Source organism: Aeromonas sp. Y311-2, from assembly GCF_027706025.1.
In the GTDB taxonomy this organism is placed as follows: Bacteria; Pseudomonadota; Gammaproteobacteria; order Enterobacterales; family Aeromonadaceae; genus Aeromonas; species Aeromonas veronii.
Map to the genome: position 1 here is coordinate 55,336 of NZ_JAPDCL010000011.1, position 55,440 is coordinate 110,775.

The following is a 55,440-nucleotide window of genomic DNA, read 5'->3' on the forward strand; positions in this document are numbered from 1 at the left end:
CCCATCAACACGCAGGCCGGATCAGAACGGACCGCGACCGCCACCGAAACCGGGGGGCATCATGTTCTTCATCTGGCTCATTATCTTGCGCATGCCGCCCTTGCCGGACATTTTCTTCATCATGCGCTGCATCTCGGTGAACTGCTTGAGCAGCTTGTTCACATCCTGCACCTGCATGCCGGAGCCTGCGGCGATACGGCGTTTGCGGGAACCCTTGATGAGATCGGGGTGAGCACGCTCCTTGGGGGTCATGGAGCTGATGATGGCCTCCATTCGCACGGTGAGCTTGTCATCCATCTGATCTTTCACGTTATCCGGCAGACCGGACATGCCGGGCAGCTTGTCGAGCATCCCCATCATGCCGCCCATGTTGCGCATCTGGGCCAGCTGCTCGCGGAAATCTTCCAGATCGAAACCCTTGCCGCTCTTGACCTTGCTGGCCAGCTTGGCCGCTTTCTCTTTATCGACGTTGCGCTCAACTTCCTCGATAAGAGAGAGCACATCGCCCATACCAAGGATGCGGGAGGCGAGGCGATCCGGGTGGAACGGCTCCAGCGCATCGGTCTTTTCACCCATACCGATAAACTTGACCGGCTTGCCGGTGATGTGACGCACCGACAGGGCAGCACCACCACGGGCATCGCCGTCCGCCTTGGTAAGGATGACACCGGTGAGCGGCAGCGCTTCATTGAACGCCTTGGCGGTGTTGGCGGCATCCTGACCGGTCATGGCATCCACCACGAACAGGGTCTCGACCGGCTTGATGGTGGCATGCAGATCCTGGATCTCGGCCATCATCTCGCTATCAACGTGCAGACGACCGGCAGTATCGACGATCACCACGTCATAGAATTTCTTGCGCGCCTGATCGATGGCGGCGGTCGCGATGTCGACCGGCTTCTGGCTGGCATCGCTCGGGAAAAAGTCGACACCGATGTCGCTGGCCAGGGTCTCCAGCTGCTTGATCGCTGCTGGGCGATAAACGTCAGCACTGACCACCAGCACCTTCTTCTTGCTGCGCTCTTTGAGCAGCTTGGCCAGTTTGCCAACTGTGGTGGTCTTACCGGCCCCCTGCAGACCGGCCATCAGGATGATGGCGGGCGGCTGGGCAGCCAGGTTGAGCTGTTCGTTGGCCTCCCCCATCACGGTGACCAGTTCACCGTGCACAATCTTGATGAATGCCTGGCCCGGGCTCAGGGATTTGGCCACCTCCTGCCCGACTGCGCGCTCTTTGACACGCGCCACGAAATCACGCACGACCGGCAGGGCGACATCCGCCTCGAGCAGCGCCATGCGGACTTCACGCAGGGTTTCCTTGATGTTCTCTTCGGTCAGGCGACCACGGCCACTGACATTGCGCAAGGTGCGCGAGAGTCGTTCAGTCAAATTCTCAAACATGACGGATTCCGGTTCTTGGCGTAATAAATTGGGGGCATTATAACCCAGAGCGGGCGCGAGGACGATTATTCACCGCACCGCAGCAGCAGGGACCTTCTCCCTATATATGGGCAGATCGGCCGTTGCACAACTGGCGAGCACTTCTCGTGCAAGGTATACTGCCCCTCTTACCCTCAAAAGCTTGTGCAACAACGACCTGGTTATGATCGTAATCTCTGTTCTGGCCCTGGCGTTTTATCTGCTGGCCATCATCGCCTCCCTGCATCTGTTACTGAGCGCCAAGCCGGTGGGACAGCGCTCCCTGTTTGCCTGTATCGGATTGGCCCTGATCGCCCATGCCAGCGCCCTCGGTTCAGAGGTATTGCAGAGTTACGGCCAGAACCTGAGCATGCTCAACGTTGCCTCGCTGGTCAGCCTCATCATCAGTTGCTTCATGACATGCGTAACCCGCCGCTTCAACGGCTGGATCCTGCTGCCGGTAGTCTATAGCTTCTCGGCCCTGTTGCTGGCTGCCAGCGCCTTGATCCCGGGTCGCTACATAACCCATCTGGAGGCCCATCCCCAGCTGTTGCTGCACATCGGCCTCGCCCTGATGGCCTACTCGGTATTGATGATAGCCTGTCTGTTTGCGCTGCAGCTCGCCTGTCTGGACAAGCAACTAAAATCTCGAAAAATCAGTAATCTGCCAGCCATGCCGCCACTGATGACGGTGGAGAAACGGCTGTTCCAGTTGATCTCTGCGGGAGTGCTGCTGCTGACACTCTCCATCGCCTCCGGCCTCTTCTTCCTCGAAGATATGTTCGCCCAGGGCAAGTCTCACAAGGCAGTGCTCTCCATCCTGGCATGGTGTGTCTACGTGTTGCTGCTGTGGGGTCATCACACCTATGGCTGGCGCGGCCGCAAAGTCATCACGCTCAGTCTGATCGGCAGCTTCATCCTGACTCTTGCCTACTTTGGCAGTCGCTTCGTCAAAGAAGTGCTGTTGAGCTGACACCTATACTCTTTTAGCCATACCATCCAACAGGAGCCCTTTTTGGACAGCATCTCAACGAGTACATTACTGATTGTTCTCGTTATCTTGATCCTTCTTTCCGCCTTTTTCTCCAGTGCCGAAACCGGCTTGATGTCCATCAACCGCTACAAACTTCGGCATCTGGCACAGACCAAACACAAAGCCGCACGTCGCGTCGAGCAACTGCTCGCCCGCCCCGATCGCCTGCTGGGGCTGATCCTGATCGGCAACAATCTGGTCAATATCCTCGCCTCCGCCATCGCCACCATCGTCTGTATCCGGCTGTTTGGTGATCTCGGGGTCGCCATCGCCACCTTCGGGCTGACCCTGGTGGTACTGGTATTCGGTGAAGTGACCCCCAAGACCCTGGCCGCCATGTTTCCGGAGAAGATCGCCTATCCCGCCTCCTGGATCCTCAAGGGGCTGATGGTGCCGCTCTCACCGCTGGTCTGGCTGATCAACGGCATCACCAGCGGCCTGCTCAAGATGCTGAAGATCAATCCCAACAAGGATGACTCCCTCAACACCGAGGAGCTGCGCACCATCGTCAATGAGGCGGGTAACCTGATCCCCCAGCGTCATCAGGAGATGCTGCTGAGCATTCTGGATCTCGACAAGATGCTGGTCGAGGACATCATGGTGCCACGCAGCGATATCTACGCCATCGACATCAACGATGACTGGAAGAGCATCCAGCGCCAGCTGGCCCACTGCGCTCACACCAAGATCCTGCTCTATCGCGACAATATCGACGACGTTGTCGGCTTTTTGCACGCGCGCGATGCCCTGCGGCTGGTAGCCAGGGACCAGTTCAACAAATCGAGTCTGTTGCGGGAAGTGGACGAGATCTACTTCATTCCGGAAGGAACGCCGCTCAACGTGCAGCTGGCCAAATTCCAGCGCAACAAGGAGCGAATTGGCCTGATCGTCGACGAATACGGCGATATTCAAGGTCTAATCACTCTGGACGACATTCTGGAAGAGATCGTGGGCGACTTCACCACCTCCATGACGCCAGCGCCGAGCGACGAGATCCACCCCCAGTCAGATGGTTCTTATCTGGTCGAAGGCTCAGCCAATATTCGTGAGCTGAACAAGGAGATGAACTGGCACCTGCCCATCGACGGCCCGCGTACCCTCAACGGTCTGATCCTCGAATATCTGGAGGAGATACCCCAGCCCAACATCGGGATCCGGTTGGCCGGTTATCCTATCGAGATCCTCGATGTGGAGAACAACATGGTGAAGATGGCGCGGATCATGCCAGCATCGTATCGGGCGGAGTCGGATTCGCAAGATTGAAAAAGGGCTGCCAGTGGCAGCCCTTTTCTATTGCTCATCTTCATCATCCGGCTCCAGCACCAGCGTCGGGATCAACTCGCCAAACACCCGTTGCAACTCGTCGCGGTTGGCCAGCAGGTCTTGCAGCGTATAGCTGTCCATCACCGCCAGAAACGCATCCATCGCCTCTTTCAGCGCACTCTTGAGCAAACAGACAGAGACGATGTGGCAAGCGGGCGAGCCGCAGTCAATGCCGTCCAGATTACCTTCCAGCGCCCTGATCACCTGCCCGATATTGATGGTGGCGGGATCGCAAGCCATGCGAATACCACCATTCTTGCCCCGCTGGGATTGCAGATAGCCCAGCTTCACCAGCTGATTGACCACCTTCACCATGTGGTTGCGGGAAACGCCATACAGGGCCGATACCTTGGCAACGCTCGACAACTCCCCTTCCGGCAGGGTGGCAAGATAGAGCAGGGCTCTCAATCCAAAATCTGTATAACTGGTTAGTCTCATAAAACCTGATTAGCGCGATGCGAAAAGTGGAGTATTGATTCAAATCAAATAAACATCTAGGATGCCACTTATTAAATGACATTTTATATGTTTAATTAGAACGAGGCCCTATGCTAGATCAAACCACCGTTGCCATCATCAAAAGCACCATTCCGCTGCTCGAATCGGCAGGCCCTGCCCTCACCCAGCACTTCTACCAGCGGATGTTCAGCCATAACCCTGAGCTGAAAGATATCTTCAACCTGGCCCACCAACGCAGTGGCGGCCAGCCGCTGGCCCTGTTCAATGCAGTCGCCGCGTATGCAAAGAATATCGACAATCTGGGAGCGCTCGCCGGTGCGGTCGAGCGGATTGCGCACAAACATACCGGATTCCTGATCCAGCCGGAACAATATCACATTGTAGGTAGTCATCTCTTGGCCACGCTCAAAGAATTGGGCGGAAGTGCGGTCACCGACGAGGTGCTGGAGGCATGGGGCAAGGCGTATGGCGTGCTGGCCGACATCTTCATCGGCCGCGAGCAGGAGATCTATCAGGAGAAGGCCAATCAGGATGGCGGCTGGCAAGGTACCCGCACCTTCATCATCAAGGAGAAGCGAGCCGAGAGCGACCTCATCACCTCCTTCCTGCTGGCGCCGGAAAATGGCAAGCAGGTACTGACCTTCAAACCGGGCCAATACCTCAGCATCAAGCTGGTTCACCCCGAGCTGGAATATCAGGAGATCCGCCAGTACTCCCTCTCCGATGCCCCCAACGGGCAGGATTACCGCATCAGCGTCAAGCGTGAGCCGCTGGGCCAGGTCTCCAACCTGCTGCACGATCACCTGCAGGCGGGTGACAAGATCGAGGTGATGCCCCCTACCGGCGATTTCTACCTGACAGCCGACAGCCAGACCCCGGTGGTACTGCTCTCAGCCGGTGTCGGCGTGACGCCGATGATGAGCATACTCAACCAGCTGCTGGCGAGCGGCCATCAGGCCGAGATCACCTGGCTGCACGCCTGCGAACAGGGCGCTGTACACGCCTTCCGGGAGGATATTCAGCAAAAATCCCGCCAGCATCCCAACTTGCTGAGCCGGGTCTGGTATAGGGAGCCGGAGGCCAGTGATGTGCAGAGCGAAGATTACGACCTGGCCGGCACCATGGATCTGACTGCCGTGAAGGAGCGCATCACGCCGCAGGCCCACTACTACTTCTGTGGCCCTGTCGGCTTCATGCAAGAGATCAAGCGGCAGCTGCTGGCTGCTGGGGTACCAACGGGGCAGCTCCATTACGAAGTTTTTGGCCCCCATCAAGATCTCTAAGGCGCGGGCAGCCATATAACAGAGGGAGGTTCCGGCCTGTCATGGCACGGCGGCTGGAACCGGACCCACAGGTGCAGACCTGTGGGTCATTTTTTTGGATCAGTGCATCGCCTTGGCGCGGGCCACCACGTTGGCCGGCATCCGGTTGCCAAGACGGTTGAGCAGACTCGCCGCCTTCTGGTGCAGCGCCTTGTCACCTATGACAGCGCCATGGAGCCAACGGTAGGCATCCTCATAATCAAGCGGACTGCCCATCCCCTGCAACAGCATCTCGACCCACTCGATGCGAGCCCGCAGAAAACCGAGGCTGGCCGCCTCGCGCATCAGTGTTTCGGCTCGCACCAAATCCTTCTGCACCAAAGTTCCTTTCCAGTAGTAGCGACCCAGTTGCTCCAGCGCCGGCGCCAAACCCTGATTGGCCGCCTCCCACATATATTGCACCCCGATCTCGGCATTGGGTTTGGTACAGACACCCCACGCCAGCATATCCCCCCAGAGGAATTGATAGGCCGGGATCTTCATCACCGAGGCGCGCGCTTCGATATCCTGAGTCAGCTGACAGCGATCCTGCTTCACCTGAGTGAGGTGGCGCCCCTGCTCAATCCAGTTGAGCAGCTCGTCCTGACGATAGAGCGGCACCGCCTGCAACTCGCCTGCGGCCAGAGGTGCGGGAGGCGCAACCACAGCGGCAGGCTCAGCCGGTTTTGGCAGCGGCGCGGCCCCCTCGCCACTGCTGGCAACGGGTGTGACCGGCTCGGCCGGAAGCAAGACGGGGACTGCCTCAGAGGGCGCTGGCGTAGCAGCAGAGACAGGGGCCGTTGCCACCGCAGCACTGCTTGCTGTCGGTGCCGATGCACTTGCTGCAGGCGCATCGCTCGATACGGCAGCCGATACCGCCTCGGCACCATAGAGGGGCGCGGTGAATGCACCGACAAGAACGAGAAGGGTAAGGGGTTTCATCATAAGGATCTCCTGCTGCACTCTGTTATCGGCACCAAGCCCCATCCCCTTAGCCTGCCGGGCGGCTCTCATCAATACAAAAGGGAGCCGAAGCTCCCTTGTTGGCACGGTTGACCCGCTTACTTGACGAAATCGACACCCAGCTGGATATCTGCTTTCAGGGTAGCCAGCATGCCTTCCATCGCTTCCTGCTCGAACGCGCTCAGCTTGCCGTAATCAAGTACGGTTTCGACGCCATTCTTGCCCAGCAGTACCGGCTGTGCGAAGAAGGTGGCGTGCTCGCCGTTGCCTTCCACGTAGGCGCACTCGATGACATTGGCTTCGCCCTGCAGACCCTTGATGAGGGAGAGACCGAAACGGCAAGCCGCCTGACCCATGGAGAGGGTCGCAGAACCGCCACCGGCCTTGGCTTCCACCACTTCGGTACCGGCATTCTGGATGCGCTTGGTCATGGCAGCCACTTCTTCTGCAGTGAAGGAGGCGCCTTCAATCTGGGAGAGCAGCGGCAGAATGGTCACGCCACTGTGACCACCGATCACGTTGACGCGTACTTTGTCGATGTTCAACCCTTTGGCAGCGGCCACGAAGGTCTCGGCGCGGATCACGTCCAGGGTGGTGACACCAAACAGACGACGCTTGTCATAGACACCGGCTTTCTTCAGCACTTCGGCAGCGATGGCAACGGTGGTGTTGACCGGGTTGGTGATGATGCCGATCAGTGCTTTCGGGCAAGTGGCCGCGCACTTCTCGACCAGATTCTTGACGATACCGGCGTTGATATTGAACAGGTCGGAGCGATCCATCCCCGGCTTGCGTGCCACACCGGCGGAAATCAGCACCACATCGGCCCCAACCAGCGCAGGAGTCGGATCTTCACCGCAGAAGCCCTTGATGGCGACGTCGGTAGGAATATGACTGAGGTCAACGGCCACACCCGGAGTAACCGGGGCGATGTCATACAGGCTCAGCTCGGAGCCAGCCGGCAGACGGTTTTTCAACAGCAGAGCGAGGGCTTGACCGATGCCACCAGCGGCACCCAGAACGGCAACTTTCATGATCAACTCCATGTTTAAGCGTAGGTTTAAGGTTGTTTGTTGTTGTGCGCCCAACCTTAATGGATCCCCCCATAAAAAACAATCTGATAACAGTTGCAGTCACGGGTTCTGTGAGCCACGAAACATGCGGGAGCAAAAATTGGAGGGAAATACAAAAAGTTGGAGGAGAAGCACAGTTTTTCTGCACTTCCCCTTACCATAAAGAGGTAGATCTGAGGGTCTCAGGATTGGAATGCCAGCGCCCGTTTTTCACACCAGCGAAAACCAATTGTTAACAATCCGTTCATCGCCAGATAAAGCCCGCCAGCCACCCCGAACACCGCCAGGGTATCGTAGGTCTGGGCATTCAACCCCTGCGCCAGCCCCATGATGTCCATGATGGTGATAGTACTGGCGAGGGAGCTCCCCTTGAGAACCAGGATCACCTCGTTGGAGTAGGCAGGCACTAGATGACGGGCGGCATGGCGCACCTTCATCCACAAGGTCTGGCGGCCGTTAAAGCCAAGCGCACGACACGCCTCTACTTCACCGGCCGGGATGGCATCGAGCGCCCCCTTGAACAACCGGGTGGAGTAGGCCGCCGTGTTGAGACCCAGCGCCAGCACGGCGCAGAACCAGGGCTGCTTGAGCAGCGGCCAGAGCGGGCTGGCTTTCAGCCACTCAAACTGGCCCGGCCCGTAGTAAATCAGGAAGATCTGAATGAGCAGCGGCGTGCCGGTAAAGAGCAGCACCCACAGCTGCACCAGCTGGGTCGCCACCGGCAGGCGCAGCTCCAGCACCCAGGTCATCAGGGCTGCCAACACAATCCCCAGCAGCAGGCTGAACAGGGTCAGCTCCAGCGTGGTGACAAGACCGCCCAGCAACGTAACGAGATACTCTTGCATCAGTTAGCCTCCGTAGCGGCGGGTGTAGCGGGCAGCCAGCCCGAGGCCATATTCACTCACCAGACTGATGGCCAGATAGATGAGGGCCGCGGCGGCATACCAGGTGAACGGCTCATAGGTACTGGCCGAAGCCATCTGCGCCTGACGCATCATCTCGTTGACCCCGATAAGCGACACCAGCGCGGTATCTTTCAGCAATACCAGCCACTGGTTGCCGAGGCCCGGCAGGGCATGACGCCACGCCTGCGGCAACACGATGCGAAAGAAGATGTTGCTCTTGTTCAAACCCAGCGCCAGCGCCGCCAGCCGTTGACCTGAAGGCACCGCATTGAGCGCCGCCCGCAGGGTCTGGGTCGCATAGCTGGCGAACAGCAGGGAGAGCGCCAGCACGCCACAGGCGAACGGGCTGAACTCCACATACTCGCCAGTGATGAGGAACAGCACCTGGGTCGAGCCGAAGTAGATGAACAGCACCACCAGCAACTCGGGCAGACCACGGATCAGCGTGGTCAGAGTGGCCACCGGCCACACCAGCGCACGCTGCTTGCTGAGCTCGGCGGCACTAAACGCCAGTGCCAATACCATGCCCCCGACCAGTGATGCCAAGGCCAGCCCGAGGGTCATCCAGGCTGCATCCAACAACAGGCTCAACATGGCTTACTGCGCGAAGTATTTGTCGAAGATTTTCTGATAGGTGCCGTTGGCCTTGATCTCGGCCAGCCCCTTGTTCAGCTGGGTCAGCAGCTCCTGATTGCCCTTGGCGACCGCGATGCCAAAGCCGGTACCGAAGTACTTGGCATCGGTCACTGGCGCACCCACCACCGCATACTCCTTGTGCTGCTTCAGCCAATCGGCAGCAACGGCGGTATCAGCAAACACACCGTCGGTACGGCCATTCATCATGTCGAGGAAGGCGCTCTGGTAGCTGGCGTACGGTACGGTCAGCAGGCCCTTGCTCACCCAGTTATCCACCAGATAGGACTGGTGAGAGGTACCGTTCTGCACGCCGACTGTCTTGTCGACCATCTCTTCCGGCCCCTTGAAGGCCCCTTTCTTGGCGACGAATACTGCCGAGTTCTCGTAGTAGATGTCAGAGAAATCGACCTGCGCGGAGCGCTCAGGGGTTACGTCCATGGCGGCGATGGCAGCATCGTAGCGACGGAATTTGAGGCTGGGGATCAGGCTGTCAAAGGCCTGGTTGTGGAAGCTGCACTCCAGCTTGGCCTGCTCGCAGATGGCGCGGGCCAGATCGATGTCAAAACCCTGAAACTCGTTCTTGTCATCCAGATATTCGAACGGTGCGTAGGTGGCTTCGGTGGCGAACTTGATCTCTTTGGCCATGACGGAGGTACTCAACAGACCCATGGCAGCAACCAACAACAGACTCTTTTTCATGACAGCTTCCTTATCGATTCAATATCAATGCATCAAGAATTCGGCAAACCGGCTGGTTTGCGGGGATTGGAAAATGGCAGCGGTGCCGGATTCGATGATCCGCCCCTTCTCCAGATAAATCACCTGGCTGGCTACCTTGCGGGCAAAGTCGACCTCGTGGGTCACCACCACCTGGGTAATGCCGGTCTGGCTCAGGTTACGGATGATCTCGGCCACCTCCTTGGTGATCTCGGGATCGAGGGCGGCGGTCGGCTCGTCAAACAGCAGCACTTCCGGGTCCATCATCAGGGTACGGGCAATGGCCACCCGCTGCTGCTGGCCGCCGGAGAGACGTGCCGGCCAGGCATCGCGCTTGTCGGCCAGTTGCAGCTGGGCCAGCAGATAGGCCCCCTTCTCGATAGCGGCCTCCTTGCTCATGCCGAGCACCTTGACCGGCGCTTCAATCAGATTCTCCATCACAGTGAGATGTGGCCAGAGATTGTACTGCTGGAACACCATCCCCACCTTGCGACGCAGCAGTTGGGACTGGCGGTTGAATTCGGCAGCAGAGAGGGAGTTCGGGAAAGAAAATTCACTTTCACCAATCCGCAGAACACCCGCATCCGGGGTATCCAGCAGGTTCATCATCCGTAGCAGGGAACTCTTGCCAGCACCGCTCGGGCCCAGCAACACCAAGGTTTCACCGGGGGATGTCCGAAAGCTGACCTGTTGCAGAACCGGCACCTTGTGCCAAGACTTCTCGATACCTATTAATTCAATACCCATACAGCCTAATTGAATAAGTTTTCAAAATTTCATCCCGATTCTATCCCTAATAAAGGTTGATGCAAGCCATTTTTGAATCAATATGCAGAACAAGCGCCGCTTCCTTGCAAAAAACGGCATATGAATGCAAAATGGCCCCGCTGTTCGTATCTGCCGCCTGTATCGCACAGGCCGCCACACCTCCTCATTCGTGAGACCAAGATGAAACACAACGACAAGCAAGAAAAACTGGCCAAGGCCTTTAAAGCCTTGCTGAAAGAAGAGCGCTTTGGCTCCCAGGCAGAAATCGTCACCGCCCTGCAAGAGCTGGGCTTCGAGAACATCAACCAGTCCAAGGTATCGCGCATGCTGAGCCGCTTCGGCGCCGTTCGCACTCGCAATGCCAAGATGGAGATGGTCTACTGCCTGCCGGTGGAACTGGGCGTGCCCACCACCTCCAGCCCGCTCAAGAATCTGGTACTGGACGTCGATCACAACGGCGCACTGGTGGTGATCCACACCAGCCCGGGTGCAGCCCAGCTGATCGCCCGCCTGCTCGACTCCCTCGGCAAGGCAGAGGGGATCCTCGGTACCATCGCCGGTGATGACACCATCTTCATCACCCCGACCAGCGATACCGATATCGAAGAGCTCTATCTCTCCGCCCTCGAGCTGTTCGAACAGACGCCGTAATGGCCGCTACCACGTCATAGCGGTCACGCCAGAACGAAAAATCCCGGCCAAGGCCGGGATTTTTGTTTTCTGCAGCTTCGTCAGGCGGGCTTATTTGCCCTGCGCCATCAGAAAACCTTCAGATGGGGCGAAGAAGGCCGCGCCGGTCACTGCCTTGGTAAAGCGCAACAGGTGATCGAAGTGGCTGCCCTCCCCCTTGTACATGCTGGCCAGCATGGCGTTGAAGTGCTGCGGTGTGCGGCAGCAGGAGATGAAGTAGAGCCCCTGCTCGGTCATGGTGCCCCAGGGCATGCTCTGGCGCAGGATCTCCATAGACTCCCCTTTCGGCGTCTTGAGGTTGACCCGCTTGATGTGGGCGGTCAGCGGTTTGGCGGCAGATTCATACTCGATATTGTCGGGCTTGGTACGACCGATAATGTCTTCCTGCTCTTTCTGCGCCAGCTTCTCCCAGTCGCTCATGGCGTGGACCCAGCGCTGGACGTGAATGTAGGAGCCACCGGCAAACTCGCCATCGGCCAGCAACGCCACTTCGGCACGGTGTTCATCCTGCGGGTTCTCGGTGCCATCGACGAAACCGGTCAGGTCACGGCAATCCAGATTGCGGAAACCGCGCACCTCTTCGGCCAGCTCGACCAGTCCGGCCAGCAGCGCCATCACACGGTGACCGGCGTGGTGCAACACATCCACCCGATCGGCGCGCAGCTGAATAAAGAGATCAAACGGGGTGTTGGGCGCTTCCTGACCGTTGGCGGATTGCGCCATAAAGCTGCGGAACTGGGGCGGACGAGCGGCAGGGTAGAGACCATCCCAGGCATCGGCGCCAACGGCAACCAGACCGCTGAAACCGGCATCGGGGAAATCGGCGGCGACCGCCTGCCACAGGGCGGGCAGTTTGGCCAGAAGGCCGACCAGTTCGGCGGCATCGCCGGTACGATTGAACATCAGATAGAGGGCGTGCAGATTCGGCTCTGCGCAGATCCCAGCTTGGGCTTTCATATATCTCTCCCCTGAATAGGCGTTAGCGTTACGGGCTATTTGCGTTGCGCGATTATAAACCAGAGTGGATCCAGTTCTTTGATTTCACGACGATATCACGCGTTCAGGGCAAAGGGTCAAACAACACCAGCACATGGGGGGCAACCTTGATCCGTGCCCGCATCCCATCAAGGGGCTCGCCAATGCTCGCCTCCAGCTGCAGATCGTCACACTCGAACAGCACCCGGCAGTGGTGGCCGAGGAACTGCTGCTCCACCACCTTGAGCTCGCCATCTGCGGCGCTCTCCAGCAGCAGTTGCTGGGGTCGAAGCATCAGCTGCAACTGCTCACCCACTGCGCGGCCATGGGGCTCGCTGCCACAAATGACCCCGAGCGCCGTCTGTACGCAGTGGCTGTCCACCACCTCGGCAGCCAGATAGTTGACCCCGCCGAGAAACTCCGCCACGAAGCGGTTTTGCGGGCGGCGATAGAGCTGCTCCGGCTGGCCCACCTGCTCGATATGACCGGCGCGAAACAGCGCCAGCCGATCGGCGAAGGCGAACGCCTCCTCCTTGCTGTGGCTGACGAAGATGGCGCCAATCCCCTGCTGCTTGAGCAGGGCGCGGATCTCGAGGATCAGCTTCATCCGCACCTGGGTATCGATGTTGGAGAAGGGCTCATCCAGCAGCATCAGCCGCGGCTTGCACACCAGCGCCCGGGCGATGGCTACCCGCTGCTGCTGACCACCGGAGAGCTGGTGCGGATAGCGATCCCCCAGCCCCTGCAGATTGACCAGCGCCAACGCCTCATCCACCTGCTGTTGGCGGGCACTGCGATCGAGTTTGGTCAGCCCGAAACCGACGTTGTCGGCCACCGTCAGGTGGGGAAAGAGGGCGTAATCCTGAAAGATCATGCCGATGTTGCGCGCCTCGGGCGGCACGCTGGCACCCGGCCCGTCGAGCAGGGTATCGCCGAGGCGAATAGAGCCCTCTGCCAACGGCAGCAGCCCGGCGATGGCCTTGAGCAACGTGGTTTTGCCGCAGCCACTGGCTCCCAGCAGGCAGACGATCTCGTTGTCTGCCACCGTCAGGGAGAGCTGTTCCAGCACATTGCGGCCGTTGTAACGGCAGCTGACATTTTCAACCTGCAAACAGGACAAGGCTGACTTCCTCTCGTTTCTGGCGGCGCGCTGCCTTTCGGTTGAGCACACCGCATGCAATTTCATTGACCGACGTGGCGACTCAGTGACCCGGACTGTCCAGACTGCGGTTGACCCAGATCAGCGGCAACAGTCCCACCAGCACGATAACGATGGCCCCCAGCGCGCCACGCTCCAGCATCTCGTCCGAGACAAACTGATAGACGTGAGTCGCCAGAGTATCGAAGTTGAACGGCCGCAGCAGCAGAGCGGCGGGCAGCTCCTTCATGGATTCGATGAATACCAGCATGGCACCGGCAAACAGACCACGGCGCACCAGCGGCAGATGGACCCGGCGCAGCATGTCGCCATCCCCCTGCCCAAGAGAGCGGGCAGCCATGTCGAGGCTGGGGGAGATCTTGCCCATGCTGCTTTCCACCGAGCCGATGGCGATGGCCACGAAGCGCACCAAATAGCCGAACACGATGGCGGTGATGGTACCGGTCAGCAGCAAGCCCGGGCCCTGACGCCCGAGCCACTCGGCCAGATCGTTGATGGCAAAATCGAGGGCGGTGAGCGGCACCAGCACCCCGATGGCCAGCACGGTCCCCGGCATGGCGTAGCCCATGGCGGCGATGCGCAGGGGCAACAGACTCTTTATCCCGCCATCGAGGCGGCGGAAGAAGCCGAGCAGCAGGGCGATGCCCATCGCCAATAGTGCCGTCAGCGCCGAGATAGCCAAGCTGTTGCCGGCGAAGCGGACAAACTCCGGCGTCCACGACAATTCGAAGTAGCGCACCCCGTAATCGAGCAGGATGACAAACGGCAGGCCGAAACCGGCCAGCACCAGCCCCCAGCACCAAAAAGCGGCCAGAGCGCGACTCATCCCCTTGAGCGGATAGCGCAGCGGCTGCTCATGGCCCATGGACTTCTGGAACACCTGCTGTCGACTGCGCGAGCGACGCTCCAGCGCGATCAGCAGCACCACAACCAGCAGCATCAGGCAGGAGAGTTTGGCCGCGGTGGCCAGACTACCGTAGCCGAGCCAGGTGTCGTAGACTGCTGTGGTCAGGGTGTTGATGGCAAAGAAGTGGACGGTGGCGAAATCGGCCAGCGTCTCCATGGCCACCAACGATACCGCCACCATGATGGCGGGGCGCGCCAGCGGCAGACTGAGACGACGAAAGCTCTGCCACGGGGTACAGCCGAGCAGGCGGCTGGAGTGGATCAGGCTGACTGACTGCTCGAGAAAAGAGGCGCGGGTCAGCAGATAGACATAGGGGAACAGCACCAGCGCCAGCACCCAGGCGGCGCCGCCAAGGGAGCGAATGGCCGGAAACCAGTAATCGGCAGGACTGTTCCAGCCAAAGAGTGCTCGCAACCCGGCCTGTAGCGGGCCCGAGTAGTCGAGCAGGTCGGTATAGACGTAGGCGACGATATAGGAGGGCATCGCCATCGGCAGCATCAGCGCCCACTGCAGGGCGCGCCGCCCCGGTACCTGACACATGGCCACCAGCCAGGCGGTAGGCACGCCAAACAGCAAGCTGAGCAATACTACGCCGACCACCAGCCCCAGAGTATTGGCCAGATAGTCAAGCAGCACGGTATCGGCGAGGTGGCGAAACAGCTCCCCCTCAGCCGAGAAGGCAGAGAAAAGCAGGGCTATAACCGGTAAACCCAGCAGCAGGGCGATGGCCCAGCTGCCGGTCATCCATCCAAAATTTTTCATGAGACCACAGATGTTGATGGGGCCGTTGGCCCCATCTGATTACAAGTCGAACTTCACTTCATCCAGCAACTGCAAGGCGTCCTTGCGGTGCTTGGCGTAATCGCTGACCGGTAGTGCGTCAGACTTGAAACTGCCCCAGGACTTGACCATGGCGGAAGGCTCGACTCCGGCCTTGACCGGATATTCGGCGTTCACGTCCGCATACATGTGCTGGGCGGTATCACCAGCCAGAAACTCCATCAGCTTCTGGGCCTCGGCCTTGTTCTTGGCATACTTGGTCATGGCCACGCCGCTCACGTTGACGTGGGCACCGCGGTCAGCCTGGTTCGGGAAGTTGATATAGACCGCATCCGCCCAGGACTTCTGCGCCGGATCTTTCAACATGGCGCCCAGATAGTAGCTGTTGCCGAGCGACACGTCACAGATACCATCCTTGATCGCCTTGACCTGATCCCGGTCGTTGCCCTGCGGCTTGCGCGCCAGGTTGGCCTTGACCCCTTCCAGCCAGGTTTTGGTCTCAGCCATGCCGTGATGGGCAATCATGGAGGAGACCAGCGCCACATTGTACTCATGCTTGCCGCTGCGGGTGCAGATTTTTCCTTTGAATTCAGGCTTGGCCAGATCTTCGTAGCTGATGGTGTCGAGCTTGCCGAGGCGATCCTTGCTGGAGTAGATGGCGCGCACCCGGGTGGTCAGGGCGAACCAGCGATTCTCCGGATCACGATAGATGGCGGGGATGTTCTCCTGCAGGATCTTGCTATCCACCGGCTGCACCAGCCCCTTGTCCACCAGATCGGTCAGACGGCTGATATCGACGGTCAGCATCAGGTCGGCCGGAGAGAGCTTGCCTTCCCGCTCCAGACGCTCGTTCAACCCCTCTTTGGCGAACACCACGTTCACCTTGATGCCAGATTCCTTCTCGAACTGCTGGATGATGGGCTTGATCAGCTCATCCTGGCGGTTGGAGTAGACATTCACTTCCCCGGCCGCCAATGCCGACTGAGCTGCCAACGCAGAGAAAGCCAGTGCCAACATCTTCATTTTCATCATCCATTCCTTGATTAGCTATACAGAGTGATAACGATTTCCGTTTGCATTCTGCATACATCTTATGAGTGGATCAAGAAAGCTCGCCGTCGCCACATCACATATTTAATCGCCCATAAATGAAAAGGGCCGGATGGAATCCCATTCGGCCTCTCCTGAGCAAAACGTTATGTTGATCAGGCTTCAATAAGCGCTCACGCCATCGGGATGCCCCGAGGTCGGGAGGTCAACAGATCTGTACGTCACGGATGCGGTTCATCACAGCGCCTCGTCGTCACTCTCGCCGGTGCGGATGCGCACCGCTTGCAGCAAGTCGTAGACAAAAATCTTGCCGTCGCCGATCTTGCCGGTATAGGCCGCCTTGCAGATCGCCTCGATCACCCCTTCCACGTTATCATCGGCGGTAGCAATCTCCAGCTTCACCTTGGGCAGGAAGTCGACCTGATACTCGGCTCCCCGGTATAATTCGGTGTGTCCCTTTTGGCGGCCAAATCCCTTGACCTCGGACACGGTCAGCCCTTCCACCCCCAGGTTGGCAATAGCCTCGCGGACATCGTCCAACTTGAACGGTTTGATAATCGCACTAATCAGCTTCATCTGGTTGCTCCCAATCCATGGTGTGTCATGAATCGGGTTTCAATTCTTATGCCAAGTATTTTTATTGTTTTATTTCATATAGATAGAGTTTAATGCCTGCGCCATTCGTCAGGCACATCCCCATAACCGGCCAGCACGCCCCATAATGAGGCACCATGCTGCAGCGGTCAGCGGGTATGCACCAAACAAGAGCAAAACAGCATGTTAGTTATCTCCAACAGCGTCACGATTCCCTGGCATGAGCTGCAATTTCAGACCATGCGGGCACAGGGCAACGGTGGACAGCACGTCAACAAGACCGACTCCGCCGTCTGGCTGCGCTTCGATTACCGCAACTCTCCCAGCCTGACGCCCCTCTACAAGGAGGGTCTCGACAAGCTGAGCGACAGCCGGGTACACGACGGCTTTATCCTGATCCGGGTCGAGAGCCATCGCAGCCAGGACATGAACCGCAAGGAGGCGATGAGCCGTCTGGTGGAGTTGCTGAAAAAAGCAGCCTGGCGCCCCAAGGCTCGTCATGCCACCAAGCCGACCCGCAGCTCCCAGCGCAAACGGGTCGATGCCAAAAAGCGCAAGGGGGATATCAAGTCCGCCCGCGGCAAACCGGTTCTGGACTGAGCCAGCCCCCAAAGGATGTCAGCCGATGAGATACAGTTTTTGCGACAGCGCCCGCGGCCCGCTGCTGGTCGCCATCGATCAAGATGGCCTGCGCTATGTGGAGTTCGTGCGGGGGGAGCAGCCGGTAACTCCGACCGATGAGTGGCAACGTGATGACCTGGCTCTTGCTCCTTTCGTCGAGCAGTTCACCGCCTATTTCGCCGGAAAATTGCAGCTGTTCGATCTGCCCATGGCAGCGAAGGGCACCCCGTTTCAACAATCGGTGTGGAACGCTTTGTGCGATATCCCCTATGGCGAGACCGTGAGCTATCTCGAGATTGCCCAGGCTATCGGCAATCCCAAGGCGGTGCGGGCTGTGGGCGCTGCCAATGGGCGCAATCCGCTGAGCATCATAGTGCCCTGCCATCGGGTGATCGGACGCAGCGGCGAGCTGACCGGCTATGCAGGCGGCATTCCCATCAAGCGCTGGTTGCTGGCACTGGAACAGGCAGGCACAACATTCGAGCTGGCCCCATGAGACGATGACCGCCCCGGAGAGGGCGGGGCAATATCGCGACCAGAATGAAAAGGATTTCAATCAGTGGCCACGCTTTGCTGATAAGATGAACAGAAAATGAAGAATCGCCTCAGAACTACTTCAGATTGAGCTTGGCATGATGGCTCCATACTTGAATGGCACGGCTCATTCGCTGATTCAAGTAGCACCCATGTGACGCTTCCAATCTGTCTTTTTCCCCGCGCCTCCTCTGAGGCGCTTTTTTTGTGCCGACACAACAGGCCGCCACCCGGCTTGAGTGGCCTGAACGCCACAAAATCTGCGCCCGCCCAAAAACCAAGAGGCGAAGGATCATCCTTCGCCTCTGACGTAACAGCTGGCTACTCGTTCTGGGGCAGGAACTGCAGTTCCGGCGCCGAGGAGGTCAGCACATCGGCGCAATAATCCCAGGTCGAGATGCGATAGTGCTGCAGATCTTCATCCAGATGCAGGCCGTCCGACTCCTGATGGAACCAGCTGGCAAAACGGGATGGGGTGATGAGCTGGATCTGCTCTTCGATAGCGTGGCTATCCTTCCCCTCGGCCAGATCGCAATCTTCGATAACCCGCAGGGCGTAGATATGACGAAAATAGACCCGGCAGAGGATTTGTGGGGGCAGATCGATGCTGCGCGCCCGCCCCAGCATGATGGTCAGGGAGTCGCTCCAGAGATCCTGATGCAGCTCGGCCACAACCAGACCGGGCGGTAGCTGGCGGGACGGAGCCCAAGGGACGGCAACCTGCCGAATGGCATTTTTCTGTTCCATATTCACCTCACGACGACTCGCTCCCTGTCTTGAGTCTATCTGAACCACATAGTCCCGGCGAAGGCAATCGATGGACAGTAAAAACGGCAATAAAAAAGCCGACGTATCAAACGTCGGCGAATAAAAAGTGCTTACAACAGAGGATTCACATATTCAGACCCGCGGGTCGAAAGATTGGTTCCCTCTTTTTGTAATTAATTTTCGGCGCGTTTAAACATCAGGGTATTGGCGTCCGACTCTTCCGGTACGAAGTAGTAGCCCTCGGCGTTGAAACCGGTCAGCTGCTCCACCTCGGTCAGACGGTGCTTGATGATGTGGCGAGCCATCATGCCGCGCGCCTTCTTGGCGTAGAAGCTGATGATCTTGAACTGGCCGTTCTTCTCATCCTTGAACACCGGTGTGACAATCCGCCCTTTCAGGCTCTTGGGTCGTACCGACTTGAAATACTCGTCGGAAGCCAGATTGATCAACACCTCATCCCCCTGCGCTGCCAGCGCGTCGTTGAGATGGTGAGTGATCACCTCCCCCCAGAACTGGTAGAGATCCTTGCCGCGATCGTTGTCGAGCTTGGTCCCCATCTCCAGCCGGTAGGGCATCATCAGATCGAGGGGGCGCAGCACGCCGTAGAGGCCGGAGAGCATCCGCAGGTGCGCCTGAGCGAAGTCAAAATCGGCCTCGCTGAAATCCTCTACCGCCAAACCGGTGTAGACATCCCCCTTGAAAGCCAACAGCGCCTGACGGGCGTTGGCGGGAGTGAAATCTGGCTGCCACTCGGCAAACCGGGCGGCATTGAGACCGGCCAGCTTGTCGCTGATCTTCATCAGAGTGGCGATCTGGTCAGGGCTCAGTTGGCGGGCCCGGCTAATCAGTTCGGCGGAGTGATCCAGCAGCTCGGGTTGGGTGAAACGGGGTGTCACCAGCGGTGACTCGTAATCCAGCGTCTTGGCCGGGGAAACCACAATCAGCATAACGTTCCTTTATGGCGAGGGGCCGAACGGCAGAGCAGCCCCATGATTCATTCATCCAGCGTCACATTGTCCAGCGTGCCGGTACCGAGCCGCTCGCGACCGGAGAGCTTGATCAGCAGTCGCAGGTCGTTGGCCGAGTCGGCGTGGGCGAGTGCCTCACTGTAGCCAATCTGGCCGGCGCAGAACAGGCTGAAGAGCGCTTGATCGAAGGTCTGCATACCCAGCTCGGTGGATTTGGTCATCACCTCCTTGAGGCGATGCATCTCTCCCTTGCGAATAATGTCAGTGATGAGCGGAGTATTGAGCAGGATCTCGAACGCAGCGCAGCGCCGCTTGCCATCCATACTCGGCACCAGCTGCTGGGCGACGATGGCCTTGAGGTTGAAAGAGAGATCGAACAGGAACTGGCGGTGTTTGTCCTGCGGCACCAGATGGAGGATGCGATCCAGCGCCTGGTTGGCATTGTTGGCATGCAAAGTGGCGAGACAAAGGTGTCCCGTCTCGGCGAACTGCAGGGCAAACTCCATGGTCTCCTGGCTCCGGATCTCGCCGATCAGGATCACGTCCGGCGCCTGACGCAGCGAACTTTTCAGCGCCACATCGAATGACTCGGTGTCGATCCCCACCTCTCGCTGGGTCACCAGACTGCGACCATGCTGATGGACGAACTCCACCGGGTCTTCCACCGTCAGAATGTGACCATCGGCATGCTGGTTGCGATAGCCGATCATCGCCGCCTGGGTAGTCGATTTGCCCGCCCCGGTGGCGCCAACAAACAGCACCAGCCCCCGCTTGGCCATCGCCACCTCTTGCAGAATTTTGGGTAGCTGCAGATCTTCAAAGGTGGGAATGCGGGTCTCGATACGCCGCACCACCATGCCAGGCAGCTCCTGCTGCCAGAAGGCGCTGACCCGAAAACGGCCAAGCGCTTCGCGATAGATCGCGTAGTTGGCCTCCTTGGTGCGGATATAGCGCTCGAAGTGATCGCTGCTGAGGGTATCCCTGACCAGCGTCAGCGCCCCCTTCTTGTCGAGCGCTTCCCCCCCCAGCGACACCAGATGGCCATTCACCTTGAGGGTGGGCGGCGAGCCCACCGTCACAAACAGATCTGATCCCTTTCGCTCGACCAGCTCGCTCAGCAGATCATCCAGATTCATCATCTATCCCTCCCTGGGTGCGAGTCGCTTAAATGCTGTTGGGATCAACAGCCTTGGCCTTGGCATCGAGGGATGCCACCACGCCACGACTCACCAGCTGCTTGAGGCTCTGATCCATGGTCTGCATGCCGTGGGTCATCCCGGTCTGGATCACCGAGTAGAGCTGGGCAATCTTGTCCTCCCGGATCAGGTTACGCACCGCCGGAATGCCCATCATGATCTCGTGAGCCGCCACCCGGCCACCGCCAATACGCTTGAGCAGGGTCTGGGAGATGACCGCCCGCAGGGATTCTGAGAGCATGGAGCGCACCATGTCCTTCTCCGCGCCCGGGAAGACGTCGATGATACGGTCGATGGTCTTGGCCGCCGACGAAGTGTGCAGAGTGCCAAACACCAGATGGCCGGTTTCGGCGGCCGTCATGGCCAAACGAATGGTCTCAAGGTCGCGCATCTCGCCCACCAGAATGATGTCCGGGTCTTCCCGCAGTGCCGAGCGCAGGGCGTTGCTGAAGCTCTTGGTATCCCGGTGAACTTCCCGCTGGTTCACCAGACAGCGCTTGTTCTCGTGGACGAATTCGATGGGGTCTTCGATGGTGAGGATGTGGTGATGGAAGTTCTCGTTGATGTAATTGACCATGGCCGCCAGGGTGGTCGACTTACCGGAACCGGTCGGGCCGGTCACCAACACCAGACCCCGCGGGAACTCGGCGATCTTGCGGAAGATCTCCGGCGCATCGAGATCCTCGAGGCTCAGCACCGTGCTGGGGATGGTACGAAATACCGCACCAGAGCCGCGCGCCTGCTGGAAGGCGTTGACCCGGAAACGGGCCAGATTGGGTACCTCGAACGAGAAGTCGACCTCGAAGTTCTCCTCCAGCTCCTTGCGCTGATGGTCGTTCATGATGTCGTAAATAAGGGCATGCACTTCCCGGTGTTCCAGGGCGGGCAAATTGATCTTGCGAACCTCACCATCAACCCTGATCATCGGGGGAACCCCGGCCGAGAGGTGTAGATCCGAGGCTTTATGCTTTACACTGAAAGCCAATAACTCTGTGATATCCATAGACTTGTCATTCTCCCATCACAAGATCACTAACGAAATATGAACCAGATTGCCCAGCACCTGTTTCAGGTAAAGGAACGCATTGCCCAGGCCGCCGAACGGGCGAGCCGCAACCTGCAGCAGATCCGCCTGCTGGCCGTGAGCAAGACCAAACCGGTCGAGGCCATCATGGCCGCCCATGCCGCAGGTCAGCGCTGCTTTGGTGAATCCTACGCCCAGGAAGCAGCGGCCAAGATCGATACCTTGCGCCAGCAGCCGGAATATAGCGACATAGAGTGGCACTTTATCGGCCCTTTGCAATCGAACAAATCCAAACTGGTCGCCGAACGGTTCGACTGGGTGCAGAGCGTGGATCGGGACAAGCTGATCGACCGCCTCAACAACCAGCGCCCAACTACAATGGCACCGCTAAATGTTTGTCTGCAAATCAATATTAGCGGAGAGAGCAGTAAATCCGGAACGTCGGAACAAGAGATTTTCCGCCTTGCCGAGCTGGTCTCCCACAGTGAGCGGCTGGTGCTGCGGGGGCTGATGGCCATTCCCGAGCACACCAGTGACGAGGGCGTACTGGCCGCCCAAATGACCCGTATGCAGACTCTGTTCACCGAGCTTGCGCGACAATACCCCACGGTGGATACCCTCTCGATGGGGATGACCGAGGATCTTGAACTGGCGATAGCCCACGGCAGCACCATGGTGCGGGTCGGCACCGCCATCTTCGGCGCCCGTGACTACTCATAGGCAAGGCCCGCGGATAACCAATAAGTCCGCCTCTTACCGCGACTTCATCAACAGGAGCGTTTGATGGAACACCGAATTCTGGCGTCAGGTGGTGCAGGCAGCGCCAACCTCGCCGCGACCCCATATGCTACAGGAGCATCTGATGCAGCATAGAACGCTGGCCTTTATCGGCGCGGGCAACATGAGCCGCAGCATCATCGCCGGACTGGTCAAGTCGGGTTATCCCGCCGGGCAGATCACGGCTGCCAACCCCAGTCTGCCCAAGCTGGAGGCGCTGGCGAGCGAACATGGCATTCGCATCACCCAGAATAATGCCGAGGCGGCCCGTGACGCCGAAGTGATCGTGCTGGCGGTCAAACCGCAGCTGATGGCCGGCATGCTGTCAGCACTGGTTGAAGAGTTGGGCTCCCTTGAGGGCAAGCTGCTCATCTCCATCGCGGCGGGCATCAAGGTGGCGCGCCTTGGCGAGATGGCCGGTGGCCACGACTGCATCATCCGCACCATGCCCAATACCCCTGCCCTGCTTGGTCTGGGCATGACCGGCCTCTATGCACCCGAACATATTGCCGCCGCGGATCGCGACTTTGCCGAGCAGATGATGCAGGCGGTCGGCAAAACCCTCTGGGTGGAGCAGGAGTCTGGCATCAACGGCGTCATCGCCGCGGCGGGCAGTGCTCCGGCCTACTTCTTCCTCTTTATGCAGGCGATCGCCGAAGAGGCTGAGGCGATGGGCTTCTCGCCCGATCAGGCACGCCTGCTGGTGCAGCAGACCGCGCTGGGTGCAGCCACCATGGTGGAGCAGAACCCTGAGCTGGCGCTGCAAACCCTGCGTGAGCAGGTCACCAGCAAGGGCGGCACCACAGCCGAAGCCATCAAGACATTCCAGCAGCAGGGGCTGATGCCGCTGACTGCGCAAGCCATGCAGGCGGCCGTTGCTCGCGCCACCGAAATGGAAACCCTCTTCTAACAGGAGCCCAGATGAACACTGCTTACTTTCTGATTAACACCGTTTTCGATCTCTACCTGATGGTGATCCTGCTGCGCGTCTGGCTGCAGTGGGCCCGCGCCGACTTCTACAACCCGATGAGCCAGATGGTGGTCAAGCTGACCAATCCGCTGGTGATCCCGCTGCGCCGCGTTATCCCGGGCTTTGGCGGCATCGATCTCGCTTCCGTGGTGCTGGCGCTGGCTGTCGCCTTCCTCAAGCTGGCCCTGCTCAAGAGTATGAACGTGCTGCTGGCGGACTGGCTCAGCATCAGCCTGTTTGCCGCGCTGACCGTGCTGAAAAAAGCGGGCTCGATGATCTTCTGGGTACTGCTGATCCGCGCCATCCTGAGCTGGGTCAGCCAGGGCCGCAACCCCATCGAATACGTGATGCATCAGCTGACCGAGCCCTTCCTCGCCCCTATCCGCCGCGTACTGCCGGCACTGGGCGGACTGGATCTCTCGGTGCTGGTCGCCTTTATCGGCCTGCAAGCCATCAACTACCTACTGGGTGACCTGTTTGGCCAGCTGTGGTGGATGATTTGATGCCAGCCGTCCTGCAACAAGGGGATGAACTGGTACTGCATCTGGTGATCCAGCCCAAGGCGAGTCGGGATCAGATCATCGGATTGCATGGCGAAGAGCTGAAAGTGGCCATCACGGCGCCGCCGGTTGATGGCCAGGCCAACAGCCATCTGATCAAGTTTCTGGCCAAGCAGTTCAAGGTGGCCAAGGGACAGATCACCATAGTGCGGGGCGAGCTGGGGCGACACAAAACCGTCGCCATCGACAGCCCCAAACAGTTGCCGCAAGAAGTGAGTGCTCTGCTGAATGACACGCAAGGCTGAATGAATCGGCCTGCGCCAACCGTAGATATGAGAGGGATGACAGATGAAAACAGCCTGGATGAGTGGCCTGCTGGCACTGCTGATGACCCTGCCGCTCAAGGCAGAACAGATGAAGGAGCTGGGGCCCTGGCTGGTGCACTACAACGCCTTCAACTCCAGCTTCCTCACACCGGAGGTCGCCAAGGCGTATGGACTGGAGCGCAGCCGCTACAACGCCATCATCAATATCGCGGTACAGGACAAGCAGAAAGTGGCGCAAGCCGTGGGGATCACCGGCGAGGCCAAGAACCTGACCGGTACCATCCGCACCCTGAACTTTCAGGAGGTAAAAGAGGGCGATGCCATCTACTATCTGGCGACCCTCCCCTACCGCAACGAAGATACCTATCAGTTCACCCTGAAGATCATGGGCGGTGGGCAGCAACAGAACCTCAGCTTCCAGCAGACCTTCTACGTAGACTGAGCAGCAACAAGAAGCCCCGACCAAGGCCGGGGCTTCATTTTATCCATATGACAAGGGCGCCATCAGGGCGCCCTCGTTGCATCTATCCCGTACCGCGACTGTTACAGGGCGAGGAACAGACCGGCCAGACAGGCGCTCATCAGGTTCGCCAGCACGCCGGAGAGAATGGCGCGCATGCCGTAACGGGCGATGAAGGATTTGCGCTCCGGCACCATGGAGCCCAGACCGCCGATCAGGATCGCCATGGAGGAGATGTTGGCAAAGCCGCACAGGGCGAAGGTCACGATGGCCTTGCTCGACTCGCTCAGGGTCTGATCCTGCACCAGACCGATAAAGGCGACGAACTCGTTGACCACGATCTTGGTACCGATCAGAGCGCCAGCAGCTTGCGCCTGATCCCAAGGTACCCCGATCAGCCAGGAGACGGGGGCAAACAGCCAGCCCAGAATGATCTGGAAGCTCAGATCCAGTCCTACCAGACCACCAGCCCAACCCAGCAGACCATTGAGCATGGCGATCACACCAACGAAGGCCAGCAGGGTCGCACCGACCGCCACCGCGATATTGAGGCCGGACATGGCGCCATCGGCCGCCGCTTCAATCACGTTGGTGGCGCGGGGGATCTCCACATCCTGATGGTGATCGACCTCTTCAGCTCCCGGCGGCACCAGGATTTTGGCCATCGCCAGACCGGCAGGGGCCGACATGAAGGCGGCAGCGATCAGGTATTTCAGCTCAACCCCGAGGCTGGCATAGCCCACCAGGGTGCCACCGGCGACGGAGGCGAGACCACAGCTCATCACAGCGAAGAACTGGGAATCGGACATCTTGGAGAGGTAGGGTTTGACCACCAGCGGCGCTTCCACCATGCCGACGAAGATGTTGGCGGTCGCGGAAAGACTCTCGGCACGGCCGGTGCCCAGCAGCTTCTGCAAGCCACCACCCAGCAGGGCGATCACCCGCGGCATGATACCGATGTGGTAGAGGATGGCGATCACCGCGGAGAAGAAGATGATGACCGGCAACACGTTGAAGGCAAAGATGAAGCCCAGCTTGAACTTGGCCAGATCGCCGAACAGGAAGGCGATCCCCTCCTGACCATAACCGATCACGCTGCTTACGCTCTCGCTGACCCCGTTCAGCACGTGCTGACCGGCAGGCAGCCAGAGTACCAGACCGGCAAACATGATTTGCAAGCAGAGGGCAAGGCCAACTGTTCGCAACGGGATACGACGACGATTATCAGAGCAGATGACGGCAAGCGCCAGGATACTCAGGATGCCGAGCAGGGCAATCATAGGGACTCCATCAGGTGGGGCAAAAGATGGGCGCGGATTCTGCGCCTCTCCCCCCGTCACTGCAAGTCCGCTTGGTTACAAGCCTGTTAGAAAAAACGTTTTCACGATATCGGTTGCGCCAACTGGCTGATTTGGTTCGATTTTAGTATCAGGAGAAATCAAGAGTTCTTATATGGAAACAATCATTCCTCACCGCCGGACAATTTACCCCCGAGCCAGGGGGCCAGTCGCTGCTCCCAATAGGGTTCGGGGCCAAAGCGGGCCTTGAGGAAATCGATGAAGAGACGGATCTTGGGATCCAGATGTTCGCGCCGGGCATAAACGGCGTGTACCGCCATCTGTTGGTTCGGTCGCCACCCTGGCAGCACAGGGATCAGCTTGCCGCTCTGTAACTCCTTGTCCAGCAAGTAGTTGGCAATATAGGCGATACCGAGCCCGGCCAGTGCCGCATCCCGCACCGCCTCCGCCATATCCACCCGATAGTTGCCCACCACTTGCACCGTCTGGCGCTCCTTGCCCTGGCGAAACGACCACTGGTGATAGCGCCGCTCCCGACTCTGGTAAGTGATGCAGTTGTGCTGGGCCAGATCCTTGGGATGAAGTGGCGTGCCGTGGCTAAGCAGGTAATCCGGCGACGCCGCCACCACGAAGCCAATGTCGGCCAGCCGCTGTCCCACCAGCCCTTCCGGCTTGTCCTCATAGGTGGTGAGCCAGAGATCCAGCCCCTCATCCACCAGATTGGTTCTATGGTCGAACAGCGAGACCTCCAGCTCCAGCTCGGGATAGCGATCCTGAAACGCCTTGAGATGAGGAATGACGTGCAGACGACCAAATGATTGGCCCACCCCGAGATGGAGCACGCCACTCACCTTGCCACGCCGCTCGGCGATCATGGAGTCAGCCTCCTGCGCCACTGCCACCAGCGCATGGCAGTGACGGGCATACTCCTGACCCAGCTCGGTCAGGACGAAGCGGCGGGTGGTGCGCTGCACCAGCTGGGCGCCAAGGGTGGTCTCCAGCAGCGCCAGCTGCTTGCTGATATGGGATTTGGAGACCCCGAGACGACGGGCGGCGGCAGAGATCCCCTGCTCGCGCACCAGCGCATCGAAGATCACCATTTGAGGAAGACGTTGCAGCACAGGATAACCGGATTGAGTGGCGGGAGCCCATTATTCCAGAGCCGCCCGCCAAGGGGTAGGGTCAGAGCCCCAGCGCCCGGGTGATCTGCAGTTTGAGGGGATCGTCAGCCGGATTCTGATTGGCACCGTAGCTGGCGATCAGCTTGCCATCGCGCCCCACCAGATACTTGTGGAAGTTCCAGTTCGGCTCATCCCCATCAGCGGCCGCCGCCAGCCCCTTGAACAGTGGCACTGCATCGGAGCCCCGCACCGCTACCCGATTGAACATCGGGAAGGTGACGCCATAGTCGCGGCGGCATACCTCGGCGGTCTTGGTCTCGTTGCCCGCCTCCTGCCAGAAGTCGTTGGAGGGGAAGCCCAGAATAATCAGCCCTTTATCCTTGTAGCTCTGGTAGAGCTTCTCCAGATCGCGGAACTGGCCGCTGTAGCCGCAGTAGGAGGCGGTATTGACCACCAGCACTACCTTGCCCTCGGTCAGCTGACAGAGGTTGTGGCGCTGGGCATTGTTGAGTTCCCGCATCTCCACATTGAAATAATCTGGGCACGCCGCAGAGGCCGCACCGGCCCCCAATAACAGCAACAGAGTGAACCATTTCATCGCCAAGACTCCTTTTGTTTTGTCCATCATACGCGGTTACCAGAGCCGCAGTTCACTCTCAATGCAATGGAATGCCGGTCAGCCAGCCGTGGCCCCAGAACACCAGCAGCGCAGTGGCAGCCAGGCCCGCCCCGACGCTGATTCCGGTGCCCGTCCAGTTAGCCGCCGGGCGGGGATACCGCTGCCAGTCCCGCACCGAAATCCAGACCATGCTCACCAGCGCCCACAGCCCGATGCCGCCAAACAGCACCAGAGATCTAGCCTCGCTGTTGACCAGCAGATGGGCCACCGCCCAGAGCAGGGTTCCGAGCAGTTGGGGATGCACCAGCCAACGGCGCAGATGGTTGGGCCCCTGGCCGGAGAAGAAGAGGATCAGCGCAAAGGGCATCATCACCGTCATGGTCATCGGCCCCCACTCCGGCAGGAAGTAGAGCGGCAGCGAGCTGGCCGAGCGCCAACCGGCGATGATGCAGGCAATGGCGACAAACACCAGCAGGGAGAAAAGCCCCTTGTAGCGATTCTCACCCAGCCGCTCGCGTAGCCGCGCCCGATGGGCCACCGCAAAACAGGGGTAGAGATGGATCAGGGTAAACAGCGCAACCCCTAGGGTCAGCAGGAACATGAGTCTCTCCTTGTACTTGGTACGACCACTATGCCGTAAAGGGAGATGTGCGCCTATCAAAACCGCGCTGACCCATGGAGTCAAAAGTGTGGCAAGACAAAGGAGCAGAAAGAAAAGAGCCGATCACGATGGATCGGCAAATAAGTGCCAGGGCAGTCAGACATCTCGCGGGATGGGAGATGCCCCAAACGGGGATATTGAATGGCCGATGGGGCGCATCGGCCGAACCGGATCAGCCCTTGAGCTGATAGAGCGCCGCTACGTTGCGCGCAGTCAGCTGAATGTTGGTGCTGGCGCTCTCCAGCGCCTCCGGCAGAGACATGGCGCGGTTGACCACGGCGAATACCGCGTCCAGCCCGTGATCATGTACCACACCACAATCGTCGGTCAGGCAACCGGAGATACCGATCACCGGCTTGCCGAACTGCTTGGCGCAACGTGCGACACCGATTGGCGTCTTGCCATGGATGGTCTGGCTGTCGATGCGACCTTCACCAGTAATGACCAGATCCGCATCGGCCACTTCCTCGGCCAGTTTCAGCGCTTCGATGACGATCTGGATGCCGGGCTTGAGTTCGGCACCAAGCAGACCGACCAGCGCGGCCCCCATGCCACCGGCAGCGCCCGCCCCCGGAATATCCTTCACCTGCTTGCCAAGGGCCTGCTCAATGCAGTCGGCATAACGGGAGAGGTTGGCATCGAGTTGCGCCACCATCTCTGGAGTCGCCCCCTTCTGCGGGCCAAACACGGCGGAGGCGCCTTTCGGGCCGCACAGCGGGTTGTTCACATCGCACGCCACCTCGATAATCAGATCGCTCAGGCGCGGATCCAGACCGTTCAGATCGATGGTCGCGAGTTCGGCAAGACCTGCGCCACCCAGCTCGATGGCAGAGCCATCCGCTTTGAGCAACTTGCCGCCGAGCGCCTGGATCATACCGGCTCCGCCGTCATTGGTGGCGCTGCCGCCGATACCGAGGATAAGGTGCTTCACCCCCATCTCCAGCGCGGCCAGGATCAGCTCGCCGGTACCGAAGCTGGAGGTGAGCAGCGGATTGCGCTGCTCGGGCGCCACCAGATGGATACCGGAGGCGGCGGCCATCTCGATGACGGCGCGCTCGCCATCACCCAGCAGGCCGACGAAGCCCTGCACCTTGTTGCCGAGCGGGGCGGTCACTTCGACTGGGAGGATGCGGCCACCGGTGGCATCCACCAGCGATTGCACCGTGCCTTCACCGCCATCGGCCATCGGCAATTTGACGTAGGTGGCGTTTGGCAACACCTGTTTGAAACCAGCCTCGATGGCATCAGCCACCGCCATGGCGCTCAGACTCTCCTTGAATGAATCGGGGGCAATAACAATTTTCATATCAATTCCTTAGGCGAGGCCAAACACGCCAAACATCAGGGTGGAGACAGTGGCAATGGTCAGACCGACTGCAGTTTCGTAAGGGATAAGTTTCAGGCGCTCCCCCACCCCCATGTGGACGCTGCCACCGGTGGCGTGGAAGAAGGAGCCGTGGGGCATGTGGTCAAACACGGTGGCACCGGCATGGATCATCGCCGCCCCGGCCAGACTGCTGATCCCCAGTTCAATAAGGGTGGAGCTGAATACGTTGGAGGCCACCACGGTACCGGCGGTAGTCGAGGCGGTTGCCAGCGACATCAGGGCACCGGAGATAGGCGCCAGCAGGTAAGAAGGCAGACCGGAGGCGGTCAGGCCGCTGATCAGCACATCTTTCAGGCCGGAGTTGGCAATGATGCCCGCTAGGGTACCGGTACCCAGCAGCATGATGGCAACCGGCGCCATACGGGCGAGGCCGGAGACCGCAAACTGGTTCACCTTGCTGAATTTACCCATCATCAGGGCACCAACCAGACCACCGAGGGGCAGTGCAATCAGCGGATCCACCACGATACCGGCGACCGGCCGCAGGGCCAGCAGCAGGATGGCGACCAGCGGCGCGCTGATGGCGGCGGCAAAGCCCGGCAACTTGGCACCGGCAAAGCTCACCACTTCATCAGCAGCAACCTTGCTGCCCTTGTTGTTCAGCCGCTTGGCCAGCCAGTAGGCCATCACCAGACCGAACAGACCCGGAATGATGCCCGCAGCCATAACTGAGGTCAGGGGCAGATGGAAGGCATCAGCCGCGGCAATGGCGTTGGGGTTGGGGGACATGACGTTACCCGCCTTGCCGCCGCCGATCATCGCCAGCAGGATGGCCGCCTTGGAGAGGTCGGCACGGCGGGCAATGGCCAGCGCGATGGGGGCGACCGTGATAACGGCCACATCCACGAATACGCCGACCGCAGTCAGGATCAGAGTCGCCAGCGCCAGTGCCAGCAGGGCGCGGGTTTCACCCAGCTTCTTGACGATGGTCTCGGCGATAGTGGTGGCCGCACCCGATTCGATCAGCACGCCCGCCAGTACACCGGCCGCCAGGATCCGCATCACAGCTGTGGTGATCCCCTGGGCACCGCCGATCATCAGGGCGACGGTCTGGGTCAGATCGGCACCGCCAATCAGGCCACCGGCAAGGGCACCCACGATCATGCCGTAAGCGGGCGGCACCTTCTTCAAAATGAGGATGATGGCGATGGAGAGCGCCGCGATGGCGCCAAGGGCTGTAACCGGGATCATGACGGACACCTTCAATGGGAGTGAATGGCCGCCATTATGGAGATCTGCAATCAGAATGCTTTGGCTTACAAACCAAAAATTGCGTCATGTAAAAGTGATTTTTTGTCTAAATTTACAATCACAAGTCGAGATTAAGGCCGAGATAGAGCAAAAATTTGTCGTCTAACTTGTTGAAATTCAATCCAGTTATCTGCTCTATACGCCCCAGCCGATAGCGCAGGGTATTGGGGTGAATGAACAGGGCTTCGGCACAGCGATGCAGATCACAATCCTGCAAGAAATAGTGGCGCAGGGTCTTCTGCAGCGCCCCTTTGCCATCTTCCCGGGCCAGTTTCTGCAGCGGTGTGCGCAGCTGATCCGCCTGCCAGGAGTCCGCCAGACTGCCGAGCAGCACCGGCAAACGGTAGTCCTCAAAGAAGTAGACCTGTTTGCGCGGCGCCTGCCGCATGCCACGGCGCAGGGTATCTCGCGCCGTCTGGTAAGAGCGCGCCAGCCCGTCGATCCCGGCGAAGTAATCGCCCACCGCGATATGCACCTTGAAGTGGGGAATGCGGGCCAGCAACTGCTTGATCCGGCTGCGCTCCTGCGCCGATTGCCAGACGCCATCACTCAATTGTGCCGGTTTGAGCACCACTATCTCGTCGAGCCCGTTGATGGCGACCAGATTGTCCCGCTCCGGGTTCTCCAGCTGATGAACCAGCTCTCGCAGACGCGCCGGATCCGCCTCCTCCAGCGCCAGCACGGCCACCACCCGAGGCTGGGCCAACTCCAGTCCGAGAAAGCGGGCCGCCTGCTGCAATTGATCGACTCGCCCCTCGCCCCGAATGAGCTGCAACACCAGCTCCTCTTTGTGGCGCTTGTCCCACTGCAACTGCTCGGTGAGCGCCGCCTGCTCCAGGATCAGTTCGGCGGTCATTCGCACCAGCTCGGCGTAAGCACGCACTTCCTCCGGATCGCCGGAGATGCCGATCACCCCGATCAGCTCCCCCTGATAGGAGATGGGTAAATTGATGCCGGGTCGCACCCCTTTGAGCTGCAGGGCAGTCGCTTCGCTGATCTCCACCACCCGGTTTTCGGTCAATGCCAGCACGGCCCCTTCGTGGCGCTGATGGATCCGCTCCGGATTGCCGGACGCAATGATGAGGCCATGTTCGTCCATCACGTTGACCGAAAAGGAGAGGATCTTCATCGCCCGTGCGACGATCTGGCGGGCAAGGTTATCGTTTAGCTGCATAACATCTCCGGACAAGGGGCTGATCTGGCTACGTCACCACGAGGCGATTCAGGGCACATGGGCGCAAAGATGCCACATCATCAAGACAAGCGAGAGGGGGATCGCTAGAATAGGCCACTTTACCCGATGTGTGCCCCGCCATGGAGCAGGAATTGCGTGCTTGCACCCGCCTGCCCGTGCTGGCCCATCCCTCCGATCTGGACTGTGCTATGGATTATGAATTTCGCCGCGACCCGTTTGGTGGCTATCGCGCCCGGTTCTCCATGGGCCATGAAGCCATCGGTCAGTGGCTGATCGACGAGGTTGGCAAGGATGAGGAGAAGCTCGACGAGCTCTTCTCCATCATTGATCAGCTCTCCAACCGCACCCGAGTCGAATACCGGCTCAACGGCGGTGACTACTCCCTGCTGCTGACCCATGAAGAGGCGGAGGTGAAAGCCAACGCCCTCAATATCGAGCTGGGTGAGGATCTTGACGATCTCGCCTACTACGATGATGAACAGCTGGCCATGTGCGGGCTGGAAGATTTTGCCCAGGTGCTCGGCTCCTGGCGCGCCTTTATCCGTAACGAGGATATGGGCTGATTGACCCAATGTCGGATTACTATGTCGGGCAAACGTGCCCTTTTGCCTAACTCAACAGGATTGACTATGTCTATTTACGATTTTGATGACGAACTGCCGGAAGACGAAGAACAGGAATCCACCAAGAAAGCGGCTGCACCTGCCAAGAAGAAAGGCAAGCAGGTGATGAACACTCAGGTCAACCTGAGCCCGCGCGATGCCAGCCGTCTGAACGGCATGCACGTTGAAGCGATCGCCACGCTGGACGACGTCAGCCTGCCGAAGAACGTCATCTTCAAGGCTGGCCTGATCGCCCTGGGCGAACTGGAAGCCGGCAAGCGCGCCGATATCATCGCCCGCGTCATCGCCGAATCAGGCCGCTAATCGCCCCTGAAGGTATAAAGAAAGCCGGAGCCACTGCTCCGGCTTTTTGTTTTCCGGCCGTGCACTCTCAACGGCAATCGATCCCCTTTCCGGCTCGGGAGATCAGTTGGTCATAGCGACCATCGGCAAGGGCGGCAGCCAGGGCATGATTGAAGCGCTCAAGCAGGTTGGCGGCCTCCGGATACTGCCGTGAAATGATCAGATAAAAAGTGTCGCTCTGACGAAAGTGGGGCAATGCCTGCAGATGGCAGGGGTCGCCAAACAGCTGACGGCTGGCATCCCGGGTCACCGTCTCGTTCATCGGCAGCAGATCGATCCGTTTGCGATCCAGCAGTTGCAGACATTGTGCCAGTGTCTTGGGACGCTGCAGATCCAGCCCGAAACGCTTGATCACCCCGTCGGCATGGCTGGTGCTCCACCCCAGCGGAATGCAGACTCGCAACCCTTGCCAGCGGCCAGCCTGAATGGCCTCGCTCCCCCGATAGGTGTACCAGGAGAGGCGATCTATATGAATGGGAGCGCTGTAGTGGAAAAGCTTGGCCCGCTCGGCTGTCCAGGCGTATGGGAAGGTGGCCGCCACCAACCCATTGCGGGTCAACTGATAGCCGCGAGGCCAGGGCAGGTAGTCGACCTGGAGCTCTCGATACCCGGCCTCTTGCAGCAGGGTCGTCACTAGCCGGGTGCTCTCGCCGCCGTCAGGCAGTGCCTTGCCGGTATAGGGGGTGAACTCACCGGTCACCAGCAGCAAGGGTGCGGCCTGCAGCCAGACACACCAACAACACAACAACCACAGACAGTGCTTCATCAGCTGCTCTCCCTTTACCCTGTTGATGAGTATAGAGAAGGGATCCGACCACCTCCTGCGCGGTTGTCCTGCTGACGCCCACTTGTTAAGGTTGCCGCCTGCCTCGATCAAGGAGATCCAATGTTACCCCTTCCCGACTCATTCATCTGGGGCGCGCTGGCGCTGGCCGTGCAGCTTGCCCTCTTCCGCCAGCGTCTTCCCGCCTTGGCCCTGCTGGGACTCTCCCTGCTGCTGGCACTGTGGCTTGAGCGAATGACGCTACCCGCCCTGCTGGTCTCGGTCGCAGGATTACTGCTGGCGTGGCGTACGCCAACCCTCCCCGCCCGCCGGGCGATGGCGGCCAGAGTGGTGCTGATCCTCTGGGCGATTGCACTGACCCTGCACCTGATCCCCGGCTTCAACAATCTCAAGGTGCTGGATCAGGCGCTGGCAGGCCCCGCCAGCGTGCCGTTCAACATGTATCTGAACCTCGACAAACCGCTGCTGCTCTTTGGCTTGCTGCTGGCCTGCCCGATGCTGCTGGGCAAGGGGGGCGCAATCCGCTGGCGCCCGCTGGCCCTGTTACTGCTGCCGCTGGGAGCCCTGCTGGTCATCGCCTGGCAGTTGGGGGCACTGAAACCGGAAGTGGGTCTGCCCCACTGGTGGTGGCTGTTTGCCCTCAACAATCTGCTGTTCACCTGCGTGGCGGAAGAAGCGCTGTTTCGTGGAGCTATCCAGCAGGGGTTGACCGAGCGTTACCGCCCCTGGATTGGCATCGTCGTGGCTGCGCTACTGTTCGGCGCCATCCACCTGCCCGGTGGCCCACTGCTGGCGCTGTTTGCGACCCTGGCAGGCTGCTGCTATGGCCTGGCATTCCAGCTCAGCGGGCGACTCTCCGTGGCCATCCTGATCCACTTCGCCTTCAACTTCGCCCATCTGGCGCTCTTCACCTACCCGCTGGCCCACCGCTAACTCCTGAAGTGAAGGCGCCTGACACGGGCGCCTTCCCTCTCTCTTTAAGCGTGCTGCCTCGCTCGCTTTACACCTCCAAAAAGCTCCAAACAAAACCAATTCATTTACTTGTAACCAAAATGTAAACAAACTGACCTCTGCATTCGCCATAACAGTCACTTTCCATTGCCCTGCAACCAAAAGGATCCTGTGATGCAGAAAACCCTCAGTTATGCCGCCCTGCTGCTGGTCAGCCAGTTCCCGCAACTGGCACTGGCCGATACCGATGTCTACCTCACCAACAACAGTCCTGAACCGCTCCAGATCGACATCCGCCAAAGCGGCAGCGGCCAGCTGCAACCCGGCAGTCAGTGGCTGCAGCACCGCACCGAGCTGGGCCCATGGGAGAGTGCCATGGTACTCAGCTTCAATCGCTATGAGGGGGTAAAAGCGGGCAAGAGCTATCTGTTCGAAACCCGCGTGAGCACAGCGGGTGGCGACGTCTATCGGCTCAATCAGCTGATGGAGGGAACCTGGTGGAACACCACCTTGCAGCACGGTGGCGAAACGCCGACCGGCGCATCCGGCTGGCAAAACGATCGGGTTATCCACCGCGTTGCGGGGCCACAAGAGCTGGCATTTGCCGCCAAGTTCACCGGCCGCTACGACGATCTGCACTATATGATCACGCCCCCCCAAAAACGGGAGCAACCGGAACCGGCAGAAAATAGGCTCAAGGTGGCCAGCTACAACGTCTGGGCGCTGCCTGTGATCGCCTCCAGCATCGGCGAGCGGTTGACCTTGCTGCCTGATTATCTCAAGGGTTATGACGCCCTGCTGCTGCAAGAGGTATTCGATGGCCGCCGCGAGGGCTTTTTACAGGCGCTGGCGAAAGAGTACCCCTACCAGACCAAAGTACTCGACAAGCCCGGGGTCAACATTCATGACGGCGGCGTGGTGATCGTCAGCCGCTATCCCATAGTGCGGGAGGCCCAGCTGGTCTATCCCCAATGCACCGGTACCGACTGCTTCGCCGACAAGGGGGTGATGTACGCCGAGGTGATCAAGGGGGGCAAGGCGTGGCACCTGTTCGCCACCCACACCGCCAGCTTCGACACCGACGAGGCGCGCAAGCTGCGCCAGATCCAGTTCGGTCAGATCCGCTCTCTGGCAGCCAGCCTCAAGATCCCGACCACGGACACCGTCATCTACGGCGGCGACTTCAACGTCAACAAGCGCAAGTTTGCCGATGACTACGCCAACATGCTGGCCAATCTGAACGCCCATGAACCCGCCTATGGCGGCTACACCGAAGCCACTTTCGATCCCAGGATCAACCCCTATGCCGGTGGCCCGCTCTCCGGTGGCGCCAACGTCGAGTATCTGGACTATCTGGTAGTGAGTCGGGAGTACGGCAGCGCCAGCCACAACCTCAACACGGTCTGGATCCCGCGCAGCAGCGATGGCAGCCTCTGGCCCGCCAGCAACCTCTCAGACCACTTCCCGGTCAAGGGAGAGATCAGCCGATGACTCGCCGTTACGGGATACTGGCACTGGCTATCCTGACCCTTTTGCTGGTGAATCTGGGCTGGCAGGAAGAGCAGTCCCCGCTATCGCCAGAACGGTCGGCAACGCCCTCTCTGGCCAATATGCAGTTGCCAGCAGAACCGGGGAGCCCGCCTCCCCGCATGCCAAACGCTGAGGGGATAGATGGCAAAAGCAAAGAAGTGCCCAGCAGCTGGCAGGCGATGCCGGATGAACTGATCAACCAGCTTGCCAGCGAGATCAGCGACAGCGAGTTGCCGCTGGCGCAGCATGTGAGCAATCTGGAAGCAACAGAGGCCGGGTGGCTGAGCGAGGGGGAGAGTCTGATCCGGTTACAGGGGCGCTATGCCATGGCGCTGGATCAGTTGGCGCAGGAGAGCGAGCAGTTGCCGCTGGCCGAGCGGCTGGACGCCCTCAGCCGCTTGCAGGATCGGTGGGCGGCGGATCATCCGGATCTGGCGGTGGATCTGTTGAACCCGGATGCCCGCCTGCAGCAAGCCCGTCAGCTGTGGGGAGATGAGGAGCTGGCCACCCAGGCCCATCACTTCCTGCCCGCAGAGAAGGCCGAAGCCACGCTGGCATTTGCCGAGGCGCGCCAGCAGCAGCTCGATCAACGCAGCCGCTACCAGCGAGAGCTGGCCGAGCTGGAGCAGCAACTGGCGATCAGCCAACAGCAGATGGATCCTGCGCTGTGGCAACAACACAAGGAGGAGGTGTTGAGCCAGTGGCGTCGTGACTTCTTCGCGCGGGAGCAAGGCAAACCCTGAGGTCAGCGCTTGCCCTTGAACTGCTTGACGCTGCGTTTGGCCTGAGTGCGGCGATTGGCCTGCTTGTCACGAGGGGGGCGCTTGCCCTCCCCGCTGGCAGGCTGGTCGGTAACCGGGAATCCAGCCAGATCGCCCAACGGCAGCTCGCGGCCGGTCAGGGTGCGGATAGCTTGCAGCATGTCACTCTCGCCATGACAAACCAGCGAGATGGCCAGCCCCTCGCGGCCAGCCCGGGCGGTACGACCGATGCGGTGTACATAGACGGGGGCGCTGGCGGGCAAGTCCAGATTGATCACCACCGGCAGCGCCTCCACATGGATGCCACGCGCCATCAGGTCGGTGGCCACCAGCACCCGAATTTTGCCCTCTTTGAAATCGCCGAGCGCCTGCTCGCGCACCACCTGCTCCTTCTCGCCATGGAGGGCGGCCACCGCAATGCCCGCCTTGGCCAGCTTTCTGGCCACCCCGTCGGCATCATCCCGCGCACTGATAAAGACCAGCACCTGCGGCCATGCCTGCTCCTTGAGCAGGCTGATGAGCGCCGGCACCTTGCTGCTCTTGTTGACCAGATAGAGCCGCTCTTCGATCTCGTTCACCACGCTGTTAAGGGGGTTTGCCTCGATACGGTTAGGATCGCGCAGCAGGCCGTTGGCCAGCGCCTCCAGCTCGGCAGGCAAGGTGGCGGAGAAGAGCAGGGTCTGGCGATCTGCAGGAATAAAGCCGAGCAGCGCCTTGATGTCGGGAGCAAAGCCCATCTCCAGCAGGCGATCCGCCTCATCCAGCACCAAGAGTTGCAAACCATCCAGCCCCAGCAACTGTTGGGTCAGCAGATCCCGCAACCGACCCGGCGTGGCGACCAGCAGCTGTGGCCCCTGCGCCAGTTCATCCTGTTGCCGCTCCTGCGCAACGCCCCCACACAACGTCACGATGCGCAGCCCCAGCGCCTCGGCGCCCTCTTTTAGCGCGGCAGAGACCTGAATCGCCAGCTCGCGGGTCGGCACCAGCACCAGACCCTGCACCTGACTGGAGGCAGGATCCAGCCGTTGCAGCAGCGGCAAGCCAAACGCCAGCGTCTTGCCGCTGCCGGTCTGGGCCAGCGCCAGCAGATCCTGCCCCGCCAGCGCCGCTGGAATGGCAAGCTGCTGGATGCGGGTTGGCGTCTGCAAGGTGACGGGCAAAGAGGCAAGCAGAGCGGGATGGAGGGCAAGTTCGCTAAAGGTCATGGCGCTACGTCAACAAAGAAGTGGGAGGCGAAGTCTAGTGAGCGGGGGCCGAGAAGTAAAACCCTATCCATGATGGCCTGGCCGAGGGGGCTGGCGACGGGCTGACTACACTTTAGCTGACCCATCACCAAGAGAGACACGCCATGACCAGACACATCCCCCTTCTGCTGCTCGTGGTCACCCTGCTCGGCAGCGCGACTCTCGGCCTGTCGCAGACTCCGGAGAACGACGCCGCCCCCGAGCCGCCTAAACCGGTGCGCATCCTCAATGCCCACCTTGGCGAGCTGCCGGGGCTGATCAATGCCGACAAGACAGGCCCCTTTGTCGACCTGGTGCACGCCATCGATGACCTCTACCCCGATGTAACCATCAAGATCACCATCTACCCCATCGCCCGTGCCATGGCTGGGGTGATCTCCGGCAAGGCTGATCTGGGGCTGCCCGCCATCCGCAACCTCAAGGATATCGATATGCTGGCTTATCGTTTCAGTACTCGCAGTTTTGGCAAGGTTGCCCATGTGATTTACAGCAATACCAGTTATCCAGTCACCACGGATATGGCCTACGGCATAGTGCCCACCAAACGGGATCTGCTAATCGAGGCGGTTCCCGACTATATGCCCTTCCCGGTGCAGCGCTCGATGAGTATCGAGCAGTCACTGCGCAAGCTCTCACGCGGCCGTATCGACGCCTTTGTCTGGGCGCAAGAGGAGGCCGACCTGATGCTCAAGCAGCTGGGGCTGACCAATATCAGGCGAGAATTTTTCGGAGATTTCGAGGATGTCTTCATCATCCAGAAAGGGGCTGCAGTTGATGAGATGGACGAATTTCTCCGCCAAGCCATTGATCAGCTGGCTGCCACCGGCAAACTGGCCGAGATTTACGAGAAGATCCACCGCCCCTATGTGGAGTGGCAACCCTCCCCAGCCGCCAAGGCTGAACCGGCAACCACCCTGCCCGCTACGCCCTGAACGGACAATTCCCGCATAAAAAAATCCCGCCGAAGCGGGATTTTTTTATGGCTTGCAGCCTTACAGCACGGTCAGCGCCGCAGCGTAGTTCGGCTCGTCGGCCACTTCGGCGACCAGCTCGCTGTGCAGCACCTTGTTGTCACCATCCAGCACCACGATGGCGCGAGCGGTCAGACCGACCAGCGGGCCGGAAGAGAAGGCAACGCCGTAATCTTCCATAAAGGCCGCACCGCGCAAGGTGGAGAGAGTCACTACCTTGTCCAGACCTTCGGCGCCGCAGAAGCGGGACTGGGCGAACGGCAGATCGGCGGAGATGCACAGTACAACTGTGTTCTCCAGCGCGCTGGCCTGCTCGTTGAACTTGCGCACAGAGGTCGCGCAGGTTGGGGTATCGACGCTCGGGAAGATGTTCAGGATTTTGCGCTGACCGGCAAAGCTTGCCAGGGTCACGTCGGAGAGATCCTTGGCCACCAGAGAGAAGGGCTTGGCTTGCTCACCGGCGACCGGGAAGTGACCAGCGACGGAAACCGGGTTGCCTTGCAGAGTGACTGAGTTGCTCATGTGTTATGTCCTTTATTGGTGTAGTAAAAATCCGGGTGATCAGTATAGGGGCGGCGAGACCAGACAAACACCCGCGAAGACAAGGGATATAAAGGGGTTGACCTTGGACTTAACACCAAGGTTTAGACTCCTTCTCGGTAATCAGGGATCTCGCAGGGGCGGGATCCATCAAGAGGGACTCATCATGAGCAAATCCTGCTGCAATCATCAGCACGCCGCCCCCATCAAGGCCGTCAGCAAGGCGGCCCCCGGCCAGAGTGAGCATAACCACGATAGCCACTGCTGCGACAACACCACGCCCGTCAGTTGCTGTTCAACCCAGACGCCTCATGAGCACGCATCCCGTGACTGCAATGAATCCCCCGGGGATGAAGAGCCTCCCCGAGGAAGCTGTCACGATCAAGCGTGCTGCAGCGCCTCCTTATCACCAGCTCACGATCATAAGCATGGGCATGGGCATGGGCATGAGCACGATATCCCCCCTGCCGATCCGCTGGTTGCGCCAGTGCAAGGCAACAGCCGCCACAGCTGGCAGGTGTTGGGGATGGATTGCCCCAGCTGCGCCCGCAAGATCGAGACCGCCGTCAGCCGGGTGAGCGGCGTGCAGCAGGCCCGCGTGCTGTTTGCCACCGAGAAGCTGGTGGTGGATCTGGCCCCCGGCCTCTCCCCCGATCCCGTCACCGCCGCCGTGCTGGCCGCCGGTTTCCAGCTCAAGGGGGAAAGCGCTGACAAGCAGGCTGCTGGCCGCGAGCAAGCTTCACAACAGCCCCTGCTGGGCAATCTATTCGGTAACTTTTTGGGCAAATATTGGCAGCCCCTGTCACTGGCCAGTCTGATGCTGGTCGCCGCCCTGCTGCCGAGAGAGTTCGGTCAGCCGCTCTTCACCTTGGCAACCCTCTGGGGTCTGTGGCCTATCTCCCGCAAGGCGTGGGCGCTGACCAAAAGCGGCTCCCCCTTCGCCATCGAGACCCTGATGACGGTCGCCGCCGTGGGGGCCCTGTTCCTCGGCGAAACCGCCGAAGCGGCCATGGTGCTGCTGCTCTTTATGCTGGGTGAACATCTGGAGGCCTACGCCGCCGGACGCGCCCGTGCCGGGGTCACAGCCCTGATGGCGCTGGTGCCTGACAAGGCGCTGCGCATCCGTACCACTGCCGAGGGCGAGGTGCGGGAAGAGGTCGCCGCCGATCAGCTGCGTCCCGGCGACATTATCGAAATCGCCCCGGGTGCCCGTCTACCTGCCGACGCCCGCCTGCTCGATGAACTCGGTGCGTTTGACGAGAGCGCCCTGACCGGTGAGTCTATTCCGGTGGAACGCCGTCAGGGTGACAAGGTGCCAGCCGGCAGTCTGGCTGCAGATCGAGTGCTGCGCCTTGAAGTCGTCTCCGAGCCCGGCAACAACGCCATCGACCGCATTCTGCACCTCATCGAGGAGGCCGAAAGCCAGCGCGCGCCCATCGAGCGCTTTATCGACCGCTTCAGCCGCTGGTACACCCCGGCCATGATGCTGATCGCCCTGCTGGTCGTCATTATTCCACCGCTCGCCTTTGGCCAGAGCTGGGATGAGTGGATCTATCGTGGCCTAGCACTGCTGCTCATTGGTTGCCCCTGCGCGCTGGTCATCTCCACCCCGGCAGCGGTCACCTCGGCGCTGGCCGCCGCAACCCGTCAGGGGGCGCTGATCAAGGGGGGGGCCGCACTGGAGCGACTGGCCCATATCGATACAGTCGCCTTTGACAAGACCGGCACCCTGACGCTGGGCAAGCCGCAGCTGACCGAGCTGGTCAGCCTCAATGGCCAGCCGGAAACCGAACTGCTGGCACTGGCGGCTGCCATCGAGCAGGGTTCACACCACCCGCTGGCCCGCGCCGTGGTCGCCAACGCGACCGAACAGGGGCTGACGCTGGCGGAGGCCCGCGACCTGCGCGCACTGCCGGGCATGGGGGTTGAGGGACGCATCAACGGTGAACTGTGGCAACTGCTGGCACCGAGCCGGGTGGCGGCCCTGAATATGGAACAGCAGACCCGGATTGCTTCGCTGGAGCGGCAGGGCAAGACCGTTGTGATGCTCTGCCAGAGCAGCGATGCTAAGGCGTTGCCGGTTGCCCTGCTGGCGCTGCGGGATCAGATCCGGCCGGAGGCGGCAGCCGCGCTGCAAGAGCTCAACCGACTCGGGCTCAACAGCATCATGTTAACCGGGGATAACCCCCGTGCCGCCGAGGCGATCGCCACCGAGCTGGGCATGGGCTGGCGTGCCGGTCTGCTGCCGGAGAACAAGGTAGAAGAGATCGCCAAGCTGGCCAGCACTCGGAAGGTTGCCATGATCGGCGATGGTATCAACGATGCCCCTGCCATGAAGCGGGCCAGTATCGGCATCGCCATGGGGGGCGGCACTGATGTGGCGCTGGAGACCGCCGATGCGGCGCTGACCCACAACCAGCTCGGTGGCATCGCCGCCATGATCCGGCTGTCGCGGGCGGCACTGGCCAATATTCACCAGAATATTGCGCTGGCGCTGGGGCTTAAAGCCATCTTCTTGGTCACCAGCCTGCTCGGCATCACCGGCCTGTGGATTGCGGTGCTGGCCGATACCGGCGCCACCGCGCTGGTGACCGCCAACGCCTTGCGGCTGCTGCGCAAGCGTTAAGCCAGCCAATGGCATCCCAGCCAAAAGCCGTCCCCAAACCGGGACGGCTTTTCTTTTTCCTCTCACGGCACCCCGTAAAAGAAAAAGCGCGCCTGCCGGTCGGCAGTCGCGCTTTGCTTACTCTCTCGGAGTTATCCCACCCTTGGCAAGGTGGAATTCAACCCGGGGGCGCCGAGCCATCCCCCGGACTCAATGGCTTGCTTACTTGACGCTGCACTCCTGAATGACGGCAGTACCCGCCTTGACGCCAGCCGGGTCAACCTTCACCAGCACACTCCACAGCCCCTGCGGCAGGGTGATGCTGTTATTGGCACTGCCACCCTTGGAGAAGGCGAACGAATAGCCGGTTTCAGCGTTCACCGCGCCACCACCGTTGAGCAGATACTCCTTGCTCCAGTCCTCGTTGGCCACCTTGAACTCGGTGTTGCCGGTGTAGTTGAAGGCCGCCTGGTAGATGGCAAGATCACCGTCCATCCCCTTGTAGCTCAGCTGGTACTGGGGCTGGGCATTCCAGCCTGAAAGCTCACCCTTGACGAACAAGTTGTAGCCGAGCGGATTGCCCGCCACCGTATCCAGCACCTTGCAGCTCTGCACCGGCTCGGTGAAGCTGACGCTCAGGGTGGGCTTGTCCTTGTTCATGGCGGTAAACACGAACTTGTAGCTGCCCGCCTTGGCCAGATCGACACCGATATTGCCGGTATCCCCACCCTTGCAAAGGGTCAGCGGAGTGCCGACCACCAGCTTGTCACCAGCGTTGCAACTGCCGTAGTTAATGCTCCAGCCAGAGTCCGCCACCTTCAATTTGGTGTTACCAAGCTGCTCCGCCGTCACTTCTGCGCTGAACTCGTACATGAAGTTACTGGTAAATGTCAGCGGATTCTTGTCGCCAAAACTGGGGTCCAAGAAGCCCTTCAGATAAACATCGGTGTTGCCAAACGGTGGCAGGGTGCTCAGGTCGGTCTTCTTGCTGACCGGCAGGCCCGCGCCCTGTGCACCAGACTGCGGCTTGACGAACACGGCGGCAGACCAGGCCCCCAGCGTCAGCTGGCCGTTATCATAGGCGGCGCCGCTGGCGATGCTGTCGACAGCGCGATGCTTGCTGCTTAGCACCATACCGCTCAAATCGATCGGCTGATCGTTGCCATCACGGAAGTCGCCGATGCTCTGGCTCTGGTTGCTGGCGTTGATCATCACCACCAGACCGTCGATGGCCGGATCCAGATCCGCCCCGGCACTGACGCCATCATCCACCGTCATGACGATAAGGCCGGGCTCCTGATCCGGGCCGGTATTGCGGAAGTCGACCCGCTTGATCACCTCGGCACCGCTGCCCAGACGCAGCAGGCGGGAGGAGTTGCGCAGCTCCGCCAGCTCCTGATAGAAGCTCACCATCTGCGCCATCTCGGCCGAGCCCGGCTTGGCATGCTTGCCGAGCACCTGCTCGATCAGCGGATAGTTGTCGCCATCCTTGTCCTTGCGCGGCAACCCCTTGTCGAAGTTGTTGTCGCCCAGGGTGTAGTCGACCTTGTTGTACCAGTCGCCCGAGTCATAGCTGTCCCGCTCCATGGATTTGGATCGCAGCAGCTCGACACCGGCGTGGGTGAAGGGAATGCCCTGCCCCAGCATGGCAGTCGCCAGCGAGACCCCCTGCATCCGCACCAGATCGGCTCCGGCAGGCGCCTTGTAGATCAGGTTGTCGAACAGGGTCTGATTGTCGTGCTTGTCGACATAGTTCTGCACTTCCACCGGGTCTTGGGCATAACCGGCAGGCTGACCGTTGTAGTCGATCTCGGCCCCCTTCTTCGGCATGCCATCCTTGTCGGTCAGCACGAACTCCTTGAGGTTACCCGCCATGCCGAGCCGTACCAGATCGGACTGGTGCAAGGCCGTTGCCAGCTCCACCTTGCTCATTTCGTTAGGATCGACGAAAGTACCGTTGCCAAAGCCCTGGGTCTTGCGAATGGTATCGCCACCGTCGAACGGACTGCCGCCGCGCACCGCATCGCGCAAGCGGTCCGAGAAGGAGCCGATACCGGTGCCGCCCAGATGCTTCTGGGTAGCCTGCACGAAGCGCTTATCATCCTGCACTTCGCCGAAGTTCCACCCCTCGCCGTAGAAGTACATCTCGGGATTGACCTTCTTCACCGCGGCCAGCGCCTGAACCATCTGATCTTTCGGATGGTGGCCCATCAGGTCGAAGCGGAAGGCGTCGATCTTGTAGTCGCGCGCCCAAGTGACCAGAGAGTCATCCATCAGCTTGGCGAACATGGCGTGTTCCGGCGCCGTGTTGGAGCAGCAGGTGGAGTTCTCCACCGAGCCGGTCTCCGGATTGAGGCGCTGATAGTACCAGGGCACTATCTTGTCGAGCACCGACTTGGGGCCGAGCCCGGATTCGTTGGTGTGGTTGTAGACCACGTCCATCACCACGTTCATGCCGATGTTCTGCTTGATGGCCTTGACCATCTCGCGGAACTCCAGAATACGTTTGGTGCCCTCGGCGTTGGTGGCGTAGGAGCCTTCCGGCGTGGTGTAGTGGTAGGGATCATAACCCCAGTTGAAGGAGTCGACGCCGCGCAGGTAACCGGAAAGCTCCTGCACCTGCGGATTATCCTTGCTGTCGCCCCCTTGCAGGTCGGCCAGCACATCTCCCACGGTCTGACCGCCACCGCAATAGCCGCCAAATTTGGATGTTTTCACATCCGGATTGACCTGACAGAGCTTGCTGAAGTCATCGCCGAGATTGGCCACCTTGGCCGGATCCTCGTTGACGGTAGCGATATCGAACACCGGCAGCAGATGCAGGTGGCTGACGCCGCTTTTTGCCAGCGCTTTCAGATGGTTGACCGGTACAGAGTCAGGCTGGGTCAGGCCGACAAACTTGCCGCGCTTCTCTTCATCGGTGGAGGCATCGTTGCCGGTCAGGTCGCGAACATGGGCCTCATAGATGGTGATATCGGCGGGGTTCTGCTGGCTGTGTGGCGCCTTGAGGCTGTCCCATCCTTCCGGTTTCAGGGTCGGATCGTCGAGATCCACTACCTGACTGAACTCGGAGTTCATCGCCAGACTCAGGGAGTAGGGATCGGTCACCTCGTAGCGCTCAAGCTTGCGACTCAGCGGATGGTAGACCTCCATGTCGTAGCGGTAGAACTGGCCGATCAGCTCGCTGCCCCCCTCGTAGCTCCAGCTGCCGCTGGCGCTGTCGAAGGTCATGGCCACTTCACCACTCTTCTGGTGGCTGGCGTTGTAGAGGGCCAGCTTGACCGACTTGGCGGTCGGCGCCCAGAGGCGGAAGGTCACCCGGTTACCCTCTACCACGGCGCCATAGCTCAGCTTGGTCGCCTCGGGAGCATAAAGCGCATCGAGGGCGCCGGCGCTCTGCACCAGGGTCGCCCCCTGCAGGATACCGTCGGCATCGGTGCCGATAGCCACCAGCTCACCCTTGAGCAGGGGCTTGAGATCTTTACCGGCAGGCAGGGCAAAAGCGGCTGCATCCTTGAGATGCGGATATTTGGCCTGCTGCTCGGCAGTCAGAGTGGTCGCGGTCAGGCTGATATAGGGGAAATCGAACACCCCATCGGCATTGGCCTTGATGGTGCCCGAGTCGGTGTAATAGAGGCGAACGTGGGGCTTATCCTTGCCCCCTTGCCAGATCAGGGTATTGCCATCGATAAGATGAGCGCTGGCCCCCGCCACGCCAAAGGCGGCGGTAAAGGCTTCGCCACGGCTGCCAAACAGATCTTTCTTGCCCGCGACGATGGCCACGGTGCGATCCGGATGCTCACTGAAGCTTACCTTCATATCGCTGCCGGTCAGGTTGGCCAGATCGCCGTTGCGAGCGATAAAGTTGATGCACCCTTCCACATTTTTGAGCGGCACGACCCAGGCCGGACCAAAGCTGTCGGCAGTAGCAGGTGTCTTGCTCTTGTCATCCCACCCGGTATTCAGGCCACTATCAGCCGTTGCCTTGCAGGCGTCGTTATTCCAAAGATGCAGGCTGTGGCGGTCAAACGGTGCCTTGGCCCCCTTGGCTGCCGCCTGGGTATCCACCAGCGCAATGACCACCTGATTTTCGCCGGCGACCAGCAACTCTTTCGGGGGATCCATCTTGGGCAGACGAGCGACAGGCCCATCAGTGACTTCAGGTGTAGGCGGTGTAGGGGGGACGGGGTTCACACCGGAGGCATCAGAGCTGTTGTCATTACAGCCAGACAAAAGCGCGAGCAGTGAGGCTGTTACCAGCGCCACTTTGGTCTTTTTCATATCCATATTTTTATAATTCCCGCTGTAGTTAGTCTCGATAGTCGAGCACCCGGTCATTGCCAGGCGGTGCCATATTAATCAGCAGCAATCGATTCAAATGTGAGCAGAAAGGCAAAAAAACCATCCAGTTTCAACAAGATAACGTTTTCAGACTGAAACTTCGATCCGGCTCACAGACCTCGCAGCCATTTGGCCTCATATCTGGAAAACGGCAGTCACGGGGTCAGAAAAGCAATGTCTGATCAAGTGGATAGACAAGGAGTAAACAATGAAACGGATTGAAGAGCAGGCAAGACGACTCGATCAGGAATATCAGGCGATCGGGCAGCTGTTCGACCAGTTTTGCCAGCAGGCGGGCGCCCTGGCCGAGCAGTATCACTTCTTCAACTGGCCCGATTATGAAGACTCGCCCCCGCTGAGCCGCGCCTTCACCCTGCTGGGGGAACCCCGCGAGCTGCGGCTGCGCTGTCAGCCCGGCGAGCGCTCCGCCCTCAATGGCCTGATCCAGGTGGTCTCGGAGGATGGCACCATAGATGCCAGCCTCGGGTTTCGCGCCGATGGTCAGCTGCTGCTGGAGTCCGGCAAACTGCTGGACAACCCGCCACAACTGCTGCTCAAGCTGCTGCTCGGCGCTGTGTGGCAACACAAGCCCCAGGATGAAATCACCGGGCAGCCGCACTGACATCAGAGTGCCAACGGCACTGAAACCAAGGGGGCCAACGGCCCCCGTTATTTATCCTGTTCGCTGGCGATCTCGATGGTCACATGCACCAGCTCTTCATGGATCGCCAGCCGCTCGCGGATCTGCTGCGCCGGTAGCGGATTGACCATCAGCAAAGAGAGCACGCAGGCATACTGCTGCTGCCCTACCCGCCAAACGTGGAGATCACGGATCTCGGCATCCGGCAGCTCGGCAATCACCTCGCGGATCTCCGCCACCAGCGGAGTATCCATCTCGGCATCCAGCAACACCCGACCGGAGTCGCGCAGCAGCCCCCAGGCCCATACCGCGACCAGCCCGGCACCCACTATGCCCATCAGCGGATCCAGCCAGTCGGCCCCCCACAACATACCCCCAGTCAGCGCCAGAATCGCCAGCACGGAAGTGGCCGCATCCGCCAACACGTGGATATAGGCGGCGCGCAGGTTGAGATCCTGATGACCGTGGTGATCGTCATGGTCATGATGATGATCGTGGTCGTGATGCTCATGATGGTGGTCATGCCCATGGTGATGGTGGCCGTGATCATCCTTGAGCAGCCAGGCACAGGCGAGGTTTACCAGCAGCCCCACCAGCGCGATAGCGATCGCCTGTTGATAGTGGATCGGGCTGGGATCGAGCAGCCGTAACACCGACTCGAACAGCATCAACCCGGCCACTCCCACCAGCAACAGGGCACTGGTGAAGCCACCCAGCACCTCGATCTTCCAGGTGCCGAAGCTGAATCTGTAGTCGCGGGCGAAGTGGCGGGCGGCGCGGTATGCCAGCACCGAGAGACCGAGCGCCAGCGCGTGGGAGCTCATGTGCCAACCGTCGGCCAGCAGCGCCATGGAGTTGTAGAACCAGCCGCCGCCAATCTCCGCCACCATCATGATGACGGTCAGCAATACGGCCCAGCGGGTCTTCTGTTCGGCCAGCGGATTGCCCTCGTGGATGACGGGTTGATGGCAGTGTGATTGAGCGAGGGATGACATGGATTTCTCCTGAGAGCGATGATGCAATATACTATACCCCAGTATAGTTTTATTGATCGAGAGGATCCGTCATGTCCCACACCATTCACGACAAAAAGAAGCTGCTGGCACGGGTGCGCCGCATCAAGGGACAGGCCGGTGCGCTGGAGAGCGCGCTGGAGCAGGAGAGCGACTGCACCGCCATTTTGCAGCAGATCGCCGCCATCCGCGGCGCCGTCAACGGCCTGATGCTGGAGGTGCTGGAGGGGCATATGCGCGAGCATCTCGGCGCCCCCGATGCCACCCCGGCCGAGCGGCTGGAGGATCTGGATCAGGTGGTCAGCGTCCTGCGATCCTATTTGAAGTAAGCAGGATGGCGGCGCCATCCCTTCAGGCTCGACCAGCGTCGGGCTTGAGCCACCGCCAGCTTTGCGCCATGATGTCCAGCCCGGCTGACCGCCGGTTTTACTGGACAGTCAATTTCAAGGATCCCCCATGTTTGAACACGTCGATGCCTATGCTGGCGACCCCATACTGACGCTAGTCGAGACCTTCCACAAAGACACCCGCGAGCAGAAGGTGAACCTGGGGATCGGCCTCTATTACGACGAGCAGGGCCGCATTCCGCTGTTGCCGTCGGTGCAGCAGGCCGAAGCCCAGCGCGCCGCCGCCCCTGCCCCGCGCCCCTACCAGCCGATGGAAGGCGCCGCCAACTACCGCACCGCAGTGCAACACCTGCTGTTTGGTGCCGACCATGAAGCGGTCAAGGCGGGACGTATCGCCACTATCCAGACCATCGGTGGCTCCGGCGCACTGAAGATTGGCGCCGACCTGCTCAAGCGCTACTTCCCGACCTCCGAGGTGTGGGTCAGCAATCCCACCTGGGACAACCACAAGGCGATGTTCGAGGGAGCCGGCATCAAGGTGCATGACTACCCCTACTACGATGCGGCCACCGGTGGTGTGCAGTTCGATGCCATGATCGACTGCCTGAGCACCCTGCCGGCCAAGAGCATCGTGCTGCTGCACCCCTGCTGCCACAACCCGACCGGGGTGGATCTCTCCCGCGCCCAGTGGGATCGGGTGATCGCGCTGGTGGTCGAGAAGAACCTGATCCCCTTTATGGATATTGCCTATCAGGGCTTCGGTGACGGACTGGAAGAGGATGCCTATGCCATCCGCGCCATGGTGGTCGCCGGGGTCAGCTTCTTCGTCAGCAACTCGTTTTCCAAGAACCTCTCCTTCTACGGCGAGCGCTGTGGCGGCCTGTCAGTCATCTGCCAGGATGCCGAAGAGGCGGGCCGGGTGCTGGGCCAGATGAAGGCCACCGTGCGCCGCAACTACTCAAGCCCTCCTACTCACGGTGGCCAGATCACTGCGGCAGTGATGAGCCAGCCCGAACTGCACGCCATGTGGGTCGATGAAGTGACCGAGATGCGCACCCGCATCAAGGCGATGCGCCAGAAGTTGTTCGAGGTGTTGAGCGCCAAAGTGCCAGGCCGAGATTTCAGCTACTTCATCAACCAGCGCGGCATGTTCAGCTACACCGGCTTCACCCCGGAGCAGGTAGATCGCCTGCGCGAGGAGTTCGCCGTCTATCTGGTGCGCTCCGGCCGTATGTGCGTGGCGGGCCTCAACAGCCGCAACGTCGACTACGTAGCCGACGCCATGGCGGCGGTGCTCAAGGGCTAATCCGCATCAGCCCCGCTTTGGCGGGGCTTTTTTGTCTGTTGCGTTCGCAGTCACCTCTTGAGGCGTCTGCTCACCCTCCCCCTGCTGTGAGAGAATGTCAGCAGGTCACGCTGAATCTCCCTGATTCCAAGCCTGTTTATCTTCATCAATTTCAGGAGCCACTATGGATCTGATCGCTCTCTCTAGGCTGGGAGGTCGCCATCTGGTCACCCTGCACCTGCTGCTCGACAACCAGAGCGTCACCCGCACCGCCGAGCGGCTCTGCACCACACCTTCCACCGTCAGCAAAACCCTCAACCAACTGCGGGATCTGCTGGGGGATCAACTGCTCTACCGTCAGGGAAACCAGCTGCTGCTCACCCCCATGGCCGAGCGACTGGCTCCCACCCTGCATCGACTACTGGGGGAGCTGAACGGCCTCACTCGCCAGAATGCCTTCAACCCCCAACAGTGGCAGGGCAGCTTGCGGCTGGGATTGCGCGAGAGCGTGATGACCTGGCCGGTGGGCCACATTCTGGGTCAGCTGATGAAAGAGGTGCCGGGCATGGTGCCGGAGATCTGGAACAAGGATGAGCAGGGGCTGGAGGCGCTGGCAGCGGGCAAACTCGACTTCGTGATCCTGCCCCATGACCAGAGCCAGCCGTTGCCGCGCCAGCCCGGGCTGGTGTGGGAGACCCTGCGGGAAGAGAAACTGGTCTGCCTGCTGCGCAAAGACCACCCCGCGCTGGCCAAGCCCTGGGATCTCGATGCCTACCTGAGCTGGCGCCATATCGCCATTCGGGATCAGGAGCTGGCCAACCCCTTCTTCGAGCAGAGCCTGGCCCAGCAGCAGGTGCGTCGCCAGATTGGCGCCACCCTGCCCGATTTTGCCAGCGCGGCGGCCCTGCTGCCCCAGACCGATCTGATCCTCACCGCCATCGGTGGCTGGGCGGCCTGCATGGCCAGTCAGCCGGATCTGGTGATGCGTCCGGCACCGTTCGATTACGGCAAGGTGAGTCACAGTCTGGTCTGGTATGGCCCGGCCGGTGATGGCTCGGCCCGCCACTGGTTCCGCCAGCGGATCCTGCAACTGGGTCGCGAATTGATTGAGCCCTGAGCCGGACGACAACGAGCAGAGATTGATGTTTCACCGCGGCGAAACATCAAGGGCAATAAGGGATTAGGGACGTTTGGTATAGATGGGGCTGGGGAAGGAGGCGACGTTGCTGCCCAGATCCGTGATGCGGGCAGCCCCCTGCTTTTTCACCTGATCGATGCGCAGCACCTGATGCATGGGAATAAGGGTCTGGCGCACATCGGCAAATTCGCTCTTGAGCTTCTCGTGACTGGGATCGACGATAAGCGCCGTATGGTTATCCCAGACAAAATCGGCAATCTCGATAAAACCGAACAGCTGGCCCTGATTGACTTCGCGCACATACACTTCGTAGCGCTCGCTGTGGCAAATAAACTGAACCCGATATAACGCCTTGCTTTCACTCATGATTATCTGTCATTGAGGGGTAAGAAGATGGCCATTATTCTAGCCGCCGTTCTCGCCCCCTCCAATAGACAGAAATCACAGTTGCGGCCTTTCCATGCCGCACCTCACGCCATGACGGTCACCGGATGACGCAGCCACTCAGCCCATCAAGGCAGGCAGTGAGACCGGCCCCAATCCCGCTGCACGCAAACGGCTGGCCAGCTGTTTCAGCTCGGTTTGGTGAGCCTCTGGCCATTGCGCCGCCTCCCCCCGCACCCCGTGGTGGCGAAAGCCGTTGAGGCGAATGGGCACAGGCCCCAGCCGCTGCAAGAAGGCGGCGAGATCCGCGTCAAGCTCACCATTCATATCAAGAAAATCGCTCTTGCCCGGCACATGGAGCAGCCGCAGTTCGGTCAGCTTGCCGTGGCGTGCCAGCAGTTGCAGCGATCCCAGCACCCGCTCGCGACCATAGCCGGTCAGGGTGTGATGCACCGAGTCACGCCACCCCTTGAGATCGAGCAGGGCGCCGTCGAGCACCGGCAGCAGCCGCTGCCAGCCGGTTTCGGCCAGAGAACCGTTGCTGTCGAGCAGGCAAGTGAGATGGGTCAGATCCGGCGCGGCCTTGATGGCGGCAAACAGCGCAACCACGAAGGGGAGCTGGGTGGTCGCCTCACCACCGGAGACGGTAATTCCGCTCAGCAGTGGGCCGTAGCGGCGCAACAGGGCCAGCACGTCGTCCACCGTCATGGTTGTGGTCTTGGGATTGGCACTGCGCGGACAGACATCCAGACAGGCATCGCAATCGGTACAGAGCGCCTCCTGCCAATGAACCTTGCCCTCGCTCATGGTGAGGGCGCCGCTCGGGCAGACCGCAAGGCAGTCACCGCAATCGTCGCACAGCCCTATGGTGTGCGGGTTGTGGCAGCCGGGGCAGCGAAAGTTGCAACCCTGCAGAAACAGCACCAGCCGGTTGCCCGGCCCGTCGACACAGGAAAACGGCAGCACCCTGCTCACCAGAGCGCTGCGTGTTGGCAAGACATCAGCCATCGGTGCGAACTCAATACTCGCCGATGGTCGATTCGTGGGCGACCACTCGCGGTGCCCGCTGACGAATGGCGGTCACTTCACTCGCCTCGGCACCGAGACAGGTGGTCTGCAAGCGTGACCCCTCCTCTGCGAAGCGGGCCACGTCGCTCTTGCGGATCATGTAGCCGGTCACCCGCACCAGATCGCTGTCGGCCACGTTGGCGGTGAACTCGCGCATGCCGATGGCGAGCGCCCCCTTGCAAAGCTGCAGCAGCGCCTGCGGGTTCTGGCGGATGGTGGGATCCAGCGTGAGGATCTCGCTGATCCCCGAATGGTAATAAGTGTGGTGCGGTGCCAGCGCCAGCACATGGCTGGCGGGATCCGGCTCCTGCCCGTAGGGAATGCGCACCCCGGGGGTAACAGCCACATCGATGCTGAGGCCACCTTGCGAATGCAACAAAGCGCGGCCACCCCAGGCATGGGTCTGCGGGGTCGTGGTCACATAGGCGGAGAGCTGGGCCGAGATGCGATAGCCAAGCTGGTTCGCCTCCTCGCCGTGACCATAACGATCCGGCAGATTCTCTTTATCCATCAGGATATTGACCGCTTCCGCCATGCCGTAGATGCCGAACATGGGGACAAAGCGATCCTCATCCAGCAGCCCCTCTTTCACTAGGAAGCTGTCGAAGAAACCGGACTCCTCGTGCAGGAAAGCGGCCCGAGCTTCGATCAGCTGGGAGGCCAAGCGGCAGTAGTGGGGCAGCAGGCAGCCGAGGAAGTCATCGATCCCCTGACACTGCTCGGCGACCCGCTTGAGGGAGATGCGCACCAGGGTGTTGGCACCACCCGCCTGCGGCAGGGCGTTGTAGCAGCTGACGATACCAAAACCACGAGTGTCGAAGGTGTCGCGGTGGATCGGGTAGTTGGCGATGTGCGGCTTGCTGCACTCGGCGATGTTCTTCACCGCCTGCAGCAGCAGGCTGTCCGGGGTCTGCTCCGGATCGTGGAAGAAGGTGAGGTTCGGCGCCACCTGCTTGAGCTCGTTGTCGATGCGCAGGATCAGGCGGCAGATCCGGTTGTCATCCGGCCCGATGTTGACGTGCATGAAGGCGTCCGGCAGCACCCTGTCCAGATAGACCCAGAACCCCTTCAGCTTGCGATAGAGGGTCTCGTCATCCAGTTCGCCGACAAACGGCAACAGCAGATGGTCGAGCCGCCCCAGCCAGACCGGCATGCCGGTGACGGAGGGGACATGGTGATAGAGGATGCGCAGGGCGTTGAGCGCCTCGTCGAAATCCTGCGGCGCCGCCAGCTCCAGCCAGGCAGAGCCCTGACTCAGAAATTTTTCATAGTCCGGCAGCACATAACGCGGCTTGTAGGGGGCGTGCCCTTCGAACATGTCGCAGATAAATCCCTGCGCCATCGCCTCGGCGACTGCGGCAGGCAGGTCGGGGTAGGGCAACGCATTCTCGGCGGCCAGCGCCAGCGCGTGGCTCTTCTGGGCGGCGGAGAGATGGGGATCGCGCACGATGCGCTGACAGGTTTCGATCAAAGACATGGGACACTCCTTCACGGACAGAGCCCATATCCTCACCATTTGCAGGCTTTTTTTGAAGTGACATTCATGACATGACGGATGTCGAATAATGACATCCATTACACAAGATCACGGCTCGCGCTTCACCAAGGTAAGAGCTCGGCTATGCCTCCCAGCCAGCGCAGCAGAAAGAAGCCCCCCATTCCACCCACCACAACAACCAGAGTCGGTAGCCGCAACAGGGTCAAGAGCATCACCCACAGGGTGGCAGTCAGGTAGTCAGGATCCCAGCCAAGACCTATCCCCGGCTCGTAGCTAAAGACGATGGGCAACCAGATTGCAGTCAGCACCGACTGGGCCGAGAAGCCGAGAAACGCCCCCATCTCGGCACCCGGCTGATATCGGGTCAACCGAGAAAAGAAGGCGAAGCGGTTGAAAAAGGTGATCAGGGCCAGCAGGCCAATCATCAGCCAGCTCACGCTACCTCCTCATCCGGTGCAGCACATAGCCCACCACCATGCCAGCCAGAGCCGAGACGATGATGTGGATCTCCGCCAGCAGCGGCTTGGTAAGCAACGCTGTGCCGCCGCTCACCAGAGTGGCCGCCACCATGGGCAAGTTTTTCATGGCGGGAATGGTCATGGCGATGAAGGTGGCCGCGATGGCAAAATCCAGCCCCATGCTGTCCAGTCCATCGATGTACTGACCGGCCGCGATGCCGAGCAGGGTCGCCAGATTCCAGAACAGATAGAAGACGAATCCCGCGATGAGCGCGTAGGCCGGATCAAAGTGGCCGCTGCGCTCCCGGTCTTTCAGCGCCACAGCGAACATCTCATCAGTCAGGAAAAAAGCAAGGCTGGCCCGCCAGCGCAGGGAGAGCGGCAATACGTCACGGCGGAAGGTGAAGCCGTATAGCAGATGCTGGGAAGTGATCACCATGGTGGAGCCCATGATGGGCAGCAGGGGTGTGCCCGCCCCGAACAGGGTCGTGG

General features: G+C 60.3%; 56 protein-coding genes (1 of these 56 only partly in view). 22 read left to right on the forward strand and 34 right to left on the reverse strand.

Going from position 1 to position 55,440, the window contains the following annotated elements:
- Positions 1–21: 21 nt before the first annotated feature.
- Positions 22–1,398 (reverse strand): signal recognition particle protein, encoded by a 1,377-nt coding sequence (gene ffh, locus OKC42_RS12060; RefSeq protein WP_270819809.1) that lies wholly within the window; start codon positions 1,396–1,398, stop codon positions 22–24.
- Between the two features lie 202 nt (positions 1,399–1,600).
- Between ffh and OKC42_RS12065 the strand changes: the two genes are divergently transcribed.
- Complete coding sequence (locus OKC42_RS12065) at positions 1,601–2,389, forward strand: cytochrome C assembly family protein (RefSeq protein WP_005340390.1); 789 nt, start codon at positions 1,601–1,603, stop codon at positions 2,387–2,389.
- 42 nt (positions 2,390–2,431) lie between these two features.
- The gene (locus OKC42_RS12070) at positions 2,432–3,712 is read left to right on the forward strand and encodes an HlyC/CorC family transporter (RefSeq protein ID WP_005348906.1); all 1,281 of its coding nucleotides are present in this window, start codon (positions 2,432–2,434) and stop codon (positions 3,710–3,712) included.
- 27 nt (positions 3,713–3,739) lie between these two features.
- Here the strand turns inward: OKC42_RS12070 and OKC42_RS12075 are convergent, their stop codons facing one another.
- Positions 3,740–4,210: an Rrf2 family transcriptional regulator gene (locus OKC42_RS12075; protein ID WP_005340388.1), complete on the reverse strand. Its 471-nt coding sequence runs from the start codon at positions 4,208–4,210 to the stop codon at positions 3,740–3,742.
- 110 nt (positions 4,211–4,320) lie between these two features.
- Between OKC42_RS12075 and hmpA the strand changes: the two genes are divergently transcribed.
- Positions 4,321–5,514 (forward strand): NO-inducible flavohemoprotein, encoded by a 1,194-nt coding sequence (gene hmpA, locus OKC42_RS12080; protein ID WP_270819810.1) that lies wholly within the window; start codon positions 4,321–4,323, stop codon positions 5,512–5,514.
- Positions 5,515–5,613: 99 nt separating this feature from the next.
- On the opposite strand, the gene OKC42_RS12085 is transcribed toward hmpA, so the two are convergent.
- From OKC42_RS12085 to OKC42_RS12110, 6 genes are all read right to left on the reverse strand, one after another.
- Entirely contained in the window at positions 5,614–6,198 is a 585-nt protein-coding gene (locus OKC42_RS12085; RefSeq protein ID WP_151286247.1) for a tetratricopeptide repeat protein, read from the reverse strand.
- A gap of 395 nt (positions 6,199–6,593) precedes the next feature.
- Positions 6,594–7,529, reverse strand: a complete 936-nt coding sequence (gene mdh / locus OKC42_RS12090; RefSeq protein ID WP_069554449.1) for a malate dehydrogenase — start codon at positions 7,527–7,529, stop codon at positions 6,594–6,596.
- A 221-nt stretch (positions 7,530–7,750) separates the two neighbouring features.
- On the reverse strand, positions 7,751–8,413 hold the full coding sequence (gene artM, locus OKC42_RS12095; RefSeq protein ID WP_005348902.1) for an arginine ABC transporter permease ArtM: 663 nt from the start codon (positions 8,411–8,413) through the stop codon (positions 7,751–7,753).
- Between the two features lie 3 nt (positions 8,414–8,416).
- Positions 8,417–9,067, reverse strand: a complete 651-nt coding sequence (artQ, locus tag OKC42_RS12100; protein ID WP_151286211.1) for an arginine ABC transporter permease ArtQ — start codon at positions 9,065–9,067, stop codon at positions 8,417–8,419.
- Between the two features lie 3 nt (positions 9,068–9,070).
- The gene (locus tag OKC42_RS12105) at positions 9,071–9,808 is read right to left on the reverse strand and encodes a transporter substrate-binding domain-containing protein (protein ID WP_019445594.1); all 738 of its coding nucleotides are present in this window, start codon (positions 9,806–9,808) and stop codon (positions 9,071–9,073) included.
- Positions 9,809–9,832: 24 nt separating this feature from the next.
- A complete protein-coding gene (locus tag OKC42_RS12110) occupies positions 9,833–10,573 on the reverse strand; it encodes an ATP-binding cassette domain-containing protein (RefSeq protein WP_005357971.1) in 741 nt (246 codons plus the stop codon).
- 201 nt (positions 10,574–10,774) lie between these two features.
- On the opposite strand from OKC42_RS12110, the gene argR reads away from it, so the two are divergent.
- The gene (gene argR, locus OKC42_RS12115) at positions 10,775–11,245 is read left to right on the forward strand and encodes a transcriptional regulator ArgR (RefSeq protein ID WP_005340378.1); all 471 of its coding nucleotides are present in this window, start codon (positions 10,775–10,777) and stop codon (positions 11,243–11,245) included.
- Between the two features lie 90 nt (positions 11,246–11,335).
- Here argR and OKC42_RS12120 read toward each other — a convergent pair whose 3' ends face one another.
- The 5 genes from OKC42_RS12120 to glnK form a co-directional block, all read right to left on the reverse strand.
- The gene (locus OKC42_RS12120) at positions 11,336–12,241 is read right to left on the reverse strand and encodes a Dyp-type peroxidase (protein WP_236368180.1); all 906 of its coding nucleotides are present in this window, start codon (positions 12,239–12,241) and stop codon (positions 11,336–11,338) included.
- 103 nt (positions 12,242–12,344) lie between these two features.
- The gene (locus OKC42_RS12125) at positions 12,345–13,379 is read right to left on the reverse strand and encodes an ABC transporter ATP-binding protein (protein WP_236368179.1); all 1,035 of its coding nucleotides are present in this window, start codon (positions 13,377–13,379) and stop codon (positions 12,345–12,347) included.
- Positions 13,380–13,461: 82 nt separating this feature from the next.
- Positions 13,462–15,087 carry an ABC transporter permease gene (locus OKC42_RS12130; protein WP_270819815.1) on the reverse strand — a complete coding sequence of 542 codons (1,626 nt, stop codon included), beginning with the start codon at positions 15,085–15,087 and terminating at the stop codon, positions 13,462–13,464.
- Positions 15,088–15,126: 39 nt separating this feature from the next.
- The gene (locus OKC42_RS12135; protein WP_005340374.1) at positions 15,127–16,134 is read right to left on the reverse strand and encodes a Fe(3+) ABC transporter substrate-binding protein; all 1,008 of its coding nucleotides are present in this window, start codon (positions 16,132–16,134) and stop codon (positions 15,127–15,129) included.
- Positions 16,135–16,392: 258 nt separating this feature from the next.
- Positions 16,393–16,731 carry a P-II family nitrogen regulator gene (gene glnK / locus OKC42_RS12140; RefSeq protein WP_005341406.1) on the reverse strand — a complete coding sequence of 113 codons (339 nt, stop codon included), beginning with the start codon at positions 16,729–16,731 and terminating at the stop codon, positions 16,393–16,395.
- A gap of 201 nt (positions 16,732–16,932) precedes the next feature.
- Between glnK and arfB the strand changes: the two genes are divergently transcribed.
- On the forward strand, positions 16,933–17,349 hold the full coding sequence (arfB, locus tag OKC42_RS12145; protein WP_021230947.1) for an alternative ribosome rescue aminoacyl-tRNA hydrolase ArfB: 417 nt from the start codon (positions 16,933–16,935) through the stop codon (positions 17,347–17,349).
- Between the two features lie 25 nt (positions 17,350–17,374).
- Positions 17,375–17,866, forward strand: a complete 492-nt coding sequence (locus OKC42_RS12150; RefSeq protein WP_270819816.1) for a methylated-DNA--[protein]-cysteine S-methyltransferase — start codon at positions 17,375–17,377, stop codon at positions 17,864–17,866.
- Between the two features lie 359 nt (positions 17,867–18,225).
- Here OKC42_RS12150 and OKC42_RS12155 read toward each other — a convergent pair whose 3' ends face one another.
- The 4 genes from OKC42_RS12155 to tapT all read right to left on the reverse strand — a co-directional run bounded on the left by OKC42_RS12155 (position 18,226) and on the right by tapT (position 21,839).
- On the reverse strand, positions 18,226–18,651 hold the full coding sequence (locus OKC42_RS12155; protein ID WP_040098961.1) for a hypothetical protein: 426 nt from the start codon (positions 18,649–18,651) through the stop codon (positions 18,226–18,228).
- Positions 18,652–18,845: 194 nt separating this feature from the next.
- A complete protein-coding gene (gene yaaA, locus OKC42_RS12160; protein WP_040067414.1) occupies positions 18,846–19,619 on the reverse strand; it encodes a peroxide stress protein YaaA in 774 nt (257 codons plus the stop codon).
- Positions 19,620–19,666: 47 nt separating this feature from the next.
- Positions 19,667–20,776, reverse strand: coding sequence for a type IVa pilus ATPase TapU (gene tapU / locus OKC42_RS12165; RefSeq protein ID WP_005340356.1), 1,110 nt, complete (start codon positions 20,774–20,776; stop codon positions 19,667–19,669).
- 28 nt (positions 20,777–20,804) lie between these two features.
- On the reverse strand, positions 20,805–21,839 hold the full coding sequence (gene tapT / locus OKC42_RS12170; RefSeq protein ID WP_005340354.1) for a type IVa pilus ATPase TapT: 1,035 nt from the start codon (positions 21,837–21,839) through the stop codon (positions 20,805–20,807).
- Positions 21,840–21,878: 39 nt separating this feature from the next.
- Between tapT and OKC42_RS12175 the strand changes: the two genes are divergently transcribed.
- The 5 genes from OKC42_RS12175 to OKC42_RS12195 all read left to right on the forward strand — a co-directional run bounded on the left by OKC42_RS12175 (position 21,879) and on the right by OKC42_RS12195 (position 24,875).
- Positions 21,879–22,580 carry a YggS family pyridoxal phosphate-dependent enzyme gene (locus OKC42_RS12175; protein WP_019445603.1) on the forward strand — a complete coding sequence of 234 codons (702 nt, stop codon included), beginning with the start codon at positions 21,879–21,881 and terminating at the stop codon, positions 22,578–22,580.
- Between the two features lie 142 nt (positions 22,581–22,722).
- Entirely contained in the window at positions 22,723–23,547 is an 825-nt protein-coding gene (gene proC / locus OKC42_RS12180) for a pyrroline-5-carboxylate reductase (protein WP_151286204.1), read from the forward strand.
- A gap of 11 nt (positions 23,548–23,558) precedes the next feature.
- A complete protein-coding gene (locus OKC42_RS12185) occupies positions 23,559–24,110 on the forward strand; it encodes a YggT family protein (protein WP_005340343.1) in 552 nt (183 codons plus the stop codon).
- The gene (yggU, locus tag OKC42_RS12190; protein ID WP_005340341.1) at positions 24,110–24,412 is read left to right on the forward strand and encodes a DUF167 family protein YggU; all 303 of its coding nucleotides are present in this window, start codon (positions 24,110–24,112) and stop codon (positions 24,410–24,412) included. The genes OKC42_RS12185 and yggU overlap by 1 nt, the downstream gene beginning before the upstream one ends.
- Positions 24,413–24,455: 43 nt before the next feature.
- Positions 24,456–24,875: a DUF4426 domain-containing protein gene (locus tag OKC42_RS12195; RefSeq protein WP_005340339.1), complete on the forward strand. Its 420-nt coding sequence runs from the start codon at positions 24,456–24,458 to the stop codon at positions 24,873–24,875.
- A gap of 101 nt (positions 24,876–24,976) precedes the next feature.
- Here OKC42_RS12195 and OKC42_RS12200 read toward each other — a convergent pair whose 3' ends face one another.
- From OKC42_RS12200 to OKC42_RS12230, 7 genes are all read right to left on the reverse strand, one after another.
- Positions 24,977–26,173 (reverse strand): NupC/NupG family nucleoside CNT transporter, encoded by a 1,197-nt coding sequence (locus OKC42_RS12200; protein ID WP_005348874.1) that lies wholly within the window; start codon positions 26,171–26,173, stop codon positions 24,977–24,979.
- A gap of 182 nt (positions 26,174–26,355) precedes the next feature.
- The gene (locus tag OKC42_RS12205; RefSeq protein WP_270819861.1) at positions 26,356–27,291 is read right to left on the reverse strand and encodes a LysR family transcriptional regulator; all 936 of its coding nucleotides are present in this window, start codon (positions 27,289–27,291) and stop codon (positions 26,356–26,358) included.
- A gap of 82 nt (positions 27,292–27,373) precedes the next feature.
- Positions 27,374–27,910 carry a glutathione peroxidase gene (locus OKC42_RS12210; RefSeq protein WP_005341435.1) on the reverse strand — a complete coding sequence of 179 codons (537 nt, stop codon included), beginning with the start codon at positions 27,908–27,910 and terminating at the stop codon, positions 27,374–27,376.
- Positions 27,911–27,968: 58 nt separating this feature from the next.
- Positions 27,969–28,532, reverse strand: a complete 564-nt coding sequence (locus OKC42_RS12215) for an NnrU family protein (protein ID WP_042084306.1) — start codon at positions 28,530–28,532, stop codon at positions 27,969–27,971.
- Positions 28,533–28,764: 232 nt separating this feature from the next.
- Entirely contained in the window at positions 28,765–29,898 is a 1,134-nt protein-coding gene (locus OKC42_RS12220) for a glycerate kinase (RefSeq protein WP_270819819.1), read from the reverse strand.
- 9 nt (positions 29,899–29,907) lie between these two features.
- Positions 29,908–31,170, reverse strand: a complete 1,263-nt coding sequence (locus OKC42_RS12225) for a GntP family permease (RefSeq protein WP_005340326.1) — start codon at positions 31,168–31,170, stop codon at positions 29,908–29,910.
- Positions 31,171–31,288: 118 nt separating this feature from the next.
- Positions 31,289–32,404 carry a sugar diacid recognition domain-containing protein gene (locus OKC42_RS12230; RefSeq protein ID WP_005340325.1) on the reverse strand — a complete coding sequence of 372 codons (1,116 nt, stop codon included), beginning with the start codon at positions 32,402–32,404 and terminating at the stop codon, positions 31,289–31,291.
- Positions 32,405–32,613: 209 nt separating this feature from the next.
- Between OKC42_RS12230 and OKC42_RS12235 the strand changes: the two genes are divergently transcribed.
- A complete protein-coding gene (locus OKC42_RS12235) occupies positions 32,614–32,988 on the forward strand; it encodes a YacL family protein (protein ID WP_031227767.1) in 375 nt (124 codons plus the stop codon).
- A 66-nt stretch (positions 32,989–33,054) separates the two neighbouring features.
- Complete coding sequence (locus OKC42_RS12240) at positions 33,055–33,351, forward strand: hypothetical protein (protein ID WP_005348860.1); 297 nt, start codon at positions 33,055–33,057, stop codon at positions 33,349–33,351.
- 67 nt (positions 33,352–33,418) lie between these two features.
- Here the strand turns inward: OKC42_RS12240 and OKC42_RS12245 are convergent, their stop codons facing one another.
- Positions 33,419–34,156, reverse strand: coding sequence for a substrate-binding periplasmic protein (locus OKC42_RS12245; RefSeq protein ID WP_270819821.1), 738 nt, complete (start codon positions 34,154–34,156; stop codon positions 33,419–33,421).
- Positions 34,157–34,276: 120 nt separating this feature from the next.
- Here OKC42_RS12245 and OKC42_RS12250 point away from each other — a divergent pair, with 120 nt between their 5' ends.
- The 3 genes from OKC42_RS12250 to OKC42_RS12260 all read left to right on the forward strand — a co-directional run bounded on the left by OKC42_RS12250 (position 34,277) and on the right by OKC42_RS12260 (position 37,398).
- Positions 34,277–35,107 carry a CPBP family intramembrane glutamic endopeptidase gene (locus OKC42_RS12250; protein WP_270819823.1) on the forward strand — a complete coding sequence of 277 codons (831 nt, stop codon included), beginning with the start codon at positions 34,277–34,279 and terminating at the stop codon, positions 35,105–35,107.
- 192 nt (positions 35,108–35,299) lie between these two features.
- A complete protein-coding gene (locus OKC42_RS12255) occupies positions 35,300–36,616 on the forward strand; it encodes a sphingomyelin phosphodiesterase (RefSeq protein WP_265061584.1) in 1,317 nt (438 codons plus the stop codon).
- Positions 36,613–37,398 (forward strand): hypothetical protein, encoded by a 786-nt coding sequence (locus tag OKC42_RS12260; RefSeq protein ID WP_270819825.1) that lies wholly within the window; start codon positions 36,613–36,615, stop codon positions 37,396–37,398. Before OKC42_RS12255 ends, OKC42_RS12260 begins: the two co-directional genes overlap by 4 nt.
- Before the next feature lie 2 nt (positions 37,399–37,400).
- Here the strand turns inward: OKC42_RS12260 and OKC42_RS12265 are convergent, their stop codons facing one another.
- On the reverse strand, positions 37,401–38,621 hold the full coding sequence (locus OKC42_RS12265) for a DEAD/DEAH box helicase (protein ID WP_270819827.1): 1,221 nt from the start codon (positions 38,619–38,621) through the stop codon (positions 37,401–37,403).
- A gap of 143 nt (positions 38,622–38,764) precedes the next feature.
- Here OKC42_RS12265 and OKC42_RS12270 point away from each other — a divergent pair, with 143 nt between their 5' ends.
- Positions 38,765–39,592 (forward strand): transporter substrate-binding domain-containing protein, encoded by an 828-nt coding sequence (locus tag OKC42_RS12270; protein ID WP_127006990.1) that lies wholly within the window; start codon positions 38,765–38,767, stop codon positions 39,590–39,592.
- A gap of 60 nt (positions 39,593–39,652) precedes the next feature.
- Here OKC42_RS12270 and tpx read toward each other — a convergent pair whose 3' ends face one another.
- The gene (gene tpx / locus OKC42_RS12275) at positions 39,653–40,153 is read right to left on the reverse strand and encodes a thiol peroxidase (protein ID WP_270819828.1); all 501 of its coding nucleotides are present in this window, start codon (positions 40,151–40,153) and stop codon (positions 39,653–39,655) included.
- A gap of 184 nt (positions 40,154–40,337) precedes the next feature.
- Between tpx and OKC42_RS12280 the strand changes: the two genes are divergently transcribed.
- Positions 40,338–42,797 (forward strand): zinc/cadmium/mercury/lead-transporting ATPase, encoded by a 2,460-nt coding sequence (locus OKC42_RS12280; RefSeq protein ID WP_270819830.1) that lies wholly within the window; start codon positions 40,338–40,340, stop codon positions 42,795–42,797.
- Positions 42,798–42,998: 201 nt separating this feature from the next.
- Here the strand turns inward: OKC42_RS12280 and pulA are convergent, their stop codons facing one another.
- Entirely contained in the window at positions 42,999–47,063 is a 4,065-nt protein-coding gene (gene pulA, locus OKC42_RS12285; protein WP_270819831.1) for a pullulanase-type alpha-1,6-glucosidase, read from the reverse strand.
- A gap of 262 nt (positions 47,064–47,325) precedes the next feature.
- On the opposite strand from pulA, the gene OKC42_RS12290 reads away from it, so the two are divergent.
- On the forward strand, positions 47,326–47,739 hold the full coding sequence (locus OKC42_RS12290) for a hypothetical protein (protein ID WP_075115984.1): 414 nt from the start codon (positions 47,326–47,328) through the stop codon (positions 47,737–47,739).
- A gap of 47 nt (positions 47,740–47,786) precedes the next feature.
- Here the strand turns inward: OKC42_RS12290 and dmeF are convergent, their stop codons facing one another.
- A complete protein-coding gene (gene dmeF, locus OKC42_RS12295) occupies positions 47,787–48,752 on the reverse strand; it encodes a CDF family Co(II)/Ni(II) efflux transporter DmeF (protein ID WP_270819832.1) in 966 nt (321 codons plus the stop codon).
- Between the two features lie 71 nt (positions 48,753–48,823).
- Between dmeF and OKC42_RS12300 the strand changes: the two genes are divergently transcribed.
- The 3 genes from OKC42_RS12300 to OKC42_RS12310 all read left to right on the forward strand — a co-directional run bounded on the left by OKC42_RS12300 (position 48,824) and on the right by OKC42_RS12310 (position 51,519).
- Positions 48,824–49,099 (forward strand): metal/formaldehyde-sensitive transcriptional repressor, encoded by a 276-nt coding sequence (locus OKC42_RS12300; RefSeq protein ID WP_005340299.1) that lies wholly within the window; start codon positions 48,824–48,826, stop codon positions 49,097–49,099.
- Positions 49,100–49,226: 127 nt separating this feature from the next.
- Positions 49,227–50,423 (forward strand): amino acid aminotransferase, encoded by a 1,197-nt coding sequence (locus tag OKC42_RS12305; protein ID WP_139432427.1) that lies wholly within the window; start codon positions 49,227–49,229, stop codon positions 50,421–50,423.
- 163 nt (positions 50,424–50,586) lie between these two features.
- Positions 50,587–51,519, forward strand: a complete 933-nt coding sequence (locus tag OKC42_RS12310; RefSeq protein ID WP_270819836.1) for a LysR family transcriptional regulator — start codon at positions 50,587–50,589, stop codon at positions 51,517–51,519.
- A 63-nt stretch (positions 51,520–51,582) separates the two neighbouring features.
- Here the strand turns inward: OKC42_RS12310 and OKC42_RS12315 are convergent, their stop codons facing one another.
- From OKC42_RS12315 to OKC42_RS12335, 5 genes are all read right to left on the reverse strand, one after another.
- Positions 51,583–51,906 (reverse strand): DUF1820 family protein, encoded by a 324-nt coding sequence (locus OKC42_RS12315; protein ID WP_005340296.1) that lies wholly within the window; start codon positions 51,904–51,906, stop codon positions 51,583–51,585.
- Positions 51,907–52,044: 138 nt separating this feature from the next.
- Positions 52,045–52,932: a YjjW family glycine radical enzyme activase gene (locus OKC42_RS12320; RefSeq protein ID WP_270819838.1), complete on the reverse strand. Its 888-nt coding sequence runs from the start codon at positions 52,930–52,932 to the stop codon at positions 52,045–52,047.
- A gap of 10 nt (positions 52,933–52,942) precedes the next feature.
- Positions 52,943–54,469, reverse strand: coding sequence for a YjjI family glycine radical enzyme (locus OKC42_RS12325; RefSeq protein ID WP_151286189.1), 1,527 nt, complete (start codon positions 54,467–54,469; stop codon positions 52,943–52,945).
- 122 nt (positions 54,470–54,591) lie between these two features.
- Positions 54,592–54,927, reverse strand: coding sequence for an AzlD domain-containing protein (locus OKC42_RS12330; RefSeq protein WP_270819841.1), 336 nt, complete (start codon positions 54,925–54,927; stop codon positions 54,592–54,594).
- A 1-nt stretch (position 54,928) separates the two neighbouring features.
- Positions 54,929–55,440, reverse strand: partial view of an AzlC family ABC transporter permease gene (locus tag OKC42_RS12335; protein WP_005348822.1) — the 3' portion only. Its footprint extends 196 nt past the window's final position; only the last 512 of its 708 coding nucleotides appear in the window; its start codon lies off the right edge, out of view — the gene reads right to left on this strand; the stop codon is at positions 54,929–54,931.

What these genes read in the sequence shown, in the direction of transcription:
- OKC42_RS12120 (WP_236368180.1), bottom strand. Translation starts at nt 12,241, where the DNA reads ATGAAAGCCCAAGCTGGGATCTGCGCAGAGCCGAATCTGCACGCCCTC.
- OKC42_RS12135 (WP_005340374.1), bottom strand. Translation starts at nt 16,134, where the DNA reads ATGAAAATGAAGATGTTGGCACTGGCTTTCTCTGCGTTGGCAGCTCAG.
- OKC42_RS12250 (WP_270819823.1), top strand. Translation starts at nt 34,277, where the DNA reads ATGTTACCCCTTCCCGACTCATTCATCTGGGGCGCGCTGGCGCTGGCC.
- OKC42_RS12065 (WP_005340390.1), top strand. Translation starts at nt 1,601, where the DNA reads ATGATCGTAATCTCTGTTCTGGCCCTGGCGTTTTATCTGCTGGCCATC.
- tapT (WP_005340354.1), bottom strand. Translation starts at nt 21,839, where the DNA reads ATGGATATCACAGAGTTATTGGCTTTCAGTGTAAAGCATAAAGCCTCG.
- OKC42_RS12110 (WP_005357971.1), bottom strand. Translation starts at nt 10,573, where the DNA reads ATGGGTATTGAATTAATAGGTATCGAGAAGTCTTGGCACAAGGTGCCG.
- OKC42_RS12200 (WP_005348874.1), bottom strand. Translation starts at nt 26,173, where the DNA reads ATGATTGCCCTGCTCGGCATCCTGAGTATCCTGGCGCTTGCCGTCATC.
- hmpA (WP_270819810.1), top strand. Translation starts at nt 4,321, where the DNA reads ATGCTAGATCAAACCACCGTTGCCATCATCAAAAGCACCATTCCGCTG.
- glnK (WP_005341406.1), bottom strand. Translation starts at nt 16,731, where the DNA reads ATGAAGCTGATTAGTGCGATTATCAAACCGTTCAAGTTGGACGATGTC.
- OKC42_RS12075 (WP_005340388.1), bottom strand. Translation starts at nt 4,210, where the DNA reads ATGAGACTAACCAGTTATACAGATTTTGGATTGAGAGCCCTGCTCTAT.
- OKC42_RS12270 (WP_127006990.1), top strand. Translation starts at nt 38,765, where the DNA reads ATGACCAGACACATCCCCCTTCTGCTGCTCGTGGTCACCCTGCTCGGC.
- OKC42_RS12265 (WP_270819827.1), bottom strand. Translation starts at nt 38,621, where the DNA reads ATGACCTTTAGCGAACTTGCCCTCCATCCCGCTCTGCTTGCCTCTTTG.
- ffh (WP_270819809.1), bottom strand. Translation starts at nt 1,398, where the DNA reads ATGTTTGAGAATTTGACTGAACGACTCTCGCGCACCTTGCGCAATGTC.
- OKC42_RS12185 (WP_005340343.1), top strand. Translation starts at nt 23,559, where the DNA reads ATGAACACTGCTTACTTTCTGATTAACACCGTTTTCGATCTCTACCTG.
- OKC42_RS12290 (WP_075115984.1), top strand. Translation starts at nt 47,326, where the DNA reads ATGAAACGGATTGAAGAGCAGGCAAGACGACTCGATCAGGAATATCAG.
- tpx (WP_270819828.1), bottom strand. Translation starts at nt 40,153, where the DNA reads ATGAGCAACTCAGTCACTCTGCAAGGCAACCCGGTTTCCGTCGCTGGT.
- arfB (WP_021230947.1), top strand. Translation starts at nt 16,933, where the DNA reads ATGTTAGTTATCTCCAACAGCGTCACGATTCCCTGGCATGAGCTGCAA.
- OKC42_RS12320 (WP_270819838.1), bottom strand. Translation starts at nt 52,932, where the DNA reads ATGGCTGATGTCTTGCCAACACGCAGCGCTCTGGTGAGCAGGGTGCTG.
- OKC42_RS12255 (WP_265061584.1), top strand. Translation starts at nt 35,300, where the DNA reads ATGCAGAAAACCCTCAGTTATGCCGCCCTGCTGCTGGTCAGCCAGTTC.
- OKC42_RS12310 (WP_270819836.1), top strand. Translation starts at nt 50,587, where the DNA reads ATGGATCTGATCGCTCTCTCTAGGCTGGGAGGTCGCCATCTGGTCACC.
- yggU (WP_005340341.1), top strand. Translation starts at nt 24,110, where the DNA reads ATGCCAGCCGTCCTGCAACAAGGGGATGAACTGGTACTGCATCTGGTG.
- pulA (WP_270819831.1), bottom strand. Translation starts at nt 47,063, where the DNA reads ATGGATATGAAAAAGACCAAAGTGGCGCTGGTAACAGCCTCACTGCTC.
- OKC42_RS12205 (WP_270819861.1), bottom strand. Translation starts at nt 27,291, where the DNA reads ATGGTGATCTTCGATGCGCTGGTGCGCGAGCAGGGGATCTCTGCCGCC.
- OKC42_RS12240 (WP_005348860.1), top strand. Translation starts at nt 33,055, where the DNA reads ATGTCTATTTACGATTTTGATGACGAACTGCCGGAAGACGAAGAACAG.
- OKC42_RS12315 (WP_005340296.1), bottom strand. Translation starts at nt 51,906, where the DNA reads ATGAGTGAAAGCAAGGCGTTATATCGGGTTCAGTTTATTTGCCACAGC.
- OKC42_RS12225 (WP_005340326.1), bottom strand. Translation starts at nt 31,170, where the DNA reads ATGATCCCGGTTACAGCCCTTGGCGCCATCGCGGCGCTCTCCATCGCC.
- OKC42_RS12300 (WP_005340299.1), top strand. Translation starts at nt 48,824, where the DNA reads ATGTCCCACACCATTCACGACAAAAAGAAGCTGCTGGCACGGGTGCGC.
- yaaA (WP_040067414.1), bottom strand. Translation starts at nt 19,619, where the DNA reads ATGCTGATTGTGGTTTCCCCGGCCAAGACGCTGGATTACGAGTCACCG.
- OKC42_RS12210 (WP_005341435.1), bottom strand. Translation starts at nt 27,910, where the DNA reads ATGAAATGGTTCACTCTGTTGCTGTTATTGGGGGCCGGTGCGGCCTCT.
- artM (WP_005348902.1), bottom strand. Translation starts at nt 8,413, where the DNA reads ATGCAAGAGTATCTCGTTACGTTGCTGGGCGGTCTTGTCACCACGCTG.
- OKC42_RS12155 (WP_040098961.1), bottom strand. Translation starts at nt 18,651, where the DNA reads ATGGAACAGAAAAATGCCATTCGGCAGGTTGCCGTCCCTTGGGCTCCG.
- OKC42_RS12280 (WP_270819830.1), top strand. Translation starts at nt 40,338, where the DNA reads ATGAGCAAATCCTGCTGCAATCATCAGCACGCCGCCCCCATCAAGGCC.
- OKC42_RS12235 (WP_031227767.1), top strand. Translation starts at nt 32,614, where the DNA reads ATGGATTATGAATTTCGCCGCGACCCGTTTGGTGGCTATCGCGCCCGG.
- OKC42_RS12220 (WP_270819819.1), bottom strand. Translation starts at nt 29,898, where the DNA reads ATGAAAATTGTTATTGCCCCCGATTCATTCAAGGAGAGTCTGAGCGCC.
- OKC42_RS12245 (WP_270819821.1), bottom strand. Translation starts at nt 34,156, where the DNA reads ATGAAGCACTGTCTGTGGTTGTTGTGTTGTTGGTGTGTCTGGCTGCAG.
- OKC42_RS12215 (WP_042084306.1), bottom strand. Translation starts at nt 28,532, where the DNA reads ATGTTCCTGCTGACCCTAGGGGTTGCGCTGTTTACCCTGATCCATCTC.
- dmeF (WP_270819832.1), bottom strand. Translation starts at nt 48,752, where the DNA reads ATGTCATCCCTCGCTCAATCACACTGCCATCAACCCGTCATCCACGAG.
- OKC42_RS12130 (WP_270819815.1), bottom strand. Translation starts at nt 15,087, where the DNA reads ATGAAAAATTTTGGATGGATGACCGGCAGCTGGGCCATCGCCCTGCTG.
- tapU (WP_005340356.1), bottom strand. Translation starts at nt 20,776, where the DNA reads ATGAATCTGGATGATCTGCTGAGCGAGCTGGTCGAGCGAAAGGGATCA.
- OKC42_RS12150 (WP_270819816.1), top strand. Translation starts at nt 17,375, where the DNA reads ATGAGATACAGTTTTTGCGACAGCGCCCGCGGCCCGCTGCTGGTCGCC.
- OKC42_RS12305 (WP_139432427.1), top strand. Translation starts at nt 49,227, where the DNA reads ATGTTTGAACACGTCGATGCCTATGCTGGCGACCCCATACTGACGCTA.
- argR (WP_005340378.1), top strand. Translation starts at nt 10,775, where the DNA reads ATGAAACACAACGACAAGCAAGAAAAACTGGCCAAGGCCTTTAAAGCC.
- OKC42_RS12230 (WP_005340325.1), bottom strand. Translation starts at nt 32,404, where the DNA reads ATGCAGCTAAACGATAACCTTGCCCGCCAGATCGTCGCACGGGCGATG.
- proC (WP_151286204.1), top strand. Translation starts at nt 22,723, where the DNA reads ATGCAGCATAGAACGCTGGCCTTTATCGGCGCGGGCAACATGAGCCGC.
- OKC42_RS12260 (WP_270819825.1), top strand. Translation starts at nt 36,613, where the DNA reads ATGACTCGCCGTTACGGGATACTGGCACTGGCTATCCTGACCCTTTTG.
- OKC42_RS12195 (WP_005340339.1), top strand. Translation starts at nt 24,456, where the DNA reads ATGAAAACAGCCTGGATGAGTGGCCTGCTGGCACTGCTGATGACCCTG.
- OKC42_RS12325 (WP_151286189.1), bottom strand. Translation starts at nt 54,469, where the DNA reads ATGTCTTTGATCGAAACCTGTCAGCGCATCGTGCGCGATCCCCATCTC.
- OKC42_RS12105 (WP_019445594.1), bottom strand. Translation starts at nt 9,808, where the DNA reads ATGAAAAAGAGTCTGTTGTTGGTTGCTGCCATGGGTCTGTTGAGTACC.
- mdh (WP_069554449.1), bottom strand. Translation starts at nt 7,529, where the DNA reads ATGAAAGTTGCCGTTCTGGGTGCCGCTGGTGGCATCGGTCAAGCCCTC.
- OKC42_RS12175 (WP_019445603.1), top strand. Translation starts at nt 21,879, where the DNA reads ATGAACCAGATTGCCCAGCACCTGTTTCAGGTAAAGGAACGCATTGCC.
- artQ (WP_151286211.1), bottom strand. Translation starts at nt 9,067, where the DNA reads ATGTTGAGCCTGTTGTTGGATGCAGCCTGGATGACCCTCGGGCTGGCC.